48 protein-coding genes (1 of these 48 only partly in view) are annotated in these 56,163 nt (G+C 72.9%); 24 read left to right on the top strand and 24 right to left on the bottom strand.

What is annotated here, in order from left to right:
• Positions 1-17: 17 nt before the first annotated feature.
• Entirely contained in the window at positions 18-1,850 is a 1,833-nt protein-coding gene (locus ACWEJ6_RS11115; RefSeq protein ID WP_452423021.1) for an ABC transporter ATP-binding protein, read from the bottom strand.
• Entirely contained in the window at positions 1,847-3,628 is a 1,782-nt protein-coding gene (locus tag ACWEJ6_RS11120) for an ABC transporter ATP-binding protein (protein ID WP_452423023.1), read from the bottom strand. The genes ACWEJ6_RS11115 and ACWEJ6_RS11120 overlap by 4 nt, the downstream gene beginning before the upstream one ends.
• Before the next feature lie 220 nt (positions 3,629-3,848).
• On the opposite strand from ACWEJ6_RS11120, the gene ACWEJ6_RS11125 reads away from it, so the two are divergent.
• Complete coding sequence (locus ACWEJ6_RS11125; protein ID WP_364328201.1) at positions 3,849-4,328, top strand: nucleoside deaminase; 480 nt, start codon at positions 3,849-3,851, stop codon at positions 4,326-4,328.
• Positions 4,329-4,357: 29 nt separating this feature from the next.
• On the opposite strand, the gene ACWEJ6_RS11130 is transcribed toward ACWEJ6_RS11125, so the two are convergent.
• On the bottom strand, positions 4,358-5,476 hold the full coding sequence (locus ACWEJ6_RS11130; RefSeq protein WP_387664255.1) for a ferritin-like domain-containing protein: 1,119 nt from the start codon (positions 5,474-5,476) through the stop codon (positions 4,358-4,360).
• An 89-nt stretch (positions 5,477-5,565) separates the two neighbouring features.
• On the opposite strand from ACWEJ6_RS11130, the gene ACWEJ6_RS11135 reads away from it, so the two are divergent.
• Positions 5,566-6,198 carry a TetR/AcrR family transcriptional regulator gene (locus tag ACWEJ6_RS11135; RefSeq protein ID WP_352357184.1) on the top strand — a complete coding sequence of 211 codons (633 nt, stop codon included), beginning with the start codon at positions 5,566-5,568 and terminating at the stop codon, positions 6,196-6,198.
• Positions 6,199-6,240: 42 nt separating this feature from the next.
• Here the strand turns inward: ACWEJ6_RS11135 and ACWEJ6_RS11140 are convergent, their stop codons facing one another.
• Together ACWEJ6_RS11140 and ACWEJ6_RS11145 are read right to left on the bottom strand one after the other, a co-directional pair.
• Positions 6,241-6,696, bottom strand: coding sequence for an aggregation-promoting factor C-terminal-like domain-containing protein (locus ACWEJ6_RS11140; protein ID WP_352324905.1), 456 nt, complete (start codon positions 6,694-6,696; stop codon positions 6,241-6,243).
• A 333-nt stretch (positions 6,697-7,029) separates the two neighbouring features.
• A complete protein-coding gene (locus ACWEJ6_RS11145; protein ID WP_352324904.1) occupies positions 7,030-7,425 on the bottom strand; it encodes an aggregation-promoting factor C-terminal-like domain-containing protein in 396 nt (131 codons plus the stop codon).
• Between the two features lie 187 nt (positions 7,426-7,612).
• On the opposite strand from ACWEJ6_RS11145, the gene ACWEJ6_RS11150 reads away from it, so the two are divergent.
• Positions 7,613-8,098: a glutathione peroxidase gene (locus ACWEJ6_RS11150; protein ID WP_358284999.1), complete on the top strand. Its 486-nt coding sequence runs from the start codon at positions 7,613-7,615 to the stop codon at positions 8,096-8,098.
• On the opposite strand, the gene ACWEJ6_RS11155 is transcribed toward ACWEJ6_RS11150, so the two are convergent.
• A complete protein-coding gene (locus tag ACWEJ6_RS11155) occupies positions 8,095-9,249 on the bottom strand; it encodes an acyltransferase family protein (RefSeq protein ID WP_452423027.1) in 1,155 nt (384 codons plus the stop codon). The two genes, ACWEJ6_RS11150 and ACWEJ6_RS11155, sit on opposite strands and share 4 nt — an antisense overlap.
• Positions 9,250-9,286: 37 nt before the next feature.
• Complete coding sequence (locus ACWEJ6_RS11160; protein WP_452423028.1) at positions 9,287-10,237, bottom strand: alpha/beta hydrolase; 951 nt, start codon at positions 10,235-10,237, stop codon at positions 9,287-9,289.
• A 156-nt stretch (positions 10,238-10,393) separates the two neighbouring features.
• Here ACWEJ6_RS11160 and ACWEJ6_RS11165 point away from each other — a divergent pair, with 156 nt between their 5' ends.
• Positions 10,394-11,191 carry an alpha/beta fold hydrolase gene (locus ACWEJ6_RS11165; protein ID WP_452423030.1) on the top strand — a complete coding sequence of 266 codons (798 nt, stop codon included), beginning with the start codon at positions 10,394-10,396 and terminating at the stop codon, positions 11,189-11,191.
• 18 nt (positions 11,192-11,209) lie between these two features.
• Here ACWEJ6_RS11165 and ACWEJ6_RS11170 read toward each other — a convergent pair whose 3' ends face one another.
• Positions 11,210-12,292 (bottom strand): LacI family DNA-binding transcriptional regulator, encoded by a 1,083-nt coding sequence (locus ACWEJ6_RS11170; RefSeq protein ID WP_452423032.1) that lies wholly within the window; start codon positions 12,290-12,292, stop codon positions 11,210-11,212.
• A 174-nt stretch (positions 12,293-12,466) separates the two neighbouring features.
• Here ACWEJ6_RS11170 and ACWEJ6_RS11175 point away from each other — a divergent pair, with 174 nt between their 5' ends.
• On the top strand, positions 12,467-13,678 hold the full coding sequence (locus tag ACWEJ6_RS11175) for an ABC transporter ATP-binding protein (protein WP_352357172.1): 1,212 nt from the start codon (positions 12,467-12,469) through the stop codon (positions 13,676-13,678).
• Positions 13,679-13,792: 114 nt separating this feature from the next.
• Here the strand turns inward: ACWEJ6_RS11175 and ACWEJ6_RS11180 are convergent, their stop codons facing one another.
• Positions 13,793-14,545 carry an SDR family NAD(P)-dependent oxidoreductase gene (locus ACWEJ6_RS11180; protein WP_358285009.1) on the bottom strand — a complete coding sequence of 251 codons (753 nt, stop codon included), beginning with the start codon at positions 14,543-14,545 and terminating at the stop codon, positions 13,793-13,795.
• Between the two features lie 46 nt (positions 14,546-14,591).
• On the opposite strand from ACWEJ6_RS11180, the gene ACWEJ6_RS11185 reads away from it, so the two are divergent.
• On the top strand, positions 14,592-15,740 hold the full coding sequence (locus ACWEJ6_RS11185; RefSeq protein WP_452423035.1) for a PQQ-dependent sugar dehydrogenase: 1,149 nt from the start codon (positions 14,592-14,594) through the stop codon (positions 15,738-15,740).
• Here ACWEJ6_RS11185 and ACWEJ6_RS11190 read toward each other — a convergent pair.
• The gene (locus ACWEJ6_RS11190; protein WP_352324894.1) at positions 15,700-16,035 is read right to left on the bottom strand and encodes a carboxymuconolactone decarboxylase family protein; all 336 of its coding nucleotides are present in this window, start codon (positions 16,033-16,035) and stop codon (positions 15,700-15,702) included. The two genes, ACWEJ6_RS11185 and ACWEJ6_RS11190, sit on opposite strands and share 41 nt — an antisense overlap.
• A 292-nt stretch (positions 16,036-16,327) precedes the next feature.
• Here ACWEJ6_RS11190 and ACWEJ6_RS11195 point away from each other — a divergent pair, with 292 nt between their 5' ends.
• The 3 genes from ACWEJ6_RS11195 to ACWEJ6_RS11205 are packed head-to-tail and all read left to right on the top strand — an operon-like array spanning position 16,328 to position 21,596.
• Entirely contained in the window at positions 16,328-16,975 is a 648-nt protein-coding gene (locus tag ACWEJ6_RS11195) for a hypothetical protein (protein WP_452423037.1), read from the top strand.
• 10 nt (positions 16,976-16,985) lie between these two features.
• The gene (locus ACWEJ6_RS11200) at positions 16,986-20,108 is read left to right on the top strand and encodes an AAA family ATPase (RefSeq protein WP_452423039.1); all 3,123 of its coding nucleotides are present in this window, start codon (positions 16,986-16,988) and stop codon (positions 20,106-20,108) included.
• A 27-nt stretch (positions 20,109-20,135) separates the two neighbouring features.
• Positions 20,136-21,596 (top strand): MFS transporter, encoded by a 1,461-nt coding sequence (locus ACWEJ6_RS11205; protein ID WP_358285027.1) that lies wholly within the window; start codon positions 20,136-20,138, stop codon positions 21,594-21,596.
• Here the strand turns inward: ACWEJ6_RS11205 and ACWEJ6_RS11210 are convergent.
• Together ACWEJ6_RS11210 and ACWEJ6_RS11215 are read right to left on the bottom strand one after the other, a co-directional pair.
• A complete protein-coding gene (locus ACWEJ6_RS11210) occupies positions 21,589-22,809 on the bottom strand; it encodes a TerC family protein (protein WP_452423041.1) in 1,221 nt (406 codons plus the stop codon). The genes ACWEJ6_RS11205 and ACWEJ6_RS11210 overlap by 8 nt on opposite strands.
• Positions 22,810-22,823: 14 nt before the next feature.
• A complete protein-coding gene (locus ACWEJ6_RS11215; RefSeq protein ID WP_452423043.1) occupies positions 22,824-24,278 on the bottom strand; it encodes an LLM class flavin-dependent oxidoreductase in 1,455 nt (484 codons plus the stop codon).
• A gap of 206 nt (positions 24,279-24,484) precedes the next feature.
• Here ACWEJ6_RS11215 and glnII point away from each other — a divergent pair, with 206 nt between their 5' ends.
• On the top strand, positions 24,485-25,504 hold the full coding sequence (gene glnII / locus ACWEJ6_RS11220) for a glutamine synthetase (protein ID WP_352357156.1): 1,020 nt from the start codon (positions 24,485-24,487) through the stop codon (positions 25,502-25,504).
• A gap of 52 nt (positions 25,505-25,556) precedes the next feature.
• On the opposite strand, the gene ACWEJ6_RS11225 is transcribed toward glnII, so the two are convergent.
• From ACWEJ6_RS11225 to ACWEJ6_RS11255, 7 genes are all read right to left on the bottom strand, one after another.
• A complete protein-coding gene (locus ACWEJ6_RS11225; protein ID WP_452423045.1) occupies positions 25,557-27,068 on the bottom strand; it encodes an aldehyde dehydrogenase family protein in 1,512 nt (503 codons plus the stop codon).
• Between the two features lie 101 nt (positions 27,069-27,169).
• Positions 27,170-28,060, bottom strand: a complete 891-nt coding sequence (locus ACWEJ6_RS11230) for an aminoglycoside phosphotransferase family protein (RefSeq protein ID WP_452423047.1) — start codon at positions 28,058-28,060, stop codon at positions 27,170-27,172.
• 82 nt (positions 28,061-28,142) lie between these two features.
• A complete protein-coding gene (locus ACWEJ6_RS11235; RefSeq protein WP_452423049.1) occupies positions 28,143-28,406 on the bottom strand; it encodes a DUF1876 domain-containing protein in 264 nt (87 codons plus the stop codon).
• A gap of 59 nt (positions 28,407-28,465) precedes the next feature.
• Positions 28,466-29,065: an Rv1733c family protein gene (locus ACWEJ6_RS11240; RefSeq protein WP_364328144.1), complete on the bottom strand. Its 600-nt coding sequence runs from the start codon at positions 29,063-29,065 to the stop codon at positions 28,466-28,468.
• Between the two features lie 78 nt (positions 29,066-29,143).
• Positions 29,144-30,070 (bottom strand): hypothetical protein, encoded by a 927-nt coding sequence (locus tag ACWEJ6_RS11245; protein ID WP_452423052.1) that lies wholly within the window; start codon positions 30,068-30,070, stop codon positions 29,144-29,146.
• Between the two features lie 234 nt (positions 30,071-30,304).
• Complete coding sequence (locus ACWEJ6_RS11250; protein ID WP_452423054.1) at positions 30,305-33,547, bottom strand: NACHT domain-containing protein; 3,243 nt, start codon at positions 33,545-33,547, stop codon at positions 30,305-30,307.
• Between the two features lie 27 nt (positions 33,548-33,574).
• Positions 33,575-34,126: a cupin domain-containing protein gene (locus ACWEJ6_RS11255; RefSeq protein WP_358285045.1), complete on the bottom strand. Its 552-nt coding sequence runs from the start codon at positions 34,124-34,126 to the stop codon at positions 33,575-33,577.
• On the opposite strand from ACWEJ6_RS11255, the gene ACWEJ6_RS11260 reads away from it, so the two are divergent.
• The 5 genes from ACWEJ6_RS11260 to ACWEJ6_RS11280 are packed head-to-tail and all read left to right on the top strand — an operon-like array spanning position 34,127 to position 41,474.
• Entirely contained in the window at positions 34,127-35,539 is a 1,413-nt protein-coding gene (locus tag ACWEJ6_RS11260; RefSeq protein WP_452423056.1) for an SWIM zinc finger family protein, read from the top strand.
• On the top strand, positions 35,536-36,873 hold the full coding sequence (locus ACWEJ6_RS11265; protein WP_387664292.1) for a DUF5691 domain-containing protein: 1,338 nt from the start codon (positions 35,536-35,538) through the stop codon (positions 36,871-36,873). The genes ACWEJ6_RS11260 and ACWEJ6_RS11265 overlap by 4 nt, the downstream gene beginning before the upstream one ends.
• Entirely contained in the window at positions 36,870-37,934 is a 1,065-nt protein-coding gene (locus ACWEJ6_RS11270; RefSeq protein WP_352323438.1) for an ATP-binding protein, read from the top strand. Before ACWEJ6_RS11265 ends, ACWEJ6_RS11270 begins: the two co-directional genes overlap by 4 nt.
• The gene (locus ACWEJ6_RS11275) at positions 37,931-40,330 is read left to right on the top strand and encodes a DUF5682 family protein (protein WP_452423059.1); all 2,400 of its coding nucleotides are present in this window, start codon (positions 37,931-37,933) and stop codon (positions 40,328-40,330) included. The genes ACWEJ6_RS11270 and ACWEJ6_RS11275 overlap by 4 nt, the downstream gene beginning before the upstream one ends.
• A 4-nt stretch (positions 40,331-40,334) precedes the next feature.
• Positions 40,335-41,474: a VWA domain-containing protein gene (locus ACWEJ6_RS11280; RefSeq protein WP_358285975.1), complete on the top strand. Its 1,140-nt coding sequence runs from the start codon at positions 40,335-40,337 to the stop codon at positions 41,472-41,474.
• Between the two features lie 108 nt (positions 41,475-41,582).
• On the opposite strand, the gene ACWEJ6_RS11285 is transcribed toward ACWEJ6_RS11280, so the two are convergent.
• Positions 41,583-43,031 (bottom strand): DHA2 family efflux MFS transporter permease subunit, encoded by a 1,449-nt coding sequence (locus ACWEJ6_RS11285; RefSeq protein WP_387664296.1) that lies wholly within the window; start codon positions 43,029-43,031, stop codon positions 41,583-41,585.
• A 98-nt stretch (positions 43,032-43,129) separates the two neighbouring features.
• Between ACWEJ6_RS11285 and ACWEJ6_RS11290 the strand changes: the two genes are divergently transcribed.
• From ACWEJ6_RS11290 to ACWEJ6_RS11305, 4 genes are all read left to right on the top strand, one after another.
• Positions 43,130-43,858 carry a TetR/AcrR family transcriptional regulator C-terminal domain-containing protein gene (locus ACWEJ6_RS11290; protein ID WP_387664298.1) on the top strand — a complete coding sequence of 243 codons (729 nt, stop codon included), beginning with the start codon at positions 43,130-43,132 and terminating at the stop codon, positions 43,856-43,858.
• Between the two features lie 62 nt (positions 43,859-43,920).
• On the top strand, positions 43,921-45,312 hold the full coding sequence (locus ACWEJ6_RS11295) for an MFS transporter (protein WP_452423062.1): 1,392 nt from the start codon (positions 43,921-43,923) through the stop codon (positions 45,310-45,312).
• Between the two features lie 100 nt (positions 45,313-45,412).
• Positions 45,413-46,417 (top strand): enolase C-terminal domain-like protein, encoded by a 1,005-nt coding sequence (locus tag ACWEJ6_RS11300; RefSeq protein ID WP_357964663.1) that lies wholly within the window; start codon positions 45,413-45,415, stop codon positions 46,415-46,417.
• 38 nt (positions 46,418-46,455) lie between these two features.
• Positions 46,456-47,112, top strand: coding sequence for a class I SAM-dependent methyltransferase (locus tag ACWEJ6_RS11305; protein ID WP_358285060.1), 657 nt, complete (start codon positions 46,456-46,458; stop codon positions 47,110-47,112).
• Positions 47,113-47,132: 20 nt separating this feature from the next.
• Here the strand turns inward: ACWEJ6_RS11305 and ACWEJ6_RS11310 are convergent, their stop codons facing one another.
• Positions 47,133-48,107 carry a BtrH N-terminal domain-containing protein gene (locus ACWEJ6_RS11310; RefSeq protein ID WP_387664306.1) on the bottom strand — a complete coding sequence of 325 codons (975 nt, stop codon included), beginning with the start codon at positions 48,105-48,107 and terminating at the stop codon, positions 47,133-47,135.
• 104 nt (positions 48,108-48,211) lie between these two features.
• Between ACWEJ6_RS11310 and ACWEJ6_RS11315 the strand changes: the two genes are divergently transcribed.
• On the top strand, positions 48,212-49,093 hold the full coding sequence (locus ACWEJ6_RS11315; protein ID WP_452423064.1) for an alpha/beta fold hydrolase: 882 nt from the start codon (positions 48,212-48,214) through the stop codon (positions 49,091-49,093).
• On the opposite strand, the gene ACWEJ6_RS11320 is transcribed toward ACWEJ6_RS11315, so the two are convergent.
• Both ACWEJ6_RS11320 and ACWEJ6_RS11325 read right to left on the bottom strand, forming a co-directional pair.
• On the bottom strand, positions 49,079-49,351 hold the full coding sequence (locus ACWEJ6_RS11320; RefSeq protein WP_387664310.1) for a hypothetical protein: 273 nt from the start codon (positions 49,349-49,351) through the stop codon (positions 49,079-49,081). The genes ACWEJ6_RS11315 and ACWEJ6_RS11320 overlap by 15 nt on opposite strands.
• A gap of 71 nt (positions 49,352-49,422) precedes the next feature.
• A complete protein-coding gene (locus ACWEJ6_RS11325; protein ID WP_452423067.1) occupies positions 49,423-50,883 on the bottom strand; it encodes an LCP family protein in 1,461 nt (486 codons plus the stop codon).
• Positions 50,884-51,008: 125 nt separating this feature from the next.
• Here ACWEJ6_RS11325 and ACWEJ6_RS11330 point away from each other — a divergent pair, with 125 nt between their 5' ends.
• Both ACWEJ6_RS11330 and ACWEJ6_RS11335 read left to right on the top strand, forming a co-directional pair.
• The gene (locus ACWEJ6_RS11330; protein ID WP_452423069.1) at positions 51,009-51,878 is read left to right on the top strand and encodes an enoyl-CoA hydratase-related protein; all 870 of its coding nucleotides are present in this window, start codon (positions 51,009-51,011) and stop codon (positions 51,876-51,878) included.
• 1 nt (position 51,879) lies between these two features.
• Positions 51,880-52,812: an alpha/beta hydrolase gene (locus tag ACWEJ6_RS11335; protein WP_452423071.1), complete on the top strand. Its 933-nt coding sequence runs from the start codon at positions 51,880-51,882 to the stop codon at positions 52,810-52,812.
• Here the strand turns inward: ACWEJ6_RS11335 and ACWEJ6_RS11340 are convergent.
• Positions 52,785-54,278 (bottom strand): alpha/beta hydrolase family protein, encoded by a 1,494-nt coding sequence (locus ACWEJ6_RS11340; RefSeq protein WP_387664318.1) that lies wholly within the window; start codon positions 54,276-54,278, stop codon positions 52,785-52,787. The genes ACWEJ6_RS11335 and ACWEJ6_RS11340 overlap by 28 nt on opposite strands.
• A 107-nt stretch (positions 54,279-54,385) precedes the next feature.
• On the opposite strand from ACWEJ6_RS11340, the gene ACWEJ6_RS11345 reads away from it, so the two are divergent.
• Entirely contained in the window at positions 54,386-55,495 is a 1,110-nt protein-coding gene (locus ACWEJ6_RS11345; RefSeq protein WP_452423073.1) for an exonuclease SbcCD subunit D, read from the top strand.
• Positions 55,496-56,163, top strand: part of the annotated coding region (locus tag ACWEJ6_RS11350; protein WP_452423075.1) for an AAA family ATPase (this coding region is incomplete at its 3' end). 980 nt of the annotated region lie beyond the right edge of the window; 668 of its 1,648 annotated nt are in view.

Here is a 56,163-nt window from a genome sequence, read left to right on the forward strand (position 1 = left end):
GGCCGACGGCGTCGTGGTCACTGGCTCAGGCTCTCCAGCCAGGCCCGGTGCAGCCCGGCGAAGCGGCCCGAGGCGGCGATGAGCCGGTCGGGCGGCCCGTCCTCGACGACCTGGCCGGCCTCCATCACCAGCACCCGGTCGGCGATCTCCACGGTCGAGAGCCGGTGGGCGATGATCAGCGCGGTGCGGTCGGCGAGGATCGTGCGCAGCGCCCGCTGCACCAGCCGCTCGCTCGGCACGTCGAGGCTGGAGGTGGCCTCGTCGAGGATGAGCACCGCGGGGTCGGCGAGGAACGCCCTGGCGAACGCGATGAGCTGCCGCTGGCCCGCCGACATGCGCCCGCCGCGCTTGCCGACCTCGGTGTCGTAGCCGTCGGGCAGCCCGGCGACGAACTCGTGCGCGCCGATCGCCTTGGCCGCCTCGCGGACCTGCCGGTCGGTGGCGTCCGGCCGGCCGAACCTGATGTTGTCCGCCACCGTGCCGCTGAACAGGAAGTTCTCCTGCGTCACCATGACGACGGCCTGGCGCAGCGTCGTCTCGTCCAGGTCGCGCAGATCGACCCCGTCGAGCAGCACGCGGCCCGCGGTCGGGTCGTAGAAGCGGGAGATCAGCTTGGCCAGCGTCGTCTTGCCTGCGCCGGTCGCGCCGACCAGCGCCACGCTCTGCCCGCCGGGGATCGTCAGGTCGAGGCCGGGCAGGATCGGCATCTCCTCGACGTAGGCGAAGCGCACGTCCTCGAAGCGGACCATGCCGCGGGCCTGCTGGGGCAGCGGCTCGGGCCGGCGCGGCTCCGGCACGCCCGGCTCCTCCTCCAGCACGCCCGACAGCTTCTCCAGGGCCGCGCCCGCCGACTGCAGCGTGTTGTAGAACTGGCTGAGCTCCTGCATCGGCTCGTAGAACTGCCGCAGGTACAGCAGGAACGCGGCCAGCACGCCGACCGTGACCTCGCCCTGGATCGCCAGGTAGCCGCCGTAGAGCAGCACCCCGCCCACGGTCAGGTTGCCGATCAGCTTGATGCCGAACATGAACTCCGCGCCCAGGACCATGCTGCGCGCGTTGGCGTCCCGGTAGTCGTCGTTGAGCTGGGCGAAGATCTCCTGGTTGCGCGGCTCCCTGCGGAACGCCTGCACCGCGCGGATGCCGGTCATCGACTCCACGAAGTGCACGATCACCAGGGCGACCGTCTCCCGCGTGCGCCGGTAGACGATCACCGACTGCCGCCGGAACCACCGCGTGAACAGCAGCAGCAGCGGCAGCGGGACCAGCGCCACCAGGCCGAGGTGCACGTCGAGGACGAGCAGCAGCGCGGCCGTGCCGAACATCGTCAGCACCGCCTTGACCAGCCCGTCGAAGCCCGACTGGAGCAGCTCGGAGATGGCCTCGATGTCGGAGGTCAGCCGGGAGATGACCCGGCCCGAGGTGTACTTCTCGTGGAAGCTCAGCGACAGCCGCTGGAAGTGGTCGAACACCCGCCTGCGCAGCTCCAGCAGCACGCTCTGGCCGACCTTCCCCGACAGGCGCAGGAACGCCTGCCGGGTGAGCGCCTGCGTGACGGCCGCGACCAGGATCACGCCGACCACGATCAGCAGGATCGACGGCCCCGATCCGCGGGTCATCGGCGGGATGCCGTCGTCGATCCCCACCTTGACCAGGTACGGGATCGCCAGCGCCGCGGCGTTCGAGACGACGATGATCGCGGTGAGCAGCGCGATGGCCTTGCGGTAGGGACGCAGCAGGTCGCCGAGCAGCCGGCGGGAGCGCTCCCGCAGCAGCACCGACACCTTCTCCGGCAGTTCGTCCTGCTCCTCGGAGGCGACGCCGCGCCAGGAGGAGACGGGGGCGGTGGTCATCGCAGGGCTCCTTCCGAGGGGTCGAAGTCGGCGTCCTGGGCCAGCAGCTCGCGGTACTCGGGCACGTCGGCCAGCAGCTCGTGGTGGCGGCCGACGTGGGTGATGGTGCCGTCGCGCAGCAGCGCCACCTTGTCGGCCAGCAGCACGGTCGAGGCGCGGTGGGCGACCACGATGCCGGTCGCCTCGCGCAGGACGTGCCGCAGCGCCTCCTCCACCAGCGCCTCGGTCTCCACGTCGAGCGCCGACAGGGTGTCGTCGAGGACGAGCACCCGCGGCCTGCTCAGCACCGCCCGCGCCAGGGCGAGCCGCTGCCGCTGGCCGCCCGACAGGGACAGGCCCTGCTCGCCGATGCGGGTGTCGAGGCCCCAGGGCAGGTCGTACACGAAACCGGCCTGGGCGGTGGCGATCGCGGCGGCCAGTTCCTCCTCGGTGGCGTCGAGCCGGCCGAGCATGAGGTTCTCGCGCACGCTCATCGAGAACAGCGTCGGCTCCTCGAACGCGGTGGCCACCAGCGAGCGCAGCGTGGTCAGGTCGAGGTCGCGCACGTCCTCGCCGTCGATGGTCACGCGGCCCGTGGTGGCGTCGAGCAGCCGGGGCACCAGCGCGGTCAGCGTGGTCTTGCCCGCGCCGGTCGCGCCCACGATCGCGACCGTCTCGCCGGGGTGCACGTCCAGCCAGACGTCGCGCAGCACCGGCTCGTCCGCGCCGGGGAAGGCGAACCCGACGCCCTCGAAGCGCAGGTGGCCCCGGGGCAGCTCGATCGTGCGGCTGCCGCTCTCGATCGCCGGGACGGTGTCCATGACCTCCATGACCCGGTCGGCGGAGGTCATCGCCTCCTGGGCCATGGCCAGGATGTAGCCGAGGCTGGCGATCGGCCAGACGAGCTGGAGCATCAGGGTGGTGAAGGCGACCAGCGTGCCCAGCGTCATCGAGCCGGAGCCCACCGCGAGCGCGCCGAGCAGCAGCACCAGGGCGAGGGTGACGTTGGGGATCACTTCGAGGAAGGCGAAGAACCGGGCCGACAGGGTGGCCTTGTCCACCGAGCTGCCGTACACCTTGCGGGCCGCCTCGTCGTAGCGGTCGTAGACGTGGTGGCGGCGGCCGAACGCCTTGATCGTACGGATGCCGATGGCCGACTCCTCGACGAGCGTGGCGAGGTCGCCCTGCTCGTCCTGGACCTGGCGGGAGATCTTGATGTACCGCTTCTCGAACCGCAGGGACGTCCACACGATCGGCACGGCCGAGGCCAGCACCAGCAGCCCGAGCGGCCAGTACTTGTTCAGCAGGAGCACGGTCACCGTGATGAGCTGGAGGATGTTCATCACCAGGAAGAGCATGCCGAAGCCGAGGAAGCGGCGGATCGTGGACAGGTCCGTCGTGGCCCGCGACAGCAGCTGGCCCGACTGCCAGTCGCCGTGGAAGCCCATCGGCAGGCGCTGCAGGTGCTCGTAGAGGTCGTCGCGGATCGCGGTCTCCAGCCCGAGGACGGGTTTGACCTGGGTCCAGCGCCGCAGGAAGATCAGCCCGGCCTCCACGACGCCCACGCCCAGGGCGATGAGACCGAGCGGGAGCAGCCCGTCGGAGTCGCCCAGGGTCACGGGACCGTCGATGACCTTCTCACTGATCAGGGGGAGCGCGATGCTCGCGGCGATGCTGAGGATCGCGGCCAGCCAGATGAGCACCAGTCTGGCGGCGTACGGGCGGAGGTAGGACTTCATCCGCCACAGGGAGTTGGAGGAGAGCAGGGGACGGCGAGGTGTGTCAGTATCGGGAGGCATCCCATCCAGATTAATACGTGGGATCAACCCATTTTTTGCGGTAAATGTGGGGGTTTCTGCAGGTTACGGGCAGAAACGAGACCCTCACGGCGCGTCCGGCGACCCCGCGCCCGCCGTCGTCCGGACGGCCGGGCACACTGCCACCTGCGGCTCGGGCGCGGCCCGGGCTAAGGCGGAGCTGTCCTTTCCGCTCACCATTCTCACCGGACGGGAAGTCACGATGATCGACGAGAGTGAACTGCCGTACCTGCGGCGCTGTGTCGAGCTGGCCACCGAGGCGCTGGAGTCGGGCGACGAGCCCTTCGGGTCCGTGCTGGTCGCCGCGGACGGCGCCGTGCTGGCCGAGGACCACAACCGGGTGGCCGGGGGCGACCGCACCCGGCATCCGGAGTTCGAGCTGGCGCGGTGGGCGGCGGCCAACCTGACCCCGCAGGAGCGGGCGGCGGCCACCGTCTACACCTCCGGCGAGCACTGCCCGATGTGCGCGGCGGCCCACGCCTGGGTGGGCCTCGGGCGCATCGTCTACGTGGCGTCGTCGGAGCAGCTCGGCGGCTGGCTGGCGGAGCTGGGCGTGCCGGCGCCGCCGGTGAGCACGCTGCCGGTCAACGCGGTCGCGCCGGGCGTCCCGGTGGACGGGCCCGTCCCGGAGCTGGCCGGGCAGGTGCGCGAACTGCACCGCCGCTTCCACGGCGGACGCTGAGGACGCCGCCCGGCGGGCGGGCGGGCCGGTCAGGGGGTGGACGTGCCGAGGGCGATCGTGTCGGCGACCTCGGCGTGCCGCTCGGCCTCCTCGGCGGCGAAGCGGGCGGCGTCCAGCTTGTCGGCGATGTCCTCGTCCTGCTTCATGAGGGCGTCGAGCGACTGGCCGGCCATCTCCAGCACGCCCATGTCGGCGTACGCCTGCTGCAGCCGCGGGCTCCACAGCCCGATGTCCTTGACGCACGGCACGATCCGGCTGAACAGCAGCGAGCGGAACAGCCGCAGGTACTCCGACTGGTCGGTGGCCCGCATGACCTCGTCGGTCTCGGCCCTGGACAGGCCCAGGTGCTCCCAGGACTCCGCGCCGCGCAGCCGGTCGCGCATGAGGTAGCAGCCCTCGATGACGAAGTCCTCGCGCTCGCGCAGCTCGGACTCCGACAGGTTCTTGTAGTAGTCGCGCAGCGCCATCCGGCCGAAGGCGACGTGCCGGGCCTCGTCCTGCATCACGTAGGCGAGGATCTGCTTGGGCAGCGGCTTGGTGGTGATGTCGCGCATGACGCCGAACGCGGCCAGGGCCAGGCCCTCGATGAGCACCTGCATGCCGAGGTAGGGCATGTCCCAGCGGGAGTCGCTGAGCGTGCTCTCCAGCAGCGCCTTGAGGTGCTCGTTGATCGGGTACGCCAGGCCCACCTTCTCCTGGAGGAAGCGGGCGTAGGTCTCGGCGTGGCGGGCCTCGTCCATGGTCTGGGTGGCGGCGTAGAACTTGGAGTCCAGGTCGGGCACCGACTCCACGATCCGGGCCGAGCAGATCATCGCGCCCTGCTCGCCGTGCAGGAACTGGGAGAACTGCCAGGCCGCGCCGTGCAGCCGCACGTCCTGGCGCTGCTGGGGGCCGAGCCGGTGCCACAGCGGGGTGTCGTGGATGGCGATCGTGTTGTCGGGGATCCCCAGCACATTGTACGGGTCCACCTCCAGGTCCCAGTCGATGCGCTTGGCCGAGTCCCACTGCTTGTCCTTGCCCTTCTGGTACAAGGCCAGCATGCGGTCGCGGCCCTCGTCGTACTCCCAGGTGAACCGGCTGGCGCCGGCCATGCCGACGTCCCAGGTGGAGAGCTCGGCGGGGAGGGTGTAGAGATCGTGCGTCGACATGGGGGACCTCCGCGAGGGGGATTACGTACGGTGTACGTCCACGGCTCGACCCTTGCACGTACGGTGTACGTGCGTCAATAGAATGAGCTATGACCACCGAGCCCCTGTCCAGGCCCCGAATCGTGGCCGCGGCCATCGACCTCATCGAGCGCGAGGGCGCCGACGCGGTCTCCATGCGCCGCATCGCGGCCGAGCTCGGCGTCGGCGTGATGTCCCTCTACAACCACGTGCCGAACAAGGACGCCCTGCTCAACGGCGTGGCCGAGAGCGTGCTGAGCGGCATCGAGTTCACCGACGACCCCGACGCCCACTGGACCGACCGAGTGCGGGCGCAGGCGCGGGCCTTCCGGCAGATCGCTCATCACCATCCGCGCTCGACCATGGTGGTGGTCAGCCGCCAGCTCCACTCCCACGCCGGGCTGCTGCCGGTCGAGCGGGCGCTGGCCACGCTGCGCGGCGCGGGCTTCGACGGGCCCGACGCCGTCCGGATGTTGCGCATGTTCATCGCCTTCATCGTGGGCTCGCTGCTGCGCGAGGTCGGCGTGACGCCCACCTTCGCGCCCGTCCACAGCCGCACGGTCGAGGCCGCCGTCGTCGATCCGGCGTTGTTCCCCGAGGTGAGCGCGCTGGCGCCGCTGCTGGCCGAGTGCGACCACGAGGCGGAGTTCGAGTTCGGGGTCGAACTGCTCATCCAGGCCATCGCGGTGCACGCGGGTCAGTAGGAGGGCACCCGGGCGGGCCCGGATGCCCTCCGGCACGCGAGATCAGTACCAGTTGTGCGACTGCCAGTGCCCCCAGGCGCCGCAGGGCCTGCCGTACCTTCCCTTGATGTAGGCCAGGCCCCAGCGGATCTGCGTCTCGGGGTTGGACCGCCAGTCCTTGCCCGCGCCGCTCATCTTGCCCGCGGGCAGCGCCTGCGGGATCCCGTAGGCGCCCGACGACCGGTTGAGCGCGTGGTGGTTCCAATTGCTCTCCCTGGTCCACAGGTTGTCCAGGCAGCGGAACTCCCGGTAGTTCCACGCGCGCTGGACGACCTGTCCCAGGGCGATCTTCTTGTTTCTTCCGGCGGGCCGTACGGCCGCGATCTTCGGTTGCGCTGACGTTGTCCAGGTCCGCATCTTGATCACCGGAGGCCGGGACTCCGCCCAGGCCGGGCCGGTGCTGACGCCGAACGCGCTGATAGTGAGAAGAGTGCCGCTGAGCACGCGTTTGCTGTCCAAGGCGATCCTTGCTTTCGGGTCGCGTGCGGACGGGCGCCCCCTCGGGAGCGCCCTGCCGGTCCGCGTCCGTGGCTCGGACGCGGAGGGTCCGCGCGGCCTCCCGGGATCCTGTACCGCCCGATCGTGCTGGACGGCCCGGAAGGCGCCACGACGTGTCCTCAAGCACGATTCCTATTACGGGCCGTGACCGCGGGCCGCGATCTCGACACGCGAAGGACAGGTGTTTGCGCGCTCAATTCGGATAAAGGGCGATCTCGCTGGGCCAGGATTGCCCGGCCCGTCGCCTATATGGCATGTCCTTGAGTAAAAACGCGGACGTACCTGGGGTTTGGCTCAGTACCAACTGTGGGATTGGAAGTGCGCCCACGCGCGACACGGCGAGCCGTACCGCTGCTTGATGTAGCCCAGACCCCACCGGATCTGGGTGCGCGGGTTCGTGCGCCAGTCGGCGCCCGAGGAGGCCATCTTGTGGCCCGGGAGCGCCTGCGGGATGCCGTAGGCGCCCGACCGGTTGCCGGCCCTGTGGTTCCAGCCGCTCTCTCTGGCCCAGAGCCTGACCAGGCAGCCGTAGCTCGCGGCGCCCCAGCCGCGCTGGGCGACCAGGGACTTGGCGATGGCTTTGTTCCTGCCACTGCTCTGGGAGCTCTGCGCCTGTGCGGCCGTGGTGCCGGTCACCGTCGCGAGCGTTGCGGCGAGGACCAGGACACCGGTACGGCGGAGCATGGGCATGCGGATTCCCTTTCGAAGGGGACGGGGACCGCGTCACCCTGCCTGACAAACGCCCACATTTCCTAATTGACCATGAAAAATCAGGCTCAATTCCAAGATCACGACATATTGATATTCAGGGGTTTCGTGGGAAAAATGAGGAATAGGTCACAATCTGCGGCGGGCGTCGTTCTGTAAGCTTCAGATCATGAGCCTTCGCGACATCCCGCTCCGCACCCTCGCCGACGACCCCACCACGCTCGGCGACCTCGCCGGCGACAAGGCCGTGCTGCTGGTCAACGTGGCCTCCCGCTGCGGCCTGACCCCGCAGTACGCCGGCCTGGTCCAGCTCCAGCAGGACTTCGGCCCGCGCGGCTTCAGCGTGGTCGGCGTGCCCTGCAACCAGTTCGCCGGCCAGGAGCCCGGCACGGCGGAGGAGATCCAGGAGTTCTGCTCGGCGACCTACGGCGTCGACTTCCCGCTGCTGGCCAAGGCCGACGTCAACGGCCCCGGCCGCCACCCGCTCTACGCCGAGCTCACCGAGACGGCCGACGAGGAGGGCGCGGCGGGCGACGTCCAGTGGAACTTCGAGAAGTTCCTGCTCGACCGCGAGGGCAACGTCGTGGCCCGCTTCCGTCCCCGCACCGCCCCCGACGACCCGGCCGTCGTCGCGGCCATCGAGAAGCTGCTCTAGCGGGGCCGCCGGCGTTCGTGGGCGTGGAAGGCGGCGCAGCACACCAGCAGCGCCACCGCGAACGCCGGCAGCCAGGCCAGCCGGGCCGCCACCCACCCGAGCTCCTCGGGCGAGGTGTGCAGGCCGGGCAGCGCCCGGCTCTCCAGCAGCGCCCGGCTCGCCAGCAGGCCGAGCTCGGTCACCGCGATCAGCGCGGTCTGGTGCCAGAGGAAGATCGTCATCGCGGCCAGGTTGGCCACGGCCACGGACGCCCAGACGGCGGGGCGGCGCAGCAGCCGGCGCAGCGGGCCGAGCAGCAGCAGCGCCGCGCCGCACTGGGCGAGCCCGAAGCTGACGGCCGCGAGCGAGGGCGGGTCCAGGTTGGAGACCGGGGCGCCCGGCACCCCGACCATGGTCGCCGGGTAGCCGCCCCACGCCACCAGCGCCAGGGCCGTGGCCGCGCCGCCGGTCAGCAGCGTCCAGCCGGTGGCCCGGCTCCGCAGCCGCCCGCGGGCCCAGGCCGCGCCCAGGCAGTACGGCACCAGCCACCCGGCCGCCAGGTTCACCCACCACAACCACTCCGGCCCGCCGGGCCCGAACCGCACCGCGTCGCAGGCCGCCACCGCCGCGAGCGGCCAGGCCGGGTGCAGCCGGGCGGCCAGCGGTGTGACGGCCGTCAGCGCGGCGAACACCAGCAGGAACCACATCGGCGCCGCCGCCATCCTGACCAGCAGCCGCACGTCCTCCAGCGGCACCCCGGAGGCGAGCATCGCGACCGCCGCCACGGCCCACACCGCCGCGACGACCGCCACCGGGCGGAACAGCCGCCCCAACCGGCCGCGCAGCCACGGGACGTAGCCGATGCCGGCCGCCCGCGCCGACCGGTGGCCCTTCGCCCCGACCAGGCCGCCCACCAGGAAGAAGATCGCCAGCATCTGGAACGCCCACGACATCGGGGCGAGCTGCGGCAGGTACTTGAGCGGGCTGGTGACGCGCAGGCTGCCGCTGTCGCTGACCACGGCGGTCACCAGCCAGTGCCCGGCCACCACCCCGAGGATGGCCAGGGCCCGCAGCGCGTCCAGGGCCCGGTCGCGCTCCGGCGGCGTCCCGGCCTCGATGCGGGCGGCGAGCCCGCGCGGTCCGGAGCGGGTGCGGAGGGAGGAGTCAGACATCGCGGGGGCCTCTCCGGAGACGATGCGGGGGGAGGACTCAGACATCGCGGGCGGCCTCTCCGGAGACGATGCGGGCGACGGCCGTCAGGGCGGGGGAGCCGGGCCGCAGGTAGTCGCTGTGGCCGCCGTCGCCCGCCGCGAAGACGCGGGCGCCGAACCCGGGCGAGACCGGGTCGGCCCCCAGTCCGACCGTGACGAACGGCAGCTCGACCAGCGCGTGGGGCACGCCGGCGATCCAGTCGGCGGCGCCGCGCCCGGCCCACACGACCGCGCGGGTGCGCATGGCGGCGACGTCGGGGACGCCCGCGCCGGGGCTGCCCATCAGGACGATGTCGGCCACGTCCAGGCCGGGCGCGGCCCGTCCGCACACCACCGAGCCGTAGGAGTGGCACACGAGCGACAGCCGGGCGCCGGGTTTGAGCGCGCGCAGCTCCCGGACGAACGCGCGCAGCCCGGGCACGGCCTCGTCGGCCCGCGCGGGCGTCAGCACGTCCAGGCTGAGCGTGCCGGGCGTGCGGTAGCCGGCCCAGGCGATGACCGCCGAGCCGTCGCCGAGCGCCTCGCGCAGCCGCGTCGCGCCGGCGTGCAGGCGGCCGTACCGGTCGAGGTTCGTGTCGGAGCCGGGCACCAGGACGGCGATCCGCCGGGCCGTCGCCAGGTCGCCGAAGACCTCCACGGTGCGGCCGCCGTCGCGCCCGTCGAAGGACAGGAACGTGCGCGACGGGCCGGCCATGGCCCGCAGCGCCGCCGCCCGCAGGCGGTGCCCCCGCGCGGCGGCGGTGCGCTCGGCGGCCAGCACGGCGGCGCGCCCGGCGGCGTACCGCTCGGTCAGCTCGGCGGCCAGCACGGCGGGAGCCGCGGCGCGCAGCGGCGCCACGGCGGCGGGAACGGGCGCGGGCACCCCCGCGGACCCGCCGGCGCCGGACGCGGGCACCGCCACCGAAGCGGTGACGAGCGCGGCGAGCAGGCGGTTCCTCAGCGATGCCATGGCGGGTGGTCCCCTTCCGTGCCGGTTCTTCCTTCCGGCACCGAAGGTAGGGATCACGCCTTGTAGTCGGCTTCCCGCTGGGGGATGCACCTTTCGCGTAGCTCTGAGGTACTACGGGGCTGAGGAGGCGTACAGTGGCCGCACTGAGGAGGCGCCATGCTCACGGTGACATCCGCCGACGGGACCGACGTCCGGGTGGTCGAGGAGGGGCAGGGCCCGGCCGTCCTCGTCCTGCACGCAGGGCTCGACGACGGCACCCAGTGGGGCAAGGTCGCGGCGCTGCTCGCGCCGCGGTTCCGCGTGGTGCGCGTCCGGCGCCGCCAGTACCGGCCGGACCTGGCCGGGCCCGCCACCATGGCGCAGGAGGCCGCCGACGCGGTGGCGGTGGCGGCCGCGCTCGGCGGGCCCGTCCTGCTCGTCGGGCATTCCTCCGGCGCGGTGGCCGCGCTGGAGTCCCTGCTCCTCGCGCCGGACGCCTTCGCGGGCGCGGTCCTGTACGAGCCGCCCGTCGCCCTCGGACCCTCGCTCGGCGGCGCGGCCGGCCAGGCGGCCGCGGCCGCGGTGGCGGCGGGCCGGCCGGGCCGGGCGATGCGGATCTTCTTCAGGGACGTGGTGGGCCTGTCGCCGGCGATCTCCTGGCTGACCTCCGTGGCGGTGGCCTGCCATCGGCCGACGCGGCTGCGCGCGCCCCGCCAGATCGACGACCTGCTGGCGATCGACGCCCTGGGCGACCGGCGGGCGGCGTACGCGGCGATCCGCACGCCGGTGGTGCTGCTCGGCGGCGACCGCAGCCCCGCCCATCTCGGCGCGCGGCTCGACGCCCTGGGGGAGACGATCCCCGGCGCCCGGCGCGTCACGCTGCACGGGCAGGGGCACGGCGCGCACCTGAGAGCGCCTCAGGAAGTGGCCCAGGTGATCGAGGCGCACGCGCGGGACGTCCTCGGCGAGAGCTGAGCGCGTGCCGCCCGCCGGTCACCTGCGGGGGCCGCAGCTCCCGCGGATGATCAGCTCGGTGGGCAGCACCACCGTGCGCGCCCGCCGGGTGCCCTCGCGCAGCACCAGCTCGCAGGCCCGGTACCCCATGTCCCGGCCGGGCTGGGCGATCACGGTCAGCGGCGGGGCGCACAGCTCGGCCCAGGGCACGTCGTCGTACATCACCAGCGACACGTCCTTCGGCACCCGCAGGTCGAGCTCGCGGGCGGCCAGCACGGCCGCCTCGCCCAGGACGTTCCCGCCCGCGACGACGGCCGACAGGTCGGGACGGCTCTGGAACAGGCCGGAGGCGGCGGCGTACGCCGAGTCGCGGCTGCCGGTGCCGAACACCACCAGCTCCTCGTCCACCGGCGCGCCCACGGCCTCGCGGAAGGCGTCGGCCCGCCGGTCGTGGCCGGGGCCGCCGAGGAAGGCGATGCGCCGGTGGCCGAGGCCCCGCAGGTAGCGCACGGCCGTACGGATGCCGGCGCGGTCGTCGGCCAGCACGGCGGGCACGTCGAGCGGACGCGCGGCGCCCTCGGGGACGCGCCCGCGCGGGGTCACGCCGTCGAGGAGCATGAGATCGTCGAGGGCGCTCTCGGCGGGGTCGCGGTCGCCGTCGCGCCCGGCCTCGGGCGGCAGGCGGTCGGCGAAGACCACCGTCATGCCCGCCCTGAGCGCGGGGGCCCAGGTCTCGGCGTCGCCGGAGGGCACCGCGATGACCCGGTCGACGCTCTGTTCGAGCAGCATGCCGATCAGCTCCGCCTCCTGCTCGGGGTCGCCGCCCGTCGAGCCCAGCACGACCGGCTCGCCCGCCGACCGGGCGCAGGCGAGCACGCCCTCGCAGAGCTGCCCGTAGAAGGTGTCGGTGAGGTCGGGCACCAGCAGGCCCAGGCCGCCGGTGCGGCGCTGGCGCAGGTTGCGGCCGAGCGCGCTGGGCCGGTAGTCGAGCTGGGCGGCGACGGCCAGCACCCGCTCCCTGGTGCTGGGGCTGGCCGAGCCGCCCGACAGCACCCGGGACACGGTCGCGACGCCGACGCCCGCCGCCTCGGCCACATCCTTGATCGTCGCCCGCTTCTCCATGGAAACGATTCCATCATGGATTCCAGGTCACCGGAAGACCATCGGTCCTACAAAGGCTGGTCACGCGGTACCCCTTGACACCGATGTCCGTTTCGGGTGAGATACGTGAAAACGTATCCACGGGAACCGAGAACCAACGTCCGGGCCGATCGCCCTGGAGCGCGAAGGAATGTCATGGCATCCATCGTTCTGACGAACGTCGACAAGATCTACGCCGGTGGCGTGAAGGCCGTGAACGGGCTGAACCTTGAGATCAAGGACGGCGAGTTCATGGTGCTGGTGGGCCCATCGGGTTGCGGTAAGTCGACCGCGCTCCGGATGATCGCCGGCCTTGAGGACATCAGCGGCGGCGAGATCGCCATCGGCGACAAGGTGGTCAACCACCTTCCGCCGAAGGACCGCGACATCGCGATGGTCTTCCAGAACTACGCGCTCTACCCGCACATGACGGTCGAGGAGAACCTCGCCTTCGGCCTCAAGCTCCGCAAGATGCCCAAGCCGGAGATCCAGAAGCGGGTCAACGAGGCCGCCAAGATGCTCGGCCTGGAGACCTACCTCAAGCGCAAGCCGGCCGCTCTGTCCGGTGGTCAGCGCCAGCGTGTCGCCATGGGCCGCGCCATCGTCCGCGAGCCGCAGGCCTTCCTCATGGACGAGCCGCTGTCGAACCTCGACGCCAAGCTCCGCGTCTCCATGCGCGCCTCGCTCAACACCCTGCACGAGCGCCTCGGCGTCACCACCGTGTACGTCACCCACGACCAGGTCGAGGCCATGACCCTCGGCGACCGCGTCTGCGTCCTGCGCGACGGTCTGCTCCAGCAGGTCGACACCCCGCAGAACCTGTTCGACAAGCCGGTCAACCTGTTCGTCGCCGGCTTCATGGGCTCGCCCTCGATGAACTTCGTCACCGCCGAGCTGGCCCGCGACAACGGCGCGGTCGTGCGCTTCGCCGACATCAGCCTGCCGATCCCCGACTCGGCCTTCGCCGACAAGCCGGGCCTCGACCAGTACATCGGCAAGAAGGTCATCCTCGGCATCCGCCCGTCGGACTTCGAGGACGCCAACTCGGCCGGCAACCACGCCAACGGCTGGGCCACCCTGCCCGTCAAGGCGGAGGTCACCGAGGAGCTGGGCTCCGAGATCAACGTGCTGTTCCTGATCGACGCCCCGCCGGTCGAGCACAAGGACACCGTCGCCGCCGCCGACACGGGCGACGACGAGGAGGCGGCGCTGCCGCTCGTGGGCGACAAGTCCCTGTGGACCGCCCGCGTCAACGCCCGCAGCCACGTGCGCCCCGGCCAGCGCATCGACCTGGTCCTGGACACGCACAACCTGCACTTCTTCGACCCGACGAGCGGCCTGGCCATCGGCCACGAGGCCAACCGCTAGCAGAGCCCGCCGGATCTTCCGGTTCCCGGCCGTGAGTCACTCACGGCCGTCCCGGGCCCCCACCGCGACCCCCTCCCGCGGCGGGGGCCCACCTTGTTGTGGTACGCCCCGAGGTCAGCGGCGGCCGAGCCTGGCCGAGACGCGCCCGGCCAGGTTGTGCGGCACCAGCTTGCCGATCGCCACGATGGCCTTGTAGCGCAGGTCGGGCACCGAGACCCGCTTGCCGAGCGCAAGGTCGCGCATGGCGTCCCTGACCACGTTGTCGGCCTTCAGCCACAGGAACCCCGGGATGCCCGAGGTGTCCATGGACGCCCGCTGGTGGAACTCGGTGCGCACGAAACCCGGGCACAGCGCCATGATCTTGATCCGCGGGTTGCGCACGTCGTTGGCCGCCGACTCGCTGAAGTTGACCACCCACGCCTTCGAGGCGCTGTAGGTGCCGCGGGAGAAGAACGCCGCGACCGACGCCACGTTGATCACCGCGCCCCGGTCGCGCTTGCGCATCGCGGGCAGCGCCGCCAGGGTGAGCCGCAGCACGGCCTCGCAGTGGACCTTCAGCATGCGCAGCTCGTCCTCGACCGGCACCTTCAGGAAGTCGCCGGGGTGGCCGAAACCGGCGTTGTTCACCAGCAGGTCGACGCCGTCGCGGAGTCTCGACTCGACCCTGGCCAGGCCCTCCTCGGTGGCCAGGTCGGCGGGCAGCACCTCGACGTCCACGCCGTACCTGAGCCTGAGCTGGTCGGCGACCTGGACGAGCCGCTGCTCGTCGCGCGCGACCAGGACGAGCGAGCAGGCGTCGGCGGCCAGGCGGCGGGCGAACGCGGCGCCGATGCCGGCGGTGGCGCCCGTGATCAATGCGGTAGGCATGTCCTGAACCTTAACGTCCCCGGTCGGGCGTGCGAGTATGGACGGCGTGCGCCCCTTCGCGGCCGTGCTCCTCCTGGCCCTCACCGCCTGCTCGGCCGCCTCGTCCCCGCCCGGCCCGGCCACCGTGTCCGCCGCCCCGCCTGCCTCCACCCGGCCTTCTCAGTCGGCGAGCCCCGAGCCGAAGAGCGCTCCCCGGCAGGTGCGCTTCCGCGAGCTCGGCCGGTTCGAACGGCCGGTCGCCCTCGCCGCGCGCAAGGGCGAGGCCCGGCTCTACGTCGCCGAGCAGGGCGGCCGGCTGCGCGCCACCGACGGCGACGTCATCGTCGACCTGTCGGGGGAGGTGAGCGGCGGCAACGAGCAGGGCCTGCTCGGCGTGGCCTTCCATCCCTCCGGCCGCTGGCTCTACCTCGACTGGACCGACACCCGCGGCGCCACCCACGTCACCGAATGGGCCTTCGACGGCCGGCGCGCCACCGGCCGGCGCGACGTGCTCACCCAGGAGCAGCCGTACGCCAACCACAACGGCGGCCAGCTCGCCTTCGGCCCCGACGGCCATCTCTACGTCGGGCTCGGCGACGGCGGCAGCGCGGGCGACCCGCAGGGCAACGGCCAGGATCTCGGCACGCTGCTGGGCAAGATCCTGCGCATCGACCCGCGCGGCAGGCCGTACAAGGTGCCGCGGGACAACCCGTTCGCCGGGAAGGACGGCGCGCGGCCCGAGATCTGGGCCTACGGCCTGCGCAACCCCTGGCGGTTCGGCTTCGACCGGCACAGCGGCGACCTGTGGATCGGCGACGTCGGCCAGGACGAGGTGGAGGAGGTCGACCGCCAGCCGGCCGCCTCCAAGGGCGGCGAGAACTACGGCTGGAACCTGCGCGAGGGCGGGCGGCCCTTCCGCGGCGGCACGGGCCGCGGCCTGACCGAGCCGGTCATCACCTACCCCCTGCACAAGGACGGCAGCTGCTCGGTGATCGCCGGTTACGTCTACCGCGGCGCCGCGCTGCCCTGGCTGCGCGGCAGCTTCCTGTACGGGGACTTCTGCGCCGGCTGGGTCAGGGCCGCGCCCGCGGCCGAGCCGTCGAAGGCGTCCGAGATCGGCCGGGTCGAGCAGCTCTCCTCCTTCGGGGAGGGGCTCGACGGCGAGCTGTACGCGCTCAGCCTGCGGGGTCCGCTCTACCGGATCGAGCCTGCCTGACCCGCTCGATCAGCTCCTCGACCTGGTCGTTGAGCCGCGATCCGCGGGTCCAGCCGGCGTAGTGGGTCAGGAAGACCACCACCTCGCGCAGCTCGCTCTCGCTCAGGTCGCCCGCCCGCAGCGCGACGTCGAGCTGCACGGCGGTCAGCTCGTCGAGCCCCTGTCCGACGAGCAGCCCGAGCAGCAGCAGCCGGCGCTCCTTGACCGACAGGGCGGTCCTCGACCACAGGTCGGCGAACTGCCGCTCAGCCGTCATGCCGAAGGAGTCGACGGTCTCCATCGCGGGTTCTTTCATGGTGCGCTCCGAGGCTCGGGATGGGCGTCCTCATATCCTTTGCTACTTCCTGTGGTCTACCAATGGGGGTTGCACGAACGTTGTATCCCGGGCGACCGTAGAGTGTGGCGACCTGGCCCATACCACCATTTGGTGATCTGTAACAAGTAAAGCCAATCAATGGCCAAGATTTGGTCAAGATTTCTCATCGTGCATCCGGCCTCATTCCGCATGAAAGCGGGCACAACAACTGCGTTGGTCCGTAAAGCGGAGGTAAGCCCTGGTGAAAAGGACACGGGCTTGGATCGCGCTCATGGTCGCGGTTTTCGTGCTGCCGGCGTGCGGGCAGCCGGAGTTCACCTACGTACGGGACAGGGAAGGCACCACCTATTTCAAGGTGCCCGCCTCGTTCACGCAGCTCAACGCCAATCCGATCGAACTGTATCTGACGGGTGACCGACCCGGTTCGCTGGCGGCGGCGACACGCGCGCAGCGGGTCTGGTCCACGGCCTTCGACCAGTCGGCCGAGCCGTCGGTCAACCATCTGCTGAGCTCGTCCGACCCGTTCGTGTACGCCACCGTGCACAAGCTCACCGAGCAGCAGCGGGACGCGATCTCGCTCAACCGGCTGCGCGACTTCGTGCTGCCCGTGACGGACCCGATGCGCGAGCTGTACGAGCAGCAGGCCATGACCACCGGCCGGCCGCCGATGTTCGCCAAGTTCGAGCTCCTCAGCGACGACGTCCTCGCCCTGGAGAACGGCGCCAGAGGCGTACGGGTGCGCTTCAACTACCAGATCGGCGCCGACGTCCAGACGTTCGACCAGACCGCGATCCTCGACGAGAAGGGCGCGACGGTCTCGGTCATGCTCATCGGCTGCCGGGCGACCTGCTACCGCGAGCGCGGCGCCGAGTTCGACAAGATCGCGGGTTCGTTCAAGCTGCTCCGGCTGCCCGGATGAGGGGACGTCAGTGACCACCACCGTTCAGCACGAAGGGCTGCGCGCCCCCGGCAGCGGGCCCTCCGACCCCGACTCCGTGACCAGGAAGAAGATGCAGTTCTGGGACCGGAGCAAGTTCCTCGTCGCGCTGGTCCTGGCCTACCTGATCCTCACCTGGAAGGTGATGGCCGACTGGACGGGCGTCGTGACCTTCCCCGAGGCGGCCTGGAAGATCGGCTACGAGTACCAGTGGATCTTCTGGCTGCTCGGCGCCGAGGCCCTGCGGCAACTGCACTTCCTGGTCAGCGAGCACTGGTCGGGCTACCACCGGTTCTGGAGCCAGAAGGTCTTCGGCGGGTTCGAGCGGTGGACGCACCGGCGCTTCGACGACTGGACCAGGTACCGCATCTCCAGAGCCCTGAAGATCGCCTTCTTCGTCACGCTGACCGCGCTCGTGGCGGGGGCGGTGCTGGACGTCAGCCCGTTCGTCGCCCTGTTGCAGGCGCCGACGCTGATCTGGCAGGCGCTGCCGTTCCTGCTGCAGATCGTCTTCCTGTTCTTCTTCGTCATCATCCAGTTCGTCGGCCTGTTCTGGTTCCTGTCCAGGGGCGGCGTGGAGACGTACTTCCCCGACGACATCAAGACCCGCTTCGCCGACGTCTGGGGACAGGACCACGTGGTCGAGCGGGTCCAGGAGAACATCGTCTTCCTGGAGCGGCCCGACGAGATCGAGCGGCGCGGCGGGTACGTGCCCAGCGGCCTGCTGCTGTGGGGCCCGCCGGGCACCGGCAAGACGCTGATGGCCGAGGCCGTGGCCGGCGAGACCGGCAAGCCGTACGTGTTCGTGGATCCGGGAGCCTTCACGAACATGTTCATGGGCGTCGGCATCCTGAAGGTCAAGGGCCTGTTCAGGAAGCTGCGCAAGCTGGCGCTGCGGTACGGCGGCGTGATCGTCTTCTTCGACGAGGCCGACTCGCTCGGCAAGCGCGGCAAGCTGGCCCAGCAGGGTCCGCCCGGCCAGGGCGGCTTCTCGGCGCACACCGGCTTGTCCGGGCACTCAGGCTTGTCCGGGCACTCCGGCTTCACTGCGCACTCCGGCTGCCACGGGATGACGTACCTGTCGGAGGAGAGCCGCTCGGTGCTGGCCTACAAGGGCCGGCGGGAGGCCGCCGACCCGCCGGGCACCTGGCGCGAGCGCTTCTTCGCCGGCGGCGGCATGATGAACAGCGGCGACCCCGGCACCCTCCAGGCGCTGCTCACCGAGCTGTCCGGGCTCAAGAAGCCGCGCGGCTTCTTCAACCGGCTGGTCAGGCGGTTGCTCGGGATGCGGCCCAAGCCGCCGCCCAAATACCGCATCCTCGTCATGATGGCCACCAACCGGCCCGACGCGCTGGACGAGGCGCTGCTGCGGCCGGGCCGCATCGACCGCATCTACAAGGTCGGCTACCCGTCCAAGGCCGGACGGGTGCGGACGTACCAGGGCTATTTCGACAAGGTCGAGCACGAGCTCACCGGGGAGCAGATCGACAAGCTGGCCACGATCACGCCGTACGCGACCGGGGCCACGATCAAGGACCTGGTCAACGAGTCGCTGATCACCGCCATCCGCGACGGCCGGGAGGTCATCACCTGGTCGGACGTGCTGCGCGCCAAGCGGCTCAAGCAGCTCGGCCCGCCCGAGGACGTCGAGTACATCGAGCGCGAGCGGCACGCCGTGGCCGTGCACGAGGCGTGCCACGCCGTGGTGGCGTACGTGACCCGGTTCCATCTGGAGATCGACATCGCCACCATCGAGAAGGGCGCCGACTACCTGGGCATGGTCGCCTCGATCAAGCCCGAGGACCAGTTCACCCGCTGGAAGTCCGAGTACGAGGCCGACATCATGGTCTCCCTGGCCTCGCTGGCCGGCGAGCGCATGTTCTTCGGCGAGGACAACTCCTCCGGCGTCTCCGGCGACCTGCACGCGGCCACGTTCCTCACCGCGCTGATGGAGTCGTACTGGGGGATGGGCTCCGGCGTCACGTCGCTGCCCGCGCTCCAGGAGCTGGAGATCCACGGCGGCAAGGCCATGCGCGGCCGGGGCGGCGGGGGCGGCGGCATCGGCATCACCGAGCGCGAGCCGGTGCGCGCCGCGCCCGACCTGACCCCCGACGTGCTGGGCGAGCGCATCGAGTTCAACCTGGTGCGGCTGCTGGAGAAGACCGAGCGGCTGCTGGAGGAGCACCGCAGGCAGGTGCTGTGCCTGGCGCACGCCCTGGAGACGCACAAGACGCTCAACGGCGACGACGTGGTGGCCGTCATCCGCGGCGAGCGCGGACCGCTCGTGGACGGCACGATCTACGCCTCCGACGAGCTCTACGAGCAGCTGGAGGACTACCACCGCGACGCGGCCAGGGCGCACAAGGAGCACAGCCGCATCGATCGCGAGCTGCCCGGCCCGGTGGAGGAGGAGGCCGCGCCCCGGGCGGCCGCCTTCGCCGCCCCGGCCGCGGGCGCCGCCCCGGCCGCAGGCGCCGCCCCGGCCGTGGCGCAGGTGATCACGGCCGAGGTCACCCGGATCGACCAGGGCGTCGGGCAGGGCGTGGGGCAGGGTGTCGACCAGGGTGGTGATCGGCCCGAGTTCGTGCCGTGGGCGCCAGCCCCGCGGGCCGCCGCAATCCCGTCAGCAGTCCCATCAGCGGGCCCGTCAGTGGTCCAGGCGGTTCCGGCGGGGATTCCGGCCGCCGGCCCGCACGCGGGCTTCGGGCCGGTCCCCGGGGCGGTCGCCGAGGCCCGGCCGCGGCGGCGCGCCGGACGGGCCTGGCTGGTCGTGGCCAGCCTGCTCGGGCTGATCGCGCTGGCCCTGATCGCGGCGCTGGCGGTGACCGGCGCGGTGCCCGGCGCGGGCGCCGACGTCGCGGCGGCTCCCGCGCTCGCCTCGCCGGCCCTGCTGCTCCTGCTGTTCGTCGTGGTCGTCGGGGTGGTCGTGGGCGCCGGGCTCGCGTTCGTGGTGGTCAGGGGCGTACGGACGGCGCAGGTCAAGGCGGAACGCGAGCGCGACGAGGCCCACCGGCGGGCCCAGCTGCTGGCCGCGGCCATGGACCCGGACACCGCCATGCGGCTGCTCGGCTACGACGGCACCGGCAACGGCAACGGGACCCGGGCCGATGGGTGATCATATGGTCACTTAAAGTAAGGATGTATGAGCAAGGACGGCGTCGTACGCAGCCTGGTCCCCGCCCGCATGGACCGCCTGCCGTGGGCGCCGTTCCACACCCGGCTGGTGATCGCGCTCGGCGTGGCCTGGGTGCTCGACGGGCTGGAGATCACCATCGCCAGCAACGTCGGGGCGTTCCTGCAGCGCCCCGACACGCTCGGCTTCACCTCCGCCGAGGTGGGCCTGTCGGCCACCGTCTACCTGATCGGCCAGGTGGCCGGCGCGCTCTACTTCGGCTGGCTGTCCGACCGGCTCGGCCGCCGGAAGCTGTTCATCCTCACGCTCGGCATCTACCTGGTCGCCAGCGGCCTGACCGCCCTGTCGTGGGACCTGTGGAGCTTCCTGGTGCTGCGTTTCGTGGCCGGGGCGGGCATCGGCGGCGAGTACGCGGCCGTCAACTCCGCCATCGACGAGATGATCCCCTCCCACTACCGGGGCCACGTCGACCTGGCCATCAACGGCACCTACTGGCTGGGGTCGCTGCTGGCCACCTCGGCCACGTTCCTGCTGCTGCACCCGGGCGGGCCGCTGGACCCCGACTGGGCCTGGCGGCTCGGGTTCGCGGTCGGGCCGGTGATCGGCCTGGCCATCTGGGGGCTGCGCCGGCACCTGCCGGAGAGCCCGCGCTGGCTGATGACGCACGGCCGCGAGGAGGAGGCCGAGCTGGTCGTCGCCCGCATCGAGCGGGAGGTCGAGCGGGAGGACCGGGTCAGGCTGGAGCCGGTGCCGCAGGAGCAGGCGCTGGAGATCGTCCCCGAGCATCACGCGCCGCTGTCGCAGGTCGCCAGGACGTTGTTCCGCACGTACCCGGAACGCTCGGTGCTGGGGGCGACGCTGATGATCTGCCAGTCGTTCCTCTACAACGCCGTGTTCTTCACCTACTCGCTGGTGCTGACGCACTTCTACGGCGTCCCGGCGGGCTCGGTGCCGCAGTACATGTTCGCCTTCGCGGCCGGGAACCTGCTCGGGCCGCTGCTGCTGGGCAGGCTGTTCGACACCGTCGGGCGCAGGCAGATGATCTCGGCCACGTACATCACCTCGGGGCTGCTGCTGGCGGTGACCGGGTGGCTGTTCAAGGAGGGGATGCTGACGGCGGTCACGCAGACCGTGCTCTGGTCGGTGATCTTCTTCATCGCCTCGGCGGCGGCCAGCTCGGCGTACCTGACCGTGAGCGAGATCTTCCCGATCGAGCTGCGGGCCCAGGCCATCGCCATCTTCTTCGCGCTCGGGCAGGTCGCGGGCGCGTTCGGGCCGACGGTCTTCGCCTCGCTCATCGGCGACCAGCGCAACCCCGACCCCACCCGGCTGTTCTACGGCTACTGCTTCGGCGCCGGGATGATGGTGGCGGCCGGACTGGTGGAGATCGTCTTCGGGGTGAAGGCCGAGCGCACGCCGCTGGAGCACATCGCGGCCCCGCTGACCTCCCGCCAGGCCACCCCTACCTAGCCGGGCCCTGCCCGCCCTGGTGCCCGTCCTGCTGCCCGTCCTGCTGCCCGGCCTGGTGCTCGGCGTGCGCCCGCGCCACCAGGGCGGCCAGCCGCTCGTCCCGGGCGACGCCGGCGCGCTGCCGCTCCGGCAGCTCGCCCAGCCGCGCCTCGGCCGCGAGCAGGTCGCGGTAGACCTCCTCGCGCCGCGCCGGGTCCTTCTCCACGTCCAGGTAGTCCTGGGCGTGCCGGCGGACGGCCGACACCACGTTCTGCGCCCGGCCGCGGGGGCTGGCCAGCGAGGCGGCCACGGTGACCAGCAGCACGCCGACGATCACCGACAGGGACAGCCCGGTGCTGATCTCGGTGACGTTCACCGGCTCGCCGTCGTTGATGAACGGCACGTTGTTCTCGTGCAGTGCGTGCAGCCCGAGCTTGACGCCGATGAAGGCCAGGATGACCGCCAGCCCGTAGGCGAGGTAGATGAGCCGGTCGAGCAGGCCGTCGATGAGGAAGTAGAGCTGCCGCAGCCCCAGCAGGGAGAAGGCGGTGGCGGTGAAGACGAGGTAGACGTTCTGGGTGAGGCCGAAGATGGCCGGGATGGAGTCGAGCGCGAACAGCACGTCGGTGCCGGCCAGGGCGATCATCACCAGCAACATCGGCGTCATCACCCGGCGGCCGTCCACCACCGTGAACAGCCGGTCGCCGTCGTAGCTGTCGGTGGCGCGGAACAGCCCGCGGGCCAGGCGGACCATGATGTTGTCGGTGTGGCCCTCGCCGCCTTCGGGCCGCAGCAGGTTGCCCGCCGTGAGCAGCAGGATCAGGCTGAAGACGTAGAACACCCAGGCGAACGTCTCGATCATCGCGGCGCCGAGGAGGATGAACCCGGTCCTGGCGATCAGCGAGAAGACGATGCCGAACAGCAGGGCCTTCTGCTGGTCGGCGCGCGGCACCCGGAAGCTCGCCATGATGACGAGGAAGACGAACAGGTTGTCGACCGACAGCGCCTTCTCCGTCACGTACCCGGCGAAGTACTCCGCGCCCGGCTCGGCGCCGCCGAACGCCCACACGCCCACGCCGAACAGCAGGGCGATCCCGACGTACAGGGCCGACCAGACGGCCGCCTCGCGCAGCGCGGGGACGTGCGCCTGCCGTACGTGGAAGAAGAAGTCGAACAGCAGCAGGCCGGCGATCCCCAGGATCGTCAGCCACCACACGGGCGCGGACACGTCCACGAACGCTCCTCGGGCTAGAGGCGGATCTCCAGGCGGCCGACGGGCTCGGCCAGTTCCGCCTCCTCGTAGGCGAAGTGCGAGGCCAGGGCCTGCGAGAGCCGTTCGACGCCGGCCCGGACCCGGTCGATCCTGGCCGGGTCGGCGATCATCTCCGCGCACGCCCGGTCCAGGCGGTCCAGCAGCTCGGCGATGACCTCGTGCTCCTGCTCCAGCTTCTTGACCACCGGCTCCAGGGCGGGGTCGCGCTCGGTGAGGGCGGGGAAGGTGCTGCCGTGCTCGACGTCGTGGTGCACGGTCAGCAGGCGGCGGAAGGTCGCGCAGAACACGCCGAGCGTCCAGTGGTTCTGGCGCAGCGCGAGCCGGTCGCCGTCCTGGCGCGGGGCCGCGGTCTCGGCGGCGACCTGCTCGACCGCGTCCCTGACCTGGCGGAGCTGGGCGCGGTAGCCGTCGTGCACGTCCACCAGACGGCGGCCAAGCCGGGCCTGGTCGGCGGTCAGGGCGGCCGGGTCGCCGCCGGCCGTTCTGGGCCGGCCGGGCTCGTCCAGGTCGGGGATCGTCACCGGCCGGCGGACCGGCTCGGGCGCGGGCCGGCCGCGCTCCCTGGCCACGGCCGCCCGTACGGCGGGCGCCACCTCCTCGGCGAACACCCGCAGATCACGCTCGGCCTCCACCCCCGGGGCCAGCACGAACCCGCTCATGCCCGCCTCGAACACCAGCTCCGTGAGCTGCTCGGCCCACAGGGCGGCGGGCCCGTCGAGGAAGCCCGCGCCGGGCAGCGGCGACAGGCTGCCGCCGAGGTTGTAGACCTTGCGGATCGCCGCCGGGTCGCGCCCGGCATCCGCGGCGGCCGCGTCGAGGATCCTGGCCTGCGCGGTCACCGCCTCAGGTGGGCTGTGGAAGGACGAGGTCAGCCAGCCGTCGCCCGTGCGGCCGGTCAGCTCCAGCATCCGCCGCCCGGTCGCGCCGATCCAGATCCCGATCGGGTGCGGCGGGAACGGGCCGGGCCGCGCGCCCGCCAGCCGGTGGTGGCCGCCGGAGAAGGTCACCGGGTCGCCCGGCGTCCACAGCGCCCGGATGACGGTGATCGCCTCGGCCAGCGCCTCGATCGACTCGCCGGGGGAGAGCCGGGGGCCGCCCATGGCGGCGATGGCGTCCCACAGCGCGCCCGCGCCGAGCCCCAGCTCCACCCGGCCGCCGCTGAGGATGTCCAGCGAGGCGGCGGCCCTGGCCAGCACGGCGGGCGGTCGCAGCGGCAGGTTCGCCACGTCGGGCACCAGCCGGACGCGCTCGGTGCGCTGCGCGATGGTGGCCAGCAGGGTCCAGGAGTCGAGGAATCCCGCCTGGTAGGGGTGGTCCTGGACGCCGACCAGGTCCAGGCCGAGCCGGTCGGCGAGCTCGGCGTGCCGCAGGACCCGGTCGCCGTCCGCCGCCTCGGGCGCGAGCAGCGCGCCGAACCAGACATCCTCCATGATCATCATCCCCCGGCCTCGATCGTCGTGCGGCCGCCGTCCCCCGGACGGCCGACCTGCCCCAGCTAACCGCCTTTATTGGATTTACCCCCTAATAGCGGGATGGGTGGCGGCACGATTAACACGGCGTTCACATTCGGGCAAAAACCGGGAAATGGCCATCCATAAGACTCGGCGTGGCTGAGAGAAATCCCGAAAGGATCACCGTGAGCTACAAGGCTGAGTACATCTGGATCGACGGCACCGAGCCCACCGCTCTGCTGCGCTCGAAGACGAAGATCCTGGCCGACGGTGCCGAGCCTCCGGTCTGGGGCTTCGACGGCTCCAGCACCAACCAGGCCCAGGGCCACGCCTCCGACCGCGTGCTCCGCCCGGTGTTCACCTGCCCCGACCCGATCCGCGGCGGCGACAACGTGCTCGTGCTGTGCGAGGTCGAGGAGATCGACGGGACGCCCCACTCCAGCAACACCCGCGCCCTGCTGCGCCCGATCGCCGAGCGGTACGCCGACCAGGAGTCCTGGTTCGGCATCGAGCAGGAGTACACCTTCTTCAAGGGCAGCCGCCCGCTCGGCTTCCCCGAGGGCGGCTTCCCCGCCCCGCAGGGCCACTACTACTGCGGCGTGGGCGCCGAGGCCGTGTTCGGCCGCGACATCGTCGAGCTGCACCTCGACCGCTGCCTGGCGGCCGGCCTGGCCGTCTCCGGCATCAACGCCGAGGTCATGCCCGGCCAGTGGGAGTTCCAGATCGGCCCGGCCGGCCCCCTTGAGGTCTCCGACCACATGTGGGTCGCCCGTTACCTGCTCTACCGGACGGCCGAGGAGTTCGGCGTCGAGGCCACCCTCGACGCCAAGCCCGCCCGCGGCGACTGGAACGGCGCCGGCGCGCACACCAACTTCTCCACCAAGGCGATGCGCGAGAGCTACGACGCCATCATCACCGCGTGCGAGGCGCTCGGCGAGGGCGACAAGCCCATGGAGCACGTCTCCCAGTACGGCGCCGACATCGAGCTGCGCCTGACCGGCCACCACGAGACCGCCCCGTGGAACAAGTACACCTACGGCGTGTCCAACCGCGGCGCGTCCGTGCGCATCCCGTGGCAGGTCGAGGTGGACAAGAAGGGCTACATCGAGGACCGCCGCCCGAACGCCAACGTCGACCCGTACGTGGTCACCCGCCTGCTGGTGAACACCTGCTGCGAGGCCCTGGAGAAGGCCGGCCAGGTCTGATCCGTCCGCACACCTGAGAAGCCGCCCCCGGCCGGGGGCGGCTTCCTGCGTCTCAGATCCGGAACTCCAGGTCCGGGACGATCTCCGCCACGTCCATCTGGGCCTTCTGCAGCCGGCCCGAGAAGTCCCAGTTCATCGCCTGCCAGCGGGTGAACTGGTCGAGCACCCACATGCCCGACTGGCGGCTGCCGTTGCCCGACTTGCCGTTGCCGCCGAAGGGCAGGTGGGCCTCGGCGCCGGAGGTGGAGTTGTTGACGCTGACCATGCCGGCCGAGATGCCCTCGCGGAAGCGGAAGGCGTGCTTGGGGTTGGTCGTGTAGATCGAGCTCGACAGGCCGTAACCGGGGCGGTTGGCCAGCTCGACGGCCTCGTCCAGGGTGGAAAAGGTGGTCACGCCGACGATCGGGCCGAACGTCTCCTCCAGGAACAGCCGGTCGTCGGGCCGCACGCCGTCGACGATGACCGGGTGGTAGTAGAGGCCGCCGTCGCCGTCGAAGTCGCCGCGCGGGTTGTCCTCGGTGATCCTGCCCGTGCTGCCCGAGACGACCTCGTGGTGGGGCTGGATCCAGGTCAGGTACTCCTCGTACCGGTCGGCGAACTTCTGGTCGAGCAGCGGGCCGGCCAGCACGTCCTGCTCGGGGTCGCCGATCCTGGCCGCCGCGGCCGCCCGCGCGAACCGCTCGACGAACTCGTCGTGCACGCTCTCGTGCACGATGACCGTGCCCAGGCTGGTGCAGCGCTGGCCGGCGGTGCCGAAGCCGGAGAACAGCGCGCCCTCGACGGCCAGGTCGAGGTCGGCGTCCGGCATGATCACCATCGGGTTCTTGCCGCCGAGCTCCAGGCATGCCGACTGCAGGTGGCGCCCGGCCAGCTCGCCGACCTTCCTGCCGACCTCGCTCGACCCGGTGAAGCCGACCTTGTGCACGCTGCCCTCCTCCAGGGCCAGCTCCAGCCCCGCGAAGGTCTGCGCGCCGTCGGCGAAGACCACGTTGAGCACCCCGTCGGGCAGCCCCGAGGCGGCGAACAGCCGGTACATGGCCTCGGCGGAGGCGGCGGCGTACTCGGCGGGCTTCCACACCACGGCGTTGCCGCACAGCAGCGCGGGCACGAGATACCAGGACGGCACGGCCACGGGGAAGTTGCCCGCCGTGATCACCGCGGCGACCCCGACCGGGTTGCGGAAGGTGAACAGGTTCTTGTCCGGCATCTCCGACGGAACGGTCTGCCCGTAGAGCCGGCGGCCCTCGCCCAGGAAGAAGTCACAGGTGTCGACGATCTCCCGCACCTCGCCCAGCGCCTCGGCGTACGGCTTGCCGATCTCCCGGGTGACCAGGCGGGCCAGGCTCTCGGCGTTGGCCTCGACCAGCCGCCCGATGGAGGCGATCACCCGGCCGCGCACCGGCGGCGGCACCTTGGCCCACTCGCGCTGGGCCTCCTTGGCGGTGCGGCAGGCGGCGGCGAACGCGGCGGCGTCGGCCAGGCCGACCCGGGCCACGACCTCGCCGGGGCGGGCGGGATTGGTCGACTCGTACACGCTCTCGCCGGTGGTGTCCTTCCCACCCACGATTGACACGATCTGACGGCTCACCGGTGGCCTCCTCGTAGTTCCTCCGGACAGACAATCATCTCGCCGGAAAAAACCCAAGAATCCCGTCAGCGTGCGGTTCAGCGCGGGCTGCCGAGCACCTCGCGGATCACGTGCCGGGCGTTGGCCGCCATGGCCGGGTTGGTGTCCTTGTAGTAGGGGAGCTGGATGAGCGCCATGGACAGGGCCCGGCCACGGCCGCGCGCCCAGGTGGCGTCGTCGGCGCCGAGCGCGGCCCGGAAGACCTCGCGGGCGGCGGGCGGCAGCAGGTTCCAGGCCGGGATCAGGTCGCAGGCCGGGTCGCCGGCGCCGGCCGTGCCCCAGTCGATGACCCCGCTCAGCCGGCCGTCGCGGACCAGCAGGTTGCCCGGCATCAGGTCGGCGTGCACCCAGACGGGCCCGCCCTGCCATGCGGGCGCGCTCAGCGCGTCCTTCCAGGCGGCCGTGGCGGCGGCGGTGTCGATCATGCCGTCGAGCTCGCCGATCGCGGCCCGGGTGGCCTCGTCGAGGCGGGACAGCGGGCCGCCCCGGTAGGCGTCGGGCGCTCCGGCGGGCTCGACCTCGCGCAGCGCGGCGACGAACGCCGCCAGATCGGCGGCCAGCGCCTCCGCGTCCCCGGAGAGCGCCCCGGCCTCCGGGTTGTCGCCGTCCAGCCACCGGCACACCGACCACGGCCAGGGGAACCCCTCACCCGGCTGGCCCTGGCCGAGCACCGCGGGGATCGGGACGGGCAGCGCGGGGGCCAGCAGCGGCAACCACCGCCCCTCCCTGGCGACGTCGCCGACGCCCTGCCTGACGCGCGGCAGGCGGACGGCCAGGTCGTCGCCGAGCCGGAAGACCGCGTTGACGGTGCCGGAGGAGGGGAAACGGCGCAGCGGGAGCCCGGCCCACCGCGGGAACTGCGCGGCCAGCAGCCGCCGGACGAGGGCCTCGTCGATGTCGGCCTCGTCCGCGTGCATTTTGCCGCCCATGCGCGTCCCCTCCGGTCCGTACGATCCGCGGGGGCCATGTCAGCGGACCGGGGGCGGGCGCGTCAAGTCGATATCGCGGCCCTCACCACGACCTGGTCGGCACCGGGCCGCCGTCGCCGAGCTCGTGCCGGGCGTCGCTGGACAGCCGGCCGGCCAGGTCGGCCAGCGCCCGCGCGACGGCCAGCTCGTCCCCGACCTCGGGCATGGACGGGTCGGCGGGGTTGCGGCGGGCGTGGCCCGCCCCTTCGACCCGCGTGCCGTCCGGGACGGTCAGGACCGCCCGCGCCGAGGTGTCGTCGCCGTCCTCGGCGAGGCTGATCCGGACCGTCCACTCCTTGGCTTCCATGGCTCGCCTCCTCCCGCGTACGGCTGCCCGGACACACGGCGGTAAACCGCACGGCCCGGCTACGGGCGGCGCGGGCGGCGCCACCGGTCGTTGGCGCGGATCCAGGCCGCGTCCCAGTCGGCGTACCTGCGCCGGTCCAGCAGCCGGCGCAGCGCCGCGACGGCCCCCAGCACCAGCAGGAAGGCCAGCACCTGGACGAACGCCGCCATGCCCACGCCACGCAGGACCACGTCGGTGCGGCTCGGCGGCGGCGTCGTGGGGTCGCCCTCGCCGTCGATCCACAGCGGGACGGTCTGGCCCACCCGCGTGCCGGCCGGCACCTGCACCTGCCCGGTCCTGGCCACCCCCGCCGGGGTGGTCCAGCTCGCCGGGACCATGGTGGTCGCCGCCTCGCCGAACGACGGCCGCACGGGCCGCGGCTCCCGCAGCGTCGTCGCGGTCACCTGTTGCCGGAAGCCGGGGCCCACGCGCGCCTCGCGCAGGCCGCCCTCGTAGGTGACCCGGCCGGCCAGCACGGCCGGCCAGACGCTCAGCAGGACGAGGAGCACCGCCACCGCCAGCCCGGCGCTCTCCAGCCGGTCGGAGCGGCGGCGCAACGGGTTGCGGTCCGGCCGGTGCCTGCGGATCCGCAACATCGCGGCGTTCATGACGGCCCTCATCGCGCACCTCCCACGGTCACCTTTCCTCCTTCCCGCAGAAACGGCCGGTAGCCCGCCCGCGGGCCGCCGCCGCGCAGGTCAGCTCCAGGGCGCCGTCGGGTACCAGATGAGGTCGCGGCGAGCCAGGATCCGGACGTCCCAGTACAGAAGGGTGAAGACCCCGGCCACGACGAGTGCCGCGCCGGTGACGAGGGCCAGGCGGGTCGGGGTGGCGGTCAGCCAGCGGTGCGCGCGGCCCCCGGTGGCCAGGGCGAGCAGCACGAACAGGACCGACATGACGACGATGTTGCCGGCCGACTGCAGCATGAACGCCAGCGCGCCGTACAGGGGGTTGTGGCTCTCGGCGGCGTCCCTGAAGAGCTGGCGGAACAGCGGGAACGGGCGGCCGATCAGGAAGCCGCCGATCAGCGCGCCCATGACGGCCATGCGGGCCCTCGGGTGGCGGGCCAGCGGGTCGGGCAGGTAGCCGAGCGCGGCCAGGCCCAGGTAGAGGAAGGCCAGCCCGATCAGCCCGAACGTGACCATCGCCTGGATCAGGCCGGGGGACAGGGCGCCCGGCGCGGGCCTGGCCGTGGCGAACTGCGGCATGGCGGTGCCCACGATCCCCACCACGACGCCGTACGCGCCGGACACGGCCAGCGCGCCGGCCGCCAGCCAGCCGAGCGGGCGCAGCGTCCCGCGGATCCGTTCGCCGACCGACGGCCTGGCCCCGACCAGGGGCGCGACCGCGCCGAGCGCGGCGATGTTGCAGGCGGTGAACGAGCCCGCCAGGCCGGAGGCGAAGGCGAACACGATGCCGGAGAGCGTCCCGGCGATGGGGGTGGCGTCGGCGTCGCGGCCGAGCATCGTGTCGGCGACCGTCGAGCCGATCGTCTGGTCCACGAACTCGGCCGACCACACCACGGTCAGCAGGAATCCCGCCAGGGCGCTGAGCAGCAGCACGAGTCCGCGGCGGCGGGCGGGGGCGGAGTCGACGGCGGGGGTCGCGGCGAGGGGCAGGGGCATGGTGGTTCCCCTTCTCGTCCAGCGGGAGGCGGCGCCCGCGCACGGGCGGACGCCGGGCGTCCCGGGGGGGTGAACGTGTACACGCCGTGCAAGTTCTGTGACGACGGCCTGGACGTGATCAGGGCAGGGCGCCAGGCCGGACAAGGCCGGTTGGTGGGAACTCCGAACGGGATATTGCCACGTTTAGCACGAAATTCCGGGTAGTTAAAGGCGCCGCCCACCCCTGCAGGGAGGTCACACCCTCCTGATCCGCACGCCGTCCCCGTTGACGACCCGCTGCGTGTGCCCCAGATGGACGGTGAGCCCAGGCATCCCGGCCAGCGGGCTCACGTCGAGGTCGGGACGCGAGAGGAACAGGCTCAGGCTGCGGAGCCGAGGAAGCGCGGCGAGCGGCGACAGGTCGGTCACGCCGGGACACAGGGCCAGGGTCAGGGAGGAGAGCCGCGTCTGCCCGCGCAGCGGGGTGAGATCCGTCAGGGTCGGGCAGTGGCGCAGGCGCAGGCGGGTCAGGGAGAACCCGGCGAGCGGCGCGAGGTCGAGCCCGCCGACCCCGTCGAGGGACACCTCCGTGACGGCCTGGCAGGTCCGGGCGGCGGCGTCGAGGCAGGCGCCGGCCTCCGCGACGCCGTCCAGCCACAACCGCTGCAGCGCCCGCATCCCGGACAGCACCGAGCCGGGCAGCGGCAGGCCCTCGCGCCTGACGTGCAGCGACTCCAGCTCGTCCTGCCGGGAGAGCGGCGCGTGCCAGGAGTCCCGATCGTCGTCGAGCAGGTCGATGAGGAGATCGTTCAGGCGGGGCAGCCGGTCGAGGAAGGCCGGATCGTCGAGCCGGACGCCCCACAGCCGCAGGGTGCGCAGATGCCGCGACTTGTCCAGGCAGGCCACGTCCACGGCCCGCGGCTCGTTGTAGAAGTACAGGCCGAGATGGGTCAGCCGGGGCAGCGACTCCACCCCGTCCAGGGACTGGACCTGAGCGTCCTGCAGGCTCAGCGACTCCGTCTGCGGCAGGTCGCGGAGGAACCGCAGGTCGGCGAGGGGAGTGGGCACGGTGACGCGCACGTCCGCCGCCTTCAGCAGGCAGGCGCTGCGCAGATGGCGGGCGCTGGAGAAGGTGACGTCCTCCATGTCGGCCAGGACGCGACGGGCGTAGACGTCGGCGTCGAAGTACTCCCAGCCCTGGCGGAGCTGCTCCCGTACCTGCCAGCGCGGGTCGGCGGCGTAGCCGGCCAGGCGGTCCAGGGCCTCCGGGCCGTTGATCAGGAACGTCGTGCGGACCGTCCACGCCGCGCGCCGCTCCGGCAGGGCCGTCAGGTCGCGGGGCAGGCGGCGCAGGATCTCCTCGCCCGCCGCCGCCAGCAGGGTCGCCTCCTCCTCCGTACGCGGCGGGATCACCTCCGCCAGGCACGCCTCCACCCGGTCGCGCAGCCCCGCCGGGATCTCCTGGACGGTCTCCAGGCACGCGGCCACCAGCAGCCGCAGCCGGCGGGCGTGCTTGCCGCCCTGGTCGGCCCGGTCCAGCAGGCCGCGCAGCAGCTCACCGCGCAGCCGACCGTTCGCGTGCCCGGCGGCCATCACCACGACCTCGCGCCACTGGTCCAGGTGGGCCCGCTCGACCGCGGCCTCGACGTCCTCGTCCTCCACGAGCTGCCCGGCGGCCAGGTACTCCTGCACGGTCCGGTGCGCGAAGTCGATCCGGCCGGGCACCGGCTCACGCAGCACGCCGCTCCTGCGCAGCAGGTGTTCCAGCACGTCGGAGGCGGTGTGCGAGACGCGGGTCATCGAGGCGAGCTTCTGCTCGACCCGGCGCAGCGCGGTCGACTTCGACAGCTCGGAACGGCCCATCGACACCAGCCGCCAGGCCAGGTCGCGCAGGATCCACACCTTCTGGTCGGGGTCGAGGGACACGTCGTCGTCGATCCGCCGCTCGGCGTCGCGGCGTTCCAGCAGCAGGCTGAGCACGGCGTCGTAGAAGCCCATCCGGCTGCGCGGCAGCTGGGTGCGGCGGTCGAGGTTGAGCGCGCACAACATGGCGGCCAGCAGCGGGGTCGAGGCGACCACGCCCAGGTGCGGATTGGACTCCATGCGGGCCAGCAGGGCGACCTCGTAGCCCTCCAGCTCGCCGGGCTCGCACGGCAGGCTCGGGCAGTCGCGCATCGCGACGTGCCACTGGCGGATCAGCTCCCGCTGGTCGTCGGGCGTCATCGGCTCCAGCGTGGACGCCGCGAACCCCTCGTCGGCCAGCCAGCGGGCGTCGGCGGCGGTCGGGCGCGAGGTCACCACGACGCGCAGGCCCGGATAGGCCGCCAGCAGCCGCGACAACCACTCCCGCACGGCCGGCCGGTGCCGGACGAGCAGCTCGTCCACCCCGTCGACCAGCAGCAGGCCGCGGCCGGAGTCCAGCACGCGCTCCACCCAGCCGCGCGGCATGCGCCCGGCGACCTCCCGCGCGACGTCGTCGAGGAAGGCGGCGGGCGCGGGCAGCCGTCCCGACGAATGGCTCCTCAGCTTGATCATCAGCGGCACGCAGCCGTTCCAGGCGGCCAGATCGCCCGAGAAGCCGCCGCGCGCGGCGGTCACCGCGAGCCAGCGCAGCAACGTGCTCTTGCCCGAACCCGCGTCGCCGCGCAGCAGCGTGAGCCGGGCGCGGCCGAGCGCCGACTCGATGCGCTCGGCGCCGCGCTCGGCGGGATGCCCGCCGGTGAGCGCGGCGATCGACAGCCGCTCCGGCGCGCGCCGCCCGCGCTCGCCGGAGGAGACGTTGAGGCTGATGTAGGCCATGCTCAGCGACGTGCGCGGGCGGTAGGACTCCACCCGGACGCCGAACAGCTCGACCTCGTCGAGGGTGCGGCTGGCGAAGCCGAGGTAGAGGCGTTCGAACGCGGCGTCGTCCTGGGTGCCCTCGGGGGCCTCCAGCGTGCGCTGCGGCAGCCTGGCGAGCAGCCGTTCCACGCCCTCGGCCAGGCCGCTCAGCCTGCCCAGCGTCTCGGTGGCGGCGCGCGGCACGTACTGGGGGAGCTGCCGCATCAGGCCGACCAGGCAGTCGACGGACTCGGCGAGCAGCACGGCGTACAGGCGGTCCTCGGCCTCCCCGAGGCGCGGTTCCGGGAGGGCGGCCAGGATGCGCTCGGCGAGCTTGGCGGGGTCGGCGTCGGACTCGAACAGCGCCTCGTCCGACAGGTCGGCTGCGCGCAGCGCGGCCACCGTCTCCAGCAGGACGGCGGCCCGCGCGGACTCGTCCAGCCCGCGGAACTCCTGCTCGATGAGGCGCGACAGCCGCCCCTCGACGGCCAGCGCGATGCCCTGGAGCTGGTTGTCGATCTTGCGAGGCGCCAGCCGGTCGCGAAAGCCGCTCTGGACCAGGTCCTTCAGCTCACTCGTCCGGTCTTTGCGCGCGGCCCGCACGGCCAGCCATTCGCGCATGGCGCGCTCCGCGACGCTCTTCCCAGCGGCGGTCAGGGCCGCCTCGATGCCCGGCATGCCTTCTATATAAGACGATCTTTACGATCACGCGGTGAAATCGGCGAAGTCGAACCCCGGCGACACGACGCAGCTCACCAGCACCGCCTCGTCACCCGCCGGGCGCGCGGACTGCCACACGCCGCCGGGCACGACCGCCTGCGGCACCTGCCCCCGCTCGACCAGCGGGCCCAGGACGACGTCGCGGTCCCCCACGGTCAGGCTCAGCGGGCCGCCCCGGTGCCACAACCACACCTCGTCGGACCTGACGACGTGCGGGACGGACTCCTCGCCCGGCTGGAGCAGGAAGTAGATGCCTGTGGCGCTCGCGCGCGGCCCCGGATAGCCGTCGGGCCGGACCGTGACGGGCGAGCGCCAGGTCTCGCGGTACCAGCCGCCCTCCGGATGGGGGAGCAGGTCGAGCGCGGCGGCCACGGGCGGCCGCTCGGCGAAGGCGACGGGCGCGCCGGTGACGTCGCGCCGCAGGAAACGGGTGCCGTCGAGGACGGCCTGGCCGTCGAGCGCGGCGGCCAGCGCCAGGGCGGCGGCCTCGTCGGCGACCTCGGTGGGCGCGCCGTCGGGATAGATCCTCAGCTCCACATGGCCGATCTTACGAGGGCCGGGGCGCGCCGGGACCGCGTCCGGCGGACGGGCCGCCCGCCGCGCGAACTGTCGGTCGGCCTGGCTAGTCTGCGGCAGGTGATCGAACGGTGGAGCCTTGATCAGGTGCTCGCCCTCGCCCCCGACGCGTCGTCCAGGAAGGCGGCTCAGGGGGTGGCCGCGGCGGGCAAGTGGTCCTCGCGCGGCACGACGGGCAGCGTCCTCTACGGCGAGTGCGCGGGCAGCGGGTCCAAGCCCTACCTGGCGTGCGTCGACCTGACCGAGCCCGCCTACCGGTGCAGCTGCCCCAGCCGCAAGTTCCCCTGCAAACACGCGCTGGGCCTGCTGCTGCTGTGGTCGGCCGACGGCGTGCCCGCCGAGGAGGCCGCGCCGCAGTGGGTCACCGAGTGGCTCGACGGCCGCGCCGAGCGCGCCGCCAGGTCCGCGGCCCGCGCCGAGACCTCCCGCGACGATGCCGCCGCGCCCACCACTGGGGCTGGGGCTGGGGCGGCGGGCGTGGGGAAGGCGGAGTCGGTGCGGCAGGCGCGGGTGGGGGCCGGGCTGGCGGAGCTGGAGCGGTGGCTGGCCGACCAGATCCGCCAGGGCCTCGCGTCCTCCGCCGAGCACGACTGGGACGGCCTGGCCAAGCGCCTCATCGACGCCCAGGCCCCCGGCGTCGCCGGCCTGGTGTCCCGGCTGACCCAGGTGCGCGCGGAGGACGACTGGCCCGGCCGGCTCCTGGAGGAGTACGCGCTGATCAACCTGCTCGCCGTCGCCCACCGCCGCCGCGCCGAGCTGCCCGCCGCCCTGGCCGAGACCGTCCGCATCCGCACCGGTTTCCCGGTCACCCGGGAAGAGGTGCTGGCCGGGCCGGCGGTGCGCGACCACTGGCACGTGCTCGGCCGCCGCGACGACGAGCACGACCGGCTGACCGCCCGCCGCGTCTGGCTCAAGGGCCGCGCCACCGGCCGGGCGGCGCTGATCCTCTCCTTCGCCCCGCCCGGCCAGGCCCTCGACGCCTCGCTGGTCACGGGCACCACGATCGACGCCGACCTCGCCTTCTACCCCGGCGCCGCGCCCCTGCGCGCCCTCGTCGCCGCCCGCCACGACACCGACCCCCTTCCCGGCGAGGGCGCTCCGCCGGCCGGGGTGCCGGCCGGCGAGGCACTGGAGGAGGTGGCGCGGGTGCTGGCCGACGATCCCTGGACCGAGTCGTGGCCGCTCGTGCTGGCCGGCGTCGTCCCCGGCCGCGCGGCGGTCGGCGGGCTGCCGCTGCATCCCCGGGCCCGCGACCCCTGGCGGCTGATCGCCGTCTCCGGCGGCCGTCCCGTCACACTGGCCGCCGAATGGACCCCGCAGGGCCTGCGCCCGCTCACCACCTACGACGACGACGGAACGGCGGTGCTCCTGTGACCTGGGACGACCTGGCCTCGACGGCCCTGGTGGGCACCGACCGCAGGCCGTACCGGGGAGACCTGCTGGCGGACGCCGCCGTCGAGACGGCCCGGCGGCGCGCGGGCCGCGGCCCGGTCGAGGCCGCGCCGCCGCCACCCGCCCCCGACGAGGAGCTGCCCGCCGTGGGCAGGCGCGCGGCCGAGCGGCTGGTCCGGATCATGGGCGGCGACTACGACCGCCTGCTGCCCGAATGGCTGGCCGCGGCCGCCGCGACCGGCCGCAGGGTGCCCTGCGACGTGCTGCCCGACCTGCTCGAACGGGGCCGGCGCGACCGCTCGATCCGCGCCCACCTGGGCGTCCTGGCCGGGCGGCGCGGCCGCTGGCTGGCCGGCCTCAACCCGGCGTGGGGCTACCTGCTGGAGGAGCCCACCGGCGAGACCTGGGAGCTCGGCGGCCCCGCCGACCGCCGCGCCCACCTGCGCGCCCTGCGCGCCGCCGACCCCGCCGCGGCCAGGGAGCTGCTGGAGAGCACCTGGGAGCGGGAGACGCCCGACGACCGGGCCGAGTTCGTCGAGCTGCTGGCCGACGGGCTCGCCATGGGCGACGAGCCGTTCCTGGAGGCCGCGCTCGACGACCGCCGCCGGGAGGTCCGCCAGGCCGCCGCCAACCTGCTGACCCGGCTGCCCGGCTCCCGCCTGTCCAGGCGCATGGCCGAGCGGGCCCGCGCCTGCGTGTCGATCTCCGGCTCCGCCATCGCCGTCGAGGCGCCCCTGGAGTGCGACCGGGCGATGGAGCGCGACGGCGTGCGTCCCAAGCCGCCGCGCGGCATCGGCGAGCGGGCCTGGTGGCTGCAGCAGATCCTGGCCCGCGCCCCGCTGGGCTTCTGGGGCCGGCCGCCGTCCGCGCTGCTGAAGATGCGCATCCCCGACTGGGACGCCGAGGTGAAGGCCGCCTGGGTCCGGGCCGCGGTGCTGCAGAAGGACCCCGAGTGGGCGCGCGCGATGTTCGGCTGGGACCCGATCGCCGACCTGCTCGAAGCGCTCCCGCCCGCCGAGCAGCAGGAGCTCGCCGCGGGCTTCGTCCAGAAGCACGACCTCGACAGCCAGTTGATCATGGTGCTCGGCGGCGTCTCGTCCCATTGGCGGGAGGGCCTGGCCACGGCCGTCCTGCACAAGATCGTCAAGGTGGCGGCCGTCCAGCCGTGGAACCTCGGCGAGCTGGTCAAGCTGGCGGGCGAGCACATCGACCCCGCGCTGTTCCCGCTGGCCGAGAGCTACTCGCCGGTGGCGCCGATCCAGCAGGTCGCCGCCCTCCTGCGTTTCCGTGCCGACATGTACAAGGAGCTCGCATGACCGTCCTGCGTCCCCACGCCGAAGACCAGTACGCCGAGGAACTGGCCTACCTGGCCAAGGACGACGACCGCCCCCGGCCCCCCGGCTGGAAGTTGTCGCCGTGGGCGGTGACCCGCTACATCCTGGGCGACGACGACCGAGTCACCCCCAAATACGTCGGCGCCCGCCGCATCGTCGAGGTCGCCGTGGCCACGCTCGCGACCGACCGCGCGCTGCTGCTGCTCGGCGTGCCCGGGACGGCCAAGACGTGGTTGTCGGAGCATCTGGCCGCCGCCGTCAGCGGCGACTCGACGCTGCTCGTCCAGGGCACCGCGGGCACCGCCGAGGAGGCCGTCCGGTACGGCTGGAACTACGCCAGGCTGCTGGCCGAGGGCCCCTCGTTCGAGGCGCTGACCCCCTCGCCGGTCATGCGGGCCATGGCCGAGGGGCGGGTCGCCCGCGTCGAGGAGCTGACCCGCATGCCCTCCGACGTCCAGGACGCGCTGATCACCGTCCTGTCGGAGAAGACGCTGCCGATCCCCGAGCTCAACCGCGAGGTCCAGGCCGAGCGCGGCTTCAACGTCATCGCCACCGCCAACGACCGCGACCGGGGCGTCAACGAGCTGTCCAGCGCCCTGCGCCGCCGGTTCAACACCGTCGTGCTGCCCGTGCCCGCCAGCGCCGAGGAGGAGGTGCACATCGTCGCCCGCCGCGTCACCCAGCTCGGCCGCTCGCTGGAGCTGCCGGAGACCTCCACCGGCCTGGCCGAGATCAGGCGCGTGGTGACCGTCTTCCGCGAGCTGCGCGCCGGCGTCACCGAGGACGGCCGCACCAAGGTCAAGTCGCCGAGCGGCACCCTGTCCACCGCCGAGGCGATCTCGGTGCTCACCAGCGGCATCGCGCTGGCCGCCCACTTCGGCGACGGCGTGCTGCGGCCCTCCGACGTCGCGGCCGGAATCGTCGGCGCGGTGGTGCAGGAGCCGGTCTCCGACCGGGTGGTGTGGCGCGAGTACCTGGAGACCGTGGTGCGCGAGCGTCCCGACTGGCGCGACTTCTACCGCGCCTGCCGCGAGGTGTCATGAGCGCCGTCTCCGTGCTGGGCGTGCGCCACCACGGCCCCGGCTCGGCCCGCGCGCTGCGGCGCGAGCTCGAACGCCTGCGCCCCGACGCGATCCTCGTCGAGGGGCCGCCGGAGGCCGACGCGATCGTGGCGCTCGCCCCCGACCTGGAGCCGCCGGTCGCGCTGCTCGCGCACGTGCCCGGCGCGCCGGCCAGGCCCGCGTTCTGGCCGTTCGCGCAGTTCTCGCCCGAATGGCAGGCGATCCTGTACGGCGTCGCGGCCGGCGTCCCGGTGCGCTTCTGCGACCTGCCCGCCGCCCACTCCCTGGCCGACGACGATGAACACGACGAGGAGCACGACGAGACCGGCGACGGGCTGCGGGCCGACCCGATCGGCGCGCTGGCCGCCGCGGCCGGGCACGACGACCCGGAACGCTGGTGGGAGGACGTCGTCGAGCACCGCGGCGACACCCCCTTCGAGGTGATCGCCGAGGCCATGGCCGCCGTGCGCGAGGGCCACGTGCCGGCCGGCCGGGAGGCCAGGCGCGAGGCGTACATGCGCAAGGCGCTGCGGGCCGCGATCAAGGAGGGGTTCGGCACGATCGCGGTGGTCTGCGGCGCCTGGCACGTGCCCGCGCTCGCCGGGCCGCTGCCCCCGGCCGCCGCCGACAACGCGCTGCTGCGCGGCCTGCCGAAGGTGAAGGCCGAGCTGACGTGGGTGCCCTGGACGTACGGGCGGCTGGCCTCCTGGAGCGGCTACGGCGCGGGCATCACCTCGCCGGGCTGGTACCACCACCTGTTCACCGCCCCCGACCGGCCGGTCGAGCGCTGGCTCACCGAGGCCGCCGCCGTGCTGCGCGAGGAGGGGCTGCCGGTCTCCTCCGCGCACGTCATCGAGTCCGTCCGGCTGGCCGACACCCTGGCCGGGCTGCGCGGCAGGCCGCTGGCCGGGCTGGGCGAGGTGACCGAGGCGGCCAGGGCGGTGCTGTGCGAGGGCGACGACCTGGCCGTCGAGCTGATCCAGCGGCGGATGGTGGTCGGCGACCGGCTCGGCCACGTCACCGACGGCACCCCGATGGTCCCGCTCCAGCGCGACCTGCGCGAGCAGCGGCGGCGGCTGAAGCTGCGGCCCGAGGCCCTCGACCGGGAGCTCGACCTCGACCTGCGCAAGCCGCTCGACCTGGAGCGCAGCCACCTGCTGCACCGGCTGCGGCTGCTGGAGGTGGGCTGGGGCACGCCGGGGCAGGCGCGCGGCAAGGGCACGTTCCGCGAGTCCTGGACGTTGCAGTGGCGGCCCGAGCACGACCTCGCGCTCATCGAGCACGCCGCCCTCGGCACCACCGTCGCCGCCGCGGCCGCGCGGCGCGCCCACGACCTGGCCGGGGCCGCGTCGGCGGCGCTCGCCGACCTGACCGCGCTGGTGGAGCAGTGCCTGCTGGCCGACCTGCCGCAGGCGCTGCCCGGCGTGCTGGCCGCGCTGTCGGCCAAGGCGGCGCTGGACACCGACGTCACCCAGCTGATGGCGGCGCTGCCCGCGATGGTCCGCGCCCACCGGTACGGCGACGTGCGCGGCACCTCGGCCGAGGGGCTGGCGGTGATCGTGCGCTCGATGCTCGACCGGATCTGCGTCGGGCTGCCGGTCGCGGTCACCGCGCTCGACGACGACGCGGCGGCCGAGCTGCTCAAACACGTCGACGCCGTGCACGCCGCCGTCGCCCTGCTCACCGAACCCCCCACCGCCCCGCCGCCGCCCATGGCGGCCGACGGGGCCGACGGGGCCGGGGCCGACGCCGCCGGGGCGGACGGCGGCGGCGACGCGGCGGACGCGGACGGCGAGGGTCCCGCGGCGGAGGTGGACGGCGGCGGTGGCGCGGCGGACGCGGACGGCGGCGGTGGCGCGGCGGACGCGGACGGCGAGGGCGGGGCGGGCGGTTCGCCGCGGGCCCGGTGGCTGGGCACCTTGCGGGGCATCGCCGACCGGCAGGACCTGCACGGGCTCATCGAGGGCCGGCTCACCCGCGTCCTGCTCGACTGCGGCGAGCTCGCCGACGCGGGCGACCGCATGTCCAGGGCCATGTCCCGGGGGCAGACCCCGGTCAGGGCGGCGGCCTGGGTCGAGGGGTTCCTGTCCGGCGGCGGCCTGCTCCTGGTGCACGACCCGCGCCTGCTGGGCCTGATCGACGCCTGGCTGACCGCGCTGCCCGCCGACCAGTTCACCGACGTGCTGCCGCTGCTGCGCCGCACGTTCGGCGGCTTCGCCGTGCCGGAGCGGCGGGCCGTCGGCGAGCGGGTGAGCGCGGCGGGCCGCGCAGGCGGCACCGGCGGCACCGGTGACGGGAACGAGCCGGACATCGACGAGCGGCGCGCGGCGGGAGCCGTGGCGACCGTGCTGGCGATCATCGGGAGAGACCGTGGATGAGCGCATGCGCAGGTGGCGGCTGGTGCTCGGGGGCGGCGACGCCGACGGCACCGGCTGCGCCCTGCAGGGTGCCGACGCGCAGATGGACGCGGCCCTGGCCGCCGTCTACGACCACGACGGCCGCGAGGGGCAGAGCCGGCGCGAGGGCGGCCTCGGGGCGTCCGCGCCGCGGGTGGCCCGCTGGCTGGGCGACATCCGCACGTACTTCCCGTCCACGGTCGTCCAGGTCATGCAGAAGGACGCGATCGAGCGGCTGAACCTCACCCGGCTGCTGCTCGAACCGGAGATGCTGGAGGCCGTGGAGCCCGACGTGCACCTGGTCGGCACGCTGCTCGCGCTCAACCGGGTGATGCCCGCGCAGGCCCGCGAGTCGGCCAGGGCGGTGGTGCGCAAGGTCGTCGAAGAGCTCGAACGACGGCTGGCCGACCGCACCCGGGCGGCGGTGACGGGCGCGCTCGACCGTTCAGCGCGCACCCACCGGCCCAGGCGGGTGGCCGACATCGACTGGGATCGGACGATCCGGGCGAACCTCAAGAACTACCTGCCCGACCGGAACACGGTCGTCCCGTCGCGGCTCGTCGGCTACGCGCGCCGGCAGCGGTCGGTGCAGCGCGAGGTGGTGCTCTGCATCGACCAGAGCGGTTCGATGGCGGCCTCGGTGGTGTATTCCAGCGTGTTCGGGGCGGTCCTGGCCTCGATGCGGTCGCTGAAGACGTCGCTGGTGGTGTTCGACACGGCGGTGGTCGACCTGACCGAGCAGTTGCACGACCCGGTCGAGCTGCTGTTCGGCACCCAGCTCGGCGGCGGCACCGACATCAACCGGGCGATCGCCTACTGCCAGGGCCTCGTCACCCGCCCGGCCGACTCCGTCTTCGTCCTGGTCAGCGACCTGTACGAGGGCGGCGTGCGCGAGGAGATGCTGCGCCGGGTGGCGGCGATGACCCAGGCCGGGGTGCAGGTGATCGTGCTGCTCGCGCTCTCCGACGAGGGCGCGCCCTTCTACGACCACGACAACGCCGCCGCGCTGGCCGCGATGGGCGTGCCCGCGTTCGCCTGCACCCCCGACGCCTTCCCCGACCTGATGGCCGCCGCCATCGAACGCCGCGACATCGCGCGCTGGGCCGAACGCCACGTCGGCACCTGACCGGGGCGCGCGGAAGACGGCGGCTCCGGACGCCGCGTCAGCACCTGCCCCGGGCGCGCGGACGGCCGCGGCTCCACCCCCGCAGGGGAGCCGCGGCCGGGCTGGCGCTCAGTGGCCGGCCTGTTCGGGGCGGGCCTTGCGCGGCATGAGGAACGACAGGGCGAACGTCACGGCCAGCAGCCCGACCTCGACCCAGACGGTCACCTGCATCGCCGAGCCGAAGCTCCACTCCTGCTTGAGCAGGTTGAAGAAGAGCGTGCCGAGCACGGCGGTGCCGAGCGCGCCGCCGAGCTGCTGGACGGCGGTCATCGTGCCCGAGGCCGACCCCGACTCGTGCGGCTCGACGCCGGCCAGCACGATGTCGAAGAACGGCGCCATGGTCAGGCCCATGCCGATGCCGACCAGCGCCAGCCCGGGGGCGAGCTGCCAGACGCCGACGTCGGTGCCGGCCAGCTGGATGGTCACCCCGAGCACGGCCGCGCCGGCGGCCATGACGACCACGCCGATCTGCAGCAGCCCGCGGCCCAGCTTCTCCTGGAGCCCGGACATGGCCAGGCCGAAGCCGAGCACGCCGCCGACCGCCTGGGGAAGGCTCGCCAGGCCCGCCTTGAGCGGGCTGAAGTGCAGGCCGGCCTGCATGTAGATGCTGAAGACCAGGCTGAGGCCGATCATGCCGGAGAAGAACGCCAGACCGGCCACCAGGCCGCCGGAGAAGGCCCGCTTGCGGAACAGGCTGGGCGTGACCAGCGGGTCCTTGCCGGACGCGGCGCGGCGCGACTCGTACCGGCCGAACACGGCGAAGACGACCAGCGAGGCGGCCATCGAGACGAACGTCCAGGCGGGCCAGTCGAGCTCGCGGCCCTGGATCAGCGGGTAGATCAGCAGGAACCCGGCCACCGAGACCAGGCCGACGCCGACCAGGTCGAGCCTGGTGGCGTTCGAGAGGCGGTACTCGGGCAGGAAGCGGATGCCGGCGACGGCGGCGGCCAGGCCGATCGGCAGGTTGATCAGGAAGATCATGCGCCAGCCGGTGCCGAAGAAGTCGGCGTCGACCAGCCAGCCGGCCAGCACGGGACCGCCGACCGACGAGATCGTCATGACGGGCCCGAACATGCCGAACGCCTTGCCCATCTCCTGCGGCGGGAACATCTCCTTGATCAGCCCCAGCCCCTGCGGCAGCATCACGGCGCCGAACAGGCCCTGCAGCACGCGGCTGGCGATGAGCATCTCGGGGCTGCCCGCCACTCCGCACAGCAGCGAGGCGGCGGTGAAGCCGAAGGCGCCGATGAGGAACATGCGCTTGCGGCCGAACAGGTCGCCGAGCCGCCCGCCGGTGACCAGGCCGACGGCCATGGCCAGGGTGTAACCGGCGCCGAGCCACTGCACGAGGCTGTCGCTGCCGCCCAGGTCGGCGCGGATGGTGGGGGCGGCGATCGTGGTGATCAGCGCGTCGAGCAGGTCCATCACCTCGGCGGCCAGGATCACGAAAAGGGCGGCCCAGCGCCACCGGTAGGGCGCGACGGCCTCCGTGGCCTGCCCCGCATTGGTCACTGTCACAGGAACTCCTTAGAACGCCGTTCTTAGGTACGAACACTGTTCGTTTACGAACACTGTTTTAGTGGCGAACACCGTTCGTGTCAAGTACAGTGTTCGCCATGGGGAGCAAGGAAGAAGCCGTGCCGGTGCCGCCGTGGCGCAAGTCCCGCAAGCAACCGCAGATTAGGCGGCAGCTCAGCCAGGACCTCATCGTCGAGACCGGGCTGCGCGTCCTCGACGCCGAAGGGCTCGACGCGCTCAGCATGAGACGCGTCGCCCAGGAGCTCGACACCGGCCCCGCCTCGCTGTACGCGCACGTGGCCAACAAGGAGGAGCTGCTCGAACTGGTCTACGACCGGGTGCTCGGCGAGATCCGGCTGCCCGAGCGCGACCCAGGCCAGTGGAAGGACCAGCTCAGGTCGTACGCGCTGGAGGTCTACCGGGTGCTGAACAGGCACGCCGACGTCGCCAGGGCGGCCCTGGCGAACATCCCCTCGGGCGGCAACTCGCTGCGCACCGGCGAGTTCGTCTACGGGCTGCTGGTGGAGGCCGGCATGCCGCCGCGCGAGGCCGCCCTGTGCCTCGACCGCCTGTCCCTCTACCTCATCGGCGACGCCTACGAGGGCTCGGTGCACATCAGCCGGATGCGCGCCGCCGGCGTGTCCTCTCAGGAGGAGTACTTCGCCTCCTTCGTCAGCCAGGTCGCCGACTACTACCGCGCCCTGCCCCGCGACCGCTTCCCCTACCTGGTCGAGCACATCGACGACCTGGTCGCCGCCGGCGGCGAGGAACGTTTCCGCTACGGCCTGGAACTGCTGCTCGACGGCATCGAGTCGCGCATGCCTTAGGCCCAATTGCCTAGGCCCCGCGCCCGATGTGCCGGTCCGGGCTTCCTCGTAGCTTTACCGTCATGACTACGACTGTTGATCCGATCGAGGACGTCGCCCCGGCCCCGGCCGGGGTGTTGTCCGCGCGGTACCGGGCGCTCAGCGTCGGCCTGGTCGCGCTCGTCATGCTGGTGGCCTTCGAGGCGATGGCGGTGGCGACCGCGATGCCGATCGTGGCCCGCGACCTTGACGGCATGCCCCTGTACAACCTGGCCTTCAGCGCCACCCTCGCGGCCAGCGTGATCGCGACCGTGCTCGGCGGCAGGTGGAGCGACGTGCGGGGGCCGGTGCAGCCGATCGCCGTCGGCGTGGTCGCCTTCGTGGCCGGGCTGCTGGTCGCCGGGTTCGCGCCCACGATGGAGGTGCTGGTCGCCGGACGGTTCGTCCAGGGGCTCGGCGCCGGGTTGATCCAGGTGTCCCTGTACGTGCTGGTCGCCCGGGTCTTCCCGGGGGTCATGCATCCCAAGGTGTTCGCGTTGTTCTCGGCCGCCTGGGTGGTGCCCTCCATGATCGGCCCGGCCATCGCCGGGTTCGTCGTGGAGAACGTGAGCTGGCGTTGGATCTTCCTCGGCGTCTCCGCGCTGGTCATCCCCGCGGCGCTGCTGCTGTGGCGCGGCACCGCGGGCCGCTCGGTCGAGCGCGGCTCCGCCGAACCCGCCCCCGGCATCGGCCGCAAGCTCGTCTGGGCCACGCTGACCGCCGTCGCCGCCGCCCTCATCCAGTACGGCAGCGCCGCGAAGCTGGACGGCCTGCCGCTGCTCGTGGCCGGCGTCGTCCTGCTGGCCGTGGCCCTGCCCAAGCTGCTGCTGCCCGGCTCGCTGCGCGCCGCCCGCGGCCTGCCGTCCGCCCCCGTGCTGCGCGGCCTGGCCTACGGCTCGCTCATGGCCGCCGAGGTGCTCATCCCGCTCATGCTGATGAAGGAGCGCGGCCTGACCGCCACCGGCGCGGGCGTCGTCCTCACGGTGGGGGCGCTCGGCTGGTCCACCGGCTCCTGGATCAAGGGCCGCGGCACGATCAGCCACATGGCCGCCATCCGCGGCGGCGCCGCGATGATCGCCGTCGGCATCGCGCTGGTGTCGCTCGTGCTCGTCGACTCCCTGCCCATCGCGATCGCCTACGTCGCCATGGCCGTCTCCGGCCTCGGCATCGGCGCGCTGCACCCCACGGTGTCCGTGCTGGTGCTGGAGATGTCCAAGGAGGGCGAGGAAGGGCAGAACAGCGCGGCCGTGGGCGTCGGCGAGTCGGTGTTCACCGTCGTGGCCGTCGCCGTCAGCGGCGCCCTGTTCACCGCCACGGGCGAGAACTACGCCGTGGGGCTCGGATTCACCGTCGTGCTCGCCGTCCTGGCCGTCGTGCTGGCCCCCCGTTTTGTGCAGTCCGCCAAGGCAGGCACTATGGAAGGGACCGCGTCATAGTGATGAGAACGTCATAGTGCTGAGAACGCTGCCAAACGCATCGGCGTGGATGGCCTTCACCAGGCGCGACGACTCTCTCGTCATGGCTTAAGGGGGGTTCATGCCGCGAGTGCGGGAGCTGGAGGTCTTCCGGCTGGTCCTGCCGTACGGCGCGAGGTCGGAGAGCCTGCTCGTCAAGCTCACCGACCACGGCGGCATGACCGGCTGGGGCGAGGCCGTCTCGCCGGAGCCCAAGGCCTGGTCGCGGCTGGAGGAGTCGCTGGCCGCGCTGCTGATCGGCGTCGACTGGGAGCACCCCGACGCCGTGCCGAGCGGCGATCCGGCCGTCGACATGGCCTGCTGGGACCTGTGGACCAGGATGCGCGGCGTGCCGCTCGCGCACGCGATCGGCGGCACCCGTACCTCGGTGATGGCCACCGTGCGCCTGGCGCCCGACCCGTCCGTCGAGAGCCTGGTCGCCCGCGTCAACCAGCAGGTCTGCGCCGGTTACGGGCACGTCACCCTCGACATCAGGCCCGGCTGGGACGTTGAGCCCGTACGCGCGGTCCGGCGCGCCTACCCCGCACTGACCCTGGCCGTCGACGGCGGCAACGCCTACACCGACCTCGGCCAGCTCGTCGCCCTCGACTCCTACGGCCTGGAGGTCATCGAGCGGCCCTTCCCGCTCGGCGACGTGCACGCGCACGCCGCGCTCCAGGACGACGTGGCCGCCTCGGTCGCCGTCGAGGTGCGCTCGACCGCCGAGCTGGACGACTACCTGACCCTGCGCGCCGCCAGGGTGCTCCTGCTGCGCCCCACCGCCTTCCCGTCGTTGTCGGAGGCCCGGCGGGCGCACGACCGGGCCGCCGCCGCCGGCTGGGACATCCAGTGCGCGGGCGGCCAGGGAGCCGGCCTGGCCAGGGCGGCCACGGTGGCGGTCGCCAGCCTGCCCGGCTGCACGCTGCCGTGCGACGTCACCCAGCCGCCGAAGCAGAACCAGATCGTCACGCCGCTGGTGGGCGCGAACGCGGGCGTCATCGCCGTCCCGCTCACCCAGCCCGGCCTGGGCCACACCATCGACGAGACCCGCCTCGGCCGCCTGGCCAAGGAGTCCTTCCACGCATGACCGGCCCGCACGACCCGCATGACCGACCCGGAGAGCCGATGACCGAGCGCGACCCCGACGCCGACGCCAGGCGGCTGGCCGCCCGATCGCTGGCCGCCGACGACCCGACCGGCTGGTTCGAGCACCTCTACGCCGAGTCGGCGACCGGCGACGCGATCGTGCCCTGGGACTCGCGCACCCCGCACTTCCTGCTCGTGGAGTGGACCGCCGGACGCGGCCCCGGCGGCGGACGGGCGCTCGTGGTGGGCGCGGGCCTGGGCGACGACGCCGAGCACGTGGCGGCCCTCGGTCACGCGACGGTCGCCTTCGACGTGAGCGCGTCGGCCGTGCGCCTGGCCCGCGAGCGGTTCCCGGACAGCCCGGTCGACTACGTCACCGCCGACCTGCTCGACCCGCCCGCCGCCTGGCGGCACGCCTTCGACCTGGTGGTGGAGATCATGACCGTGCAGGCCCTCCCGGAGGAGCTGCACGCCCGCGCCACGGAGAGCGTCGCCGGGTTCGTCCGCCCCGGCGGCACGCTGCTGGTGATCGCGTCCGGCCGCGAGGACGGCGGGCCGGTCGGCGCCCCGCCGTGGCCGCTGACGGCGTCGGAGATCGCGGCGTTCGCGACCGGCGGGCTGACGGCTGAGCGGATCGAGGACCTGCGCGACGGCGGACGCCACCGCTGGCGCGCCACCTTCCGCCGCCCCCGCTGACCCCGCCGGTCCCGCTTCCGCTACGCCGCCTCGTACAGCGTCTCCATGGCCAGCCGCTCGCGCACGGCCAGGTCGTACAGCAGCGTCCCCGCCTGGTCGAGCGGCTGTTGCCGGCCGGTCTCCCCGGCCTGGGCCAGCAGGTCGGCCACCTCGCTCCACTTGGGCGCCAGCGCCATGTACGCCTGGCAGGCCGTCTCCAGGGCCTTGCCGGGCGCGATCATCTGGGCCTCGGCCAGGAACTCGGTGTAGAGGTTGCGGAAGAACGCGCCGCCCGTGCCGCCCCGCTCCATGAGGTTGGCCGTACGCGTGAGCTGCGCGGTCGGCCCGCGCTCCAGCCAGGTGGGGATGAGCGCGGCGGCCTGCTCGATGCCCCGGTAGCCGACGTTCCTCATCGCCGGGTTGAGGAAGGCGGCGGCGGTGGACCGGACGGCCGTCCTGACGGCCTGCGGCAGGTCGGGCTCGGCGCACGGCCCCAGCGTGTACGACAGGTTGTGCGCCGTCATCGGCCCGGTCGCCGCGCGGGCCCGTTCGAGCGAGTCGAGCGGGACCCGGTTGCGGGTGCCCTGCTGGGCGGTGTCCACGAGGTGGGCGTGGCCCTCGTCGTAACCGACCATCGCCACGTAGTGGCCGCCGAAGTGGTAGGGCGTCCTGATGTAGTCGAGGTGATAGCAGTCGAGCCGGATCCCGACGGGGGTGCCCTCGTCGAGGTGCCGGCGAACGTTCGACCAGGCCGTGATGGGGGAGGAGGTCTCCTGCGTGTCCAGCGTGAACCCGAGCGCGGCGGCCAGCTTCTCGGTGAGCGCGTGCGGCTTGACCCGTCCGCCGATCAGCGGGACGTCCAGCGAGCCGCTGTCCCAGTAGATGAAGCTCAGCCCTTCGCCCAGCCCGAACAGCATCGCCTCCGACAGCTCCACGCCCGCGTGCCGCAGCAGCGTGCCGGCGGTGGTCGTCTCACAGTGACGCCCTTCGAAGGGCGGAACGAGATCGATGAGCACAAGCCCAGTGTGCAGGATGACCTGCGGATTCACCTGCCGGGCGGCCCGGCGTGCCACGGAAAACCGGTGGAAGCACCCCGAGGTGCGCACGGGATGATGGGCGCATGAACACCCTGGTCGCACCTCCTGCCCGCACGGGCGCCGAACGGCTGCCCGATGGCCGCCTCCTGGGCTGGGCCGAGTGGGGGCCGCCGGACGGGAGGCCGGTCCTGCTCTCCCCGGGGGCCGCCACCAGCCGCCGGCTCGGCATGGGCGCGGCGGCGCCCGACGACCTCGGCGTGCGCCTGATCTCCCTGGACCGGCCCGGACTGGGCGCCTCCACCCCCGCGCCGGGCCGCACGTTCGCCGGGTTCGCCGCCGACGTCGAGGTCTTCGCCGGGCTGCGCGGCCTCGGGCGTCCGGCCATGGTGGGCAACTCGCAGGGCGCGCCGTTCGCGCTCGCCTGCGCCGCCGCCGGCGTGACCGGCGCGCTGGCCCTGGTCTCGGCCGCCGACGAGGTGGCCGACCCGCGCTTCGCCGGCGCGCTGCCCGCCGAGCTGCGGCAGCTGACGGACCTGTCCACGCGCGACCCGGAGGCGGCCGAGCGGATCTTCGCGGGCTTCACCCCGCAGGCGATGTGGGATCTGGTGATGGGCGGCAGCCCGGCCTGCGACCTGGCCGTCTACCAGCGGCCCGAGTTCGCCGCCGGATATCGCGAGGCGCTGGCGGAGGCGTTCGCGCAGGGGCCGGCCGGTTACGCCCGCGACACCGTCCTGGCGATGGGCCGCTGGGGCGTCGACCTGTCGTCGATCACGGCGCCGGTCGACGTCTGGTACGGCGAGCACGACGCCACCCACTCGCCCGACCTGGGGGAGGGCCTGACCGCCCGCATCCCGGGAGCCGTGCGGCACGTCGTGCCCGGCGCCGGCGGCGCGCTGCTCTGGACGCACCCCCACCGGATCCTGCGCGCCCTGCTTGACCGCAGTGCGGCCTCAGCCCACCGGTGAGTCCTGGGCGAAGGTGATCACCATGTACCGGCCGTTGGAGTAGCTGACCACCGGCCGGCCGAGCAGCTCGCCCACCTTGCGGGCGACCCCCTGGAAGACCTCCACCAGCTCGGCGCTGTCGGCGCTCACCCTGAACCGGCCGTTCTCGGCCAGGTGCTGGGCCACGAGGGGGACGAAGCCGGCCTCGGCCCGCACTCTCTCCTCGGCGTCGAGAGGGGTGCGCCGGACGGCGGGCGAGCTGCCGAGGGGGTGGGACATCGCGAATCTCCTCCAGGTTTGCCGAGTCCCCCAGCATGCCATCCGTGACCGGGCTCGTCAGGGCGTCCGGCTCAACCCGCGCCACATCCCTCGGTGAGCCCCTTGGTCGGCGGCGCGGAGGGCTGGGTGGACTTCCTGGGCGAGGGGCCGCCCGTGGCCGACGCCGTGGCCGACGGGCTCGCCGACGGGGTCGCGGAGGCGGCGACGGCGGACGTGGTCGCGGCCGAGTCGCGCACGGCCTTGGCGGTCAGCCGGCGGATCTTGTCCCAGTCGGGGTAGCCGGTGCGGATCAGCGGCGGCACGAACTGCAGGCTCGTCACCTTCGCGTTCTTGACCTTGAGCGCCAGCGGCACCAGGTTCGTCAGCATCGAGCGCGGGATGTCGGTCCTGATCAGCTCCTTGGCGGCCAGCGCGATCCGGTTGAAGCGGACCAGCACGGTCGCCGGGTCGGCCTGGTCCAGCAGCGCGCCGAGCACGCAGCGCTGCCGCCGCATCCTGGTGTAGTCGTCGCTGAAGGTGCGGGAGCGGGCGTACCACATCGCGTCGGCGCCCTTGAGCTTCCTGGTGCCGGCCTTGACGAGGCCCTCGTTGTACTTGCCGAACACCACGTCCTGCTCGACGGTGAGCGTGATGCCGCCGATGGCGTCGATGAGCCGGGCGAAGCCCCACATGTTGACCAGGGCGTACCAGTCGATCTTCAGGCCGAGGGTGTAGCCGATGGTGTCCATGAGCACCTGCGGGCCCTGCTGCCGGCGGCCGCCGAAGATCTCCGGGTGGGCGTCGGCGTACTCCCAGACGCTGTTGAGCAGGTCGCTGCGGCCGCCGCCGGGGTCGGGCGGCAGGCGGAAGCCGTCGGGGAATCGCTGGGCCATGGGCGTGCCGGGACGGAAGCGCACGTTCTCCAGGTTGCGCGGCAGGCTGACCAGCACGGTGTTGCCGGACTTCACGTCGATGCTGGCCACGTTCACGCTGTCGGTGCGCACGCCGGTGCGGTTGTCGTCGGCGTCGCCGCCGAGGAGCAGGATGTTGACCCGGTCACGACCGGCCCACGGGTCCCGCGGCGGCTCCTGCCCGGCCGGGACGGCGGGTTCGGCCGGCTCGGGGCCGGTGAAGATGTCGTCGAGGGTCTGCTGGGACATCCACACGTTCTGCGCGACCAGCCCGAACGGCACCACCACGGCGACGGCGAGCAGCCCCGCGAGGGTGCCGGCCAGGATCTGGCCGTTCTGCGGCAGCCGCCCGGGACGCAGCACCACGAAGGAGTGCACGATCACCGTGAACCAGGCGACGCCCAGCGCCGCGGCTCCGACGACGATCGCGGTCAGCCACGAGTCCTGGGTCAGCGAGCCCAGCAGGTTGTTGGTCGTCAGCGCGAGTGCCAGCAGCGCCAGCAGGCCGGCGAAGTAGCACGACAGCAGGATCAGGCCGGTCGTGCGCCGGCCGGCACGCAGATGGGCGGCCCCGGGCGCCAGCGCCGAGAGCGCCAGCCAGCCGAGGACCGCTCCCGCGCTCACCGGTTCCTTACCCTGCACGGCATCCCCGTTCCCCGAACTCCACCGTAACCCGCAGGCACGGACAGCGCGGGCAGCCTACGCATTGGATGCGAAATATGTCTTTATCGGAGGGTGAACATCGGTAACCGAATAAGATTCGGGTCATGGCCTTCTCCGAGATCGAGTACCACGTGGCCGATCGCGTCGCCACCATCACACTGTCTCGCCCCGAGCGGCTCAACGCCTTCACCCTGACCATGCGCGCCGAGCTGATCAGCGCGTTCGACCTCGCCGACGCCGACGACGACGTGCGCGCGGTGGTCGTCACGGGAGCCGGGCGGGCCTTCTGCGCGGGGGCCGACCTGGGCGGCGGCGGAGGCACGTTCGGCCACCGGGCGGAGGCCGAACCGGCCGAGCTGGTCGAGGGTGCGCCGCGCGACGGCGGCGGCACGGTCGCGCTGCGGATCGCCGCCTCGCTCAAGCCCGTCATCGCCGCGATCAACGGCCCGGCGGTGGGCGTGGGCGTCACGATGACGCTGCCCATGGACGTCCGGCTGGCCGCCGAGAGCGCCAGATTCGGGTTCGTGTTCGCCCGGCGCGGCATCGTCACGGAGGCGGCGTCGAGCTGGTTCCTGCCCCGGGTGGTCGGCATCTCGCGGGCCATGGAGTGGGCGGTGACCGGCCGGGTCTTCCCCGCCGCAGAGGCGCTGGAGGGCCGCCTGGTCTCGCGGGTGCTGCCGGACGAGGAACTGCTGCCCGCCGCGTACGCGCTCGGCCGCGAGATCGCCGAGAACACCTCGGCCGTCTCCGTCGCCGCCGTGCGCAGGCTGATGTGGTCGGGCCTGTCGGCCGCCTCGCCGTGGGAGGCGCACGCCGCCGACTCCAGGCTCATGGCCGAACTCGGGGGCGCGGCCGACACGGTGGAGGGGGTGACGGCGTTCCTGGAGAAGCGTCCGGCCGACTTCCCGATGAAGGTGAGCACCGACCTTCCGCCCGGCGTCCCCACATGGCCGGACAATCCATATTCTGTCTGATATGTACGAGATCACCGTTCTCCCCATGCAGCCCGACTTCGAGGGCGAGGTCGTCGCGACCCTGATCTCCAGGAAGACCGGTTCGCGCAGGGCGGTGCTCTACGTCCACGGGTTCACCGACTACTTCTTCCAGGACCATCTGGCCGACCACTACGTCCAGCGCGGCATCGACTTCTACGCCCTCGACCTGCGCAAGTACGGCCGCTCACTGCTCCCGCACCAGACCAGAGGGCTGATCAGGAGCGTCACCGACTACTTCCCCGAGATCGACGAGGCAGTCCGGCTCATCCGCCGCGACCACGACGAGCTGACCGTCAACGCGCACTCCACCGGCGGCCTGATCACCGCGCTGTGGGCCGACCGGGTCCGCGGCCGGGGCCTGGTGCAGGGGCTCGTGCTCAACAGCCCGTTCCTCGACCTCAACGTGCCGGCCCCGCTCCGGCTGGCCGCCGACCTGCTCAAGACCCCGATGTCCTACGTCCGGCGGCCGCTGCCCCTCGGCATCAGCACCGCCTACGGCCAGAGCCTGCACCGCACCGAACAGGGCGAATGGGACTACGACCTCGAACTCAAGCCGCTGGTCGGGTTCTCCGTGCACGCCATGTGGCTGGCCGCCATCCGGCGGGCCCAGCGGCGGCTGCACCGCGGGCTGGCGGTGGACGTGCCGGTGCTCGTCCTGGCCTCCTCCACGGGTCTGCGGGTACGCGACTTCGTGCCCGAGGCGCGCTCGGCCGACATCGTGCTCGACCCGGAGCACATGGCCCGCTGGGCCACCTCGATCGGCCCCCACGTCACCTGCGTGCGCATCCAGGACGGCGTGCACGACCTGGTGCTGTCGGCCGAGCCCGCGCGCAAGCAGGTCTTCGCCGAACTCGACCGCTGGATGAACGCCTACCAGGGCACTTCCTACCAGGGGAACGAGAACAGGCCGTAGTAGGCCGCCGCCACCAGGAGCAGCCCGGTGCCGCCGAGCACGCCGCCGATCGCCACGTACTGCCACCGGGTGGGCCGCATGCCCTCGCGCAGCGCCGACACGTACGCGGCCACCGCCGTGACCTCCTGGACCAGCATGAGCACGGCCAGCACGCGGACCACCAGCCAGCCGGCCAGCACGGCCGGCCAGGCGCCCGCCTGGTTCACCGAGAACAGCACCAGCAGCATGATGAACGCCACGACCGAGGCCAGCAGGCCGAGGCCCGTCCACGCCATCCTGCGCAGCCTGCGCCTGATCGGCGGCCACAGCCGGGCGTTGGTCTCGACCGGCTCCCTGCCGTGACCGCGCAGCCGGACGACCATCGCCGCCACCGGGCCGGCCACGTACCCGACGGCGGCCAGGCAGATGGTCAGCCCCAGCATCGTGCCGCCCGCGTACCAGGGGGCCGCGGGCACGTCGCTGGCCTCGAACCGCTGGACCGGCGTGCTGCCCGCCATGTGCGCCGACGGCCTGGCGGTGCCCGGCAGGCCGGTGATCCAGTTGGCCAGCGTCTCCAGGTAGCCCTTGGTGAACGGGCCGCCGTTGACCCGCATCGCGTGGTCGCCCTTGTCCATGAAGCGGATCGTGTACCGGTCGTTGCCCGCCTCGGTGAGCGCCGTGACCAGCGCCTTGGTGGACTCCACGAAGGGGATCGAGGGGTCGGTCGTGCCGTAGAACGCCAGGACCGGCTGCTTGACCTGACGTAAGGCCGGCATCGCGTCGTAACGCAGGAAGGTGAAGCCGACGCCGCCCATCGCCCTGGTCAGCAGGTCGCGGGCGCCGATGGGGGCGTGCAGCCGCAGCAGCTGCTCGTTCAGGGCCCAGGCGACCTGCCGTAGCGGCGAGACGTTCGGCGAGGAGACCAGCACCGCGAAGCCCACCGCCGCGCTCTTCGCCGCCGCGATCGGGACGACCCAGCCGCCCTCGCTGACCCCCCACAGCCCGACGCGCGAGGCGTCCACCTCCGGCCGGGTGCGCAGGTACTCCACCATGCGCAGCGCGTCGTCGGCCAGCAGCCCGAAGTCGCGGTCGCGGAAGTCGTAGCCGACCGTGCGCTTGTCGAACGCGATCGTCGCCACGCCCGCCCTGGCCAGGAACTCCGCCTGCGGCGTGAACTCCGTCCGCGACCCGTTGCCCGACCCCGACACGAACACCATCGCCGGGTGCGGGCCGGGCGAGAGCGGCACGCGTAAGGTGCCCTCCAGGCGCTGGCCCTCGGCCGGCAGCGAGATCTCCTCCCGCCGCACGGGGGCGGCCGCAACCACCGGGCGCAGCTCGTCGGCCGGTTGCGGGGGAATCGCGGCGAACGCCGGATCCGCCTTCAGCGGCGGCGGGTCGAACGCGGGCGGCAACACGTAGCCGACCGACGCGAGAGCCACCAGCACCAGGCCGGCGGCGACGCTCAAGGTGCCACGGCCAGTGCGCATCGGCCTCCCCATGTGCGTTGGTTTGCCCGCCGATCATCCAGCCTACTCCCGGCTTCTGTGACGGGAGGGGCCGCATTTGTCGGTGAGAGATGTTAGCTTCCTGCGACATGCGGATCCTGCACACCTCCGACTGGCACCTCGGGCGCTCCTTCCATCGGGAGAGCCTGCTCGGGGCGCAGGCCGCGTTCGTCGACCACCTGGTCGAGACGGTGCGCGCCGAGCGGGTCGACGTCGTGGCCGTCTCCGGCGACGTCTACGACCGCGCCCTGCCGCCGGTCGACGCGGTGGCCCTGCTCTCCGACGCGCTGGCCCGCCTGCGCGCCGCCGGGGCGCGGGTGGTGCTGATCAGCGGCAACCACGACTCGGCGCTGCGGCTGGGGTTCGGGTCGGCGCTGTTCGAGTCCTCGGGGGTGCACGTCCGCACCGAGCCCGCGCAGTCGTGGGAGCCGGTGCTGGTCGGCGACGTCGCCTTCTACGGCATCCCCTACCTGGAGCCCGAGCTGGTGCGCACCCCCTGGCAGCTGCCCGACCGCGGCCACACCGCCGCGATCTCCCACGCGATGAGCCGCGTGCGCGCCGACGCCGTCCGCCATCGGGCCGCCGTCGTGCTGGCCCACTGCTTCGTGACCGGTGGCCAGGCCAGCGACAGCGAGCGCGACATCAGCGTGGGCGGCGTGTCCCACGTCCCCCTGTCGGCCTTCGACGGCGTCGACTACGTCGCGCTCGGCCACCTGCACGGGCGGCAGCGCATGTCCGAGACCGTGCGCTACTCCGGCTCCCCGCTGGCCTACTCCTTCTCCGAGACCGGCCACGTCAAGGGCTGCTGGCTGGTCACGCTCGGCTCGGGCGCGGAGTTCGTGCCCGCGCCCGTGCCCCGGCCGGTCGGGCGGCTCCGCGGCGACCTCGACGACCTGCTGACCCTGCCCGCCTTCTCCGCCTGCGAAGACCACTGGCTGCAGATCACCCTGACCGACGCCGTCCGTCCCAAGCAGGCCATGGACCGGCTGCGGGCCCGTTTCCCGCACGCCCTCGCCCTGTCGTTCGACCCGGTGGGCGCGGCGCCCGCCGCCGGCCCGGTGCGGGTCAGCGGGCGGCCCGAGGCCGAGGTCGCCCTCGACTTCGTCCGCGAGGTGCGCGGCGAGCCCGCCGCGCCCGAGGAGGAAGAGCTGCTGAGACAGGCGGTCGAGGCGTCGCGGACGAAGGAGACGATGGCGTAGATGCGGCCGCACCTGCTCTCCCTCACGGCCTTCGGCTCCTTCCCCGGCACCGAGACGGTCGACTTCGACGCCCTCACCGAGGCGGGCCTGTTCCTCATCCACGGGCCCACCGGGGCGGGCAAGACCACGATCCTCGACGCGCTCTGCTTCGCCCTCTACGGCGTCGTGCCCGGCCAGCGCAACAGCGCCCGCAGCCTGCGCTGCGACCACGCGCCCGCCGGCGCCGGCCCCTCGGTGACGCTGGAGGTCACGATCCGGGGCCGTTCGCTGCGCATCCGGCGGTCGCCGTCGTGGCAGCGTCCCAAGTTGCGCGGCGCCGGGTTCACCGAGGAGAAGGCCAAGGTCGTCGTCGAGGAGCGCCGCGGGGCCGCCTGGCAGGGGCTCACGACCCGGCTCGACGAGGCGGGCGACCTGGTGGGCGGGCTGCTCGGGATGAACGCCGAGCAGTTCTGCCAGGTGGTGATGTTGCCGCAGGGCGACTTCGCCAAGTTCCTGCGCGCCGACGGCGACGACCGCGCCCGGCTGCTGGAGCGGCTGTTCACCGTCAAGGTGTTCACCCAGGCCGAGGCGTGGCTGGCCGAGCGGCGGCGGGCCACGGGGCGGGAGGAGCAGGAGCTGGGGCGCGAGGTCGCCTTCGCCGTCGAACGCCTGGAGGAGGCCGCCGGGCC

It is taken from the genome of Nonomuraea sp. NPDC004702 (assembly GCF_053601695.1).

What these genes read in the sequence shown, in the direction of transcription:
- ACWEJ6_RS11240 (WP_364328144.1), bottom strand. Translation starts at nt 29,065, where the DNA reads ATGAGGGCCGTCATGAACGCCGCGATGTTGCGGATCCGCAGGCACCGG.
- ACWEJ6_RS11270 (WP_352323438.1), top strand. Translation starts at nt 36,870, where the DNA reads ATGACCGTCCTGCGTCCCCACGCCGAAGACCAGTACGCCGAGGAACTG.
- ACWEJ6_RS11315 (WP_452423064.1), top strand. Translation starts at nt 48,212, where the DNA reads ATGAACACCCTGGTCGCACCTCCTGCCCGCACGGGCGCCGAACGGCTG.
- ACWEJ6_RS11150 (WP_358284999.1), top strand. Translation starts at nt 7,613, where the DNA reads ATGAGCCTTCGCGACATCCCGCTCCGCACCCTCGCCGACGACCCCACC.
- ACWEJ6_RS11155 (WP_452423027.1), bottom strand. Translation starts at nt 9,249, where the DNA reads ATGTCTGACTCCTCCCTCCGCACCCGCTCCGGACCGCGCGGGCTCGCC.
- ACWEJ6_RS11170 (WP_452423032.1), bottom strand. Translation starts at nt 12,292, where the DNA reads ATGGAGAAGCGGGCGACGATCAAGGATGTGGCCGAGGCGGCGGGCGTC.
- ACWEJ6_RS11260 (WP_452423056.1), top strand. Translation starts at nt 34,127, where the DNA reads ATGGCCGATCTTACGAGGGCCGGGGCGCGCCGGGACCGCGTCCGGCGG.
- ACWEJ6_RS11275 (WP_452423059.1), top strand. Translation starts at nt 37,931, where the DNA reads ATGAGCGCCGTCTCCGTGCTGGGCGTGCGCCACCACGGCCCCGGCTCG.
- ACWEJ6_RS11245 (WP_452423052.1), bottom strand. Translation starts at nt 30,070, where the DNA reads ATGCCCCTGCCCCTCGCCGCGACCCCCGCCGTCGACTCCGCCCCCGCC.
- ACWEJ6_RS11120 (WP_452423023.1), bottom strand. Translation starts at nt 3,628, where the DNA reads ATGCCTCCCGATACTGACACACCTCGCCGTCCCCTGCTCTCCTCCAAC.
- ACWEJ6_RS11145 (WP_352324904.1), bottom strand. Translation starts at nt 7,425, where the DNA reads ATGCCCATGCTCCGCCGTACCGGTGTCCTGGTCCTCGCCGCAACGCTC.
- ACWEJ6_RS11115 (WP_452423021.1), bottom strand. Translation starts at nt 1,850, where the DNA reads ATGACCACCGCCCCCGTCTCCTCCTGGCGCGGCGTCGCCTCCGAGGAG.
- ACWEJ6_RS11345 (WP_452423073.1), top strand. Translation starts at nt 54,386, where the DNA reads ATGCGGATCCTGCACACCTCCGACTGGCACCTCGGGCGCTCCTTCCAT.
- ACWEJ6_RS11215 (WP_452423043.1), bottom strand. Translation starts at nt 24,278, where the DNA reads ATGGAGGATGTCTGGTTCGGCGCGCTGCTCGCGCCCGAGGCGGCGGAC.
- ACWEJ6_RS11190 (WP_352324894.1), bottom strand. Translation starts at nt 16,035, where the DNA reads ATGAAAGAACCCGCGATGGAGACCGTCGACTCCTTCGGCATGACGGCT.
- ACWEJ6_RS11130 (WP_387664255.1), bottom strand. Translation starts at nt 5,476, where the DNA reads ATGTCGACGCACGATCTCTACACCCTCCCCGCCGAGCTCTCCACCTGG.
- ACWEJ6_RS11335 (WP_452423071.1), top strand. Translation starts at nt 51,880, where the DNA reads ATGTACGAGATCACCGTTCTCCCCATGCAGCCCGACTTCGAGGGCGAG.
- ACWEJ6_RS11340 (WP_387664318.1), bottom strand. Translation starts at nt 54,278, where the DNA reads ATGCGCACTGGCCGTGGCACCTTGAGCGTCGCCGCCGGCCTGGTGCTG.
- ACWEJ6_RS11330 (WP_452423069.1), top strand. Translation starts at nt 51,009, where the DNA reads ATGGCCTTCTCCGAGATCGAGTACCACGTGGCCGATCGCGTCGCCACC.
- ACWEJ6_RS11300 (WP_357964663.1), top strand. Translation starts at nt 45,413, where the DNA reads ATGCCGCGAGTGCGGGAGCTGGAGGTCTTCCGGCTGGTCCTGCCGTAC.
- ACWEJ6_RS11175 (WP_352357172.1), top strand. Translation starts at nt 12,467, where the DNA reads ATGGCATCCATCGTTCTGACGAACGTCGACAAGATCTACGCCGGTGGC.
- ACWEJ6_RS11290 (WP_387664298.1), top strand. Translation starts at nt 43,130, where the DNA reads ATGGGGAGCAAGGAAGAAGCCGTGCCGGTGCCGCCGTGGCGCAAGTCC.
- ACWEJ6_RS11250 (WP_452423054.1), bottom strand. Translation starts at nt 33,547, where the DNA reads ATGCCGGGCATCGAGGCGGCCCTGACCGCCGCTGGGAAGAGCGTCGCG.
- ACWEJ6_RS11305 (WP_358285060.1), top strand. Translation starts at nt 46,456, where the DNA reads ATGACCGAGCGCGACCCCGACGCCGACGCCAGGCGGCTGGCCGCCCGA.
- ACWEJ6_RS11320 (WP_387664310.1), bottom strand. Translation starts at nt 49,351, where the DNA reads ATGTCCCACCCCCTCGGCAGCTCGCCCGCCGTCCGGCGCACCCCTCTC.
- ACWEJ6_RS11165 (WP_452423030.1), top strand. Translation starts at nt 10,394, where the DNA reads ATGCTCACGGTGACATCCGCCGACGGGACCGACGTCCGGGTGGTCGAG.
- ACWEJ6_RS11160 (WP_452423028.1), bottom strand. Translation starts at nt 10,237, where the DNA reads ATGGCATCGCTGAGGAACCGCCTGCTCGCCGCGCTCGTCACCGCTTCG.
- ACWEJ6_RS11180 (WP_358285009.1), bottom strand. Translation starts at nt 14,545, where the DNA reads ATGCCTACCGCATTGATCACGGGCGCCACCGCCGGCATCGGCGCCGCG.
- ACWEJ6_RS11280 (WP_358285975.1), top strand. Translation starts at nt 40,335, where the DNA reads ATGCGCAGGTGGCGGCTGGTGCTCGGGGGCGGCGACGCCGACGGCACC.
- ACWEJ6_RS11125 (WP_364328201.1), top strand. Translation starts at nt 3,849, where the DNA reads ATGATCGACGAGAGTGAACTGCCGTACCTGCGGCGCTGTGTCGAGCTG.
- ACWEJ6_RS11205 (WP_358285027.1), top strand. Translation starts at nt 20,136, where the DNA reads ATGAGCAAGGACGGCGTCGTACGCAGCCTGGTCCCCGCCCGCATGGAC.
- ACWEJ6_RS11135 (WP_352357184.1), top strand. Translation starts at nt 5,566, where the DNA reads ATGACCACCGAGCCCCTGTCCAGGCCCCGAATCGTGGCCGCGGCCATC.
- ACWEJ6_RS11295 (WP_452423062.1), top strand. Translation starts at nt 43,921, where the DNA reads ATGACTACGACTGTTGATCCGATCGAGGACGTCGCCCCGGCCCCGGCC.
- ACWEJ6_RS11235 (WP_452423049.1), bottom strand. Translation starts at nt 28,406, where the DNA reads ATGGAAGCCAAGGAGTGGACGGTCCGGATCAGCCTCGCCGAGGACGGC.
- ACWEJ6_RS11195 (WP_452423037.1), top strand. Translation starts at nt 16,328, where the DNA reads ATGGTCGCGGTTTTCGTGCTGCCGGCGTGCGGGCAGCCGGAGTTCACC.
- ACWEJ6_RS11230 (WP_452423047.1), bottom strand. Translation starts at nt 28,060, where the DNA reads ATGGGCGGCAAAATGCACGCGGACGAGGCCGACATCGACGAGGCCCTC.